Genomic DNA, 43,717 nt, shown 5'->3' with positions numbered 1-43,717 from the left:
CCCAAAAAAGTGCGTGGCCCCGTTTGGGGTGCGCTCCAGGCTTGTGACACGAACGCCCTGCGGATGCCGGCGAATGACAACAAAGCCTGACCAATAGCCCTGGTAAGTTGGATCGCAAAGACAGCTTTACCTTCAGAGGCAGGGGCGACAGGGAAAGAAATCTCGTTGAACGCTGCTTCAGCAAACTCTCGCTTTATTGCGTGCAGTTTGAAGTCGCATTCAGCGGTGACGCTGAAAGTGGTCTTACTATCTCATTGGGAGATAACATCTGCCATTCCAAGACTCCGAACGCGGCGTAGGATTTGGCGTCGGTCGATGCGTCCAACACCGCACGGATACAGCGGGTCGTTATGGGTTTGAACGACACCATTGAGTAATCCCCTGACACCGTCGTGTAAGGGCCATTTGCCGTGACGGACCTCCATTCGGCTTCGTCCCAGTACTCAATGCGCCAAAACTTAGGAATGGCAACACCTGTGCCCGCTCCGGTCGGCTGATCGCCCCAGAAGTAGATTTTCGTCGCATCTACAGTAACAGGCTTATCCCATTGGTAAGCAATCCAACCTGTTGGGGTATCGTTTCGGCCCGTCCAGTTCCCCCACATATCGGGCGGTAAGGGGGCCGGCGGGGTTTTCTCATCATTCAATGCCCGAAGGCGGAACTGAACCGGCAATGGCATATTAGATGCCGTAATGCGTGCGCTTACGGCCATATTGTTTGTCGGCGTCGAGTCAACGGGTTGCCGTGTTTGCACAACCTTTTTGATGGCGGGTGGCGACACGGTGTCGTCCCAGAACACTTCGTCAATAGCAACGCTGCGGCGGAAATGACTGCCGTCTTTGGCGTCGCCATTGTGATAGGCCAGATACCATTTATCCTTGAAAGGCACGATACCTCCATGGGAGGTCGCGGACGTTACGGGGGACAGGAATACACCATGATAGGTCCAGGGCCCCAAGGGAGATGACGCGGTGCCATAGGCCTGACAGGCATGATAAACCGCTTCCGTGCAGGGCGAGTTGGGCCCAGCATTATTGGCCGAATAGGCCATATAGTAGGTGCCCTCGCGCTTGAAGATCCAAGGGGCTTCAAAGAAGCCGGTCAGGGTGTTGACGTCGATTGGATTTCCCTTGGGCGTCTTCATGTCTTTTTCTAGTTCGACGCCTTTAAGTCTGCCAAACGTGCCCCAATAGATAAAGACGCGCCCGTCGTCGTCGATCAGAACGGTCGGATCAATATTTTCGATCTGGTTCCTGACAGGCGTCGTCTGGGACAGAATTGGCCCTTCCGGGTGTATGTCCTGATAGGGACCAAGCGGTGCATCGGCTACGGCTACACCGATGCCCATGCAATTGCGCGCCTTGCAGTTCTTCTCCCTGACCGGGGCATACAGGTAGAAGCGCTTGTCTCGCCCTTGAACGATCTGCGACGCCCAGGCACCATCCTCTTCGGCCCAGGCGAAGACTTTCTCGGGGCGCAATATGTCAGGGTAGAGTTTCCAGTTCTTTGTAGCCGGGTCATCCGTTTCAAAGATTTGATAATTGTACATGACAAAGCCGCCCGCATCGATGGAGGCCTCATCACGTCCGGAGATGATGTAAAACTTACCATTGGCCACAAGGGGGGCGGGGTCTGCAGAGTAACGGCTGCCGTCTGCAATGAGCGTATTATAGGCCGGACGAAGGGCGATCGGCGCCGGCAACCGTTCAGGGTAGGGCGCAAGTATGAGTGGCGGCGGGGGCGGTGTGGGCGCAAGCCTCGCCAGATCGCTGTCAGGGAAATTGGCCTTGGGATAAATTACGACGGAGATCTCGCCGGAATTGTCGTTCAGAACATCGTCATTTATGCCGAATTGCAGCTTCACGGCGCCCTTCGGGACGAGGCCCTTCCAGTCTGTGCCAACCGGGAAGGGTTTGCCGACAATGCGCCCCCTGGTATCGACAAACACGCCGATCAGTTGATTCAGAAAGGCCGGGAAATCGCTTGGGTCCACATATTTGCTGGGGAAGAAGCGTCCGGAACCGCCGGGATAGTCATCCGCAGTATAATCCTGCTGCCCTTCAGGCCCGATCCTTGTGCCATTTGGGAAGGTCTGAGTTCCGCCGGTCGCTGTGATATGGATCTTTTCTCCGGCCCTCAGTGATAGTCCCCTGGCAACTGCCGGGGAAGAGCCCTCATCAATCCCGATCGGGTAGTCAGGATTGACACGGTTGTCCCAGGCCTTTGACGTACCGGAAACATTTAATTTCAGTTCTTGCGCGTTTGCATGTCCGCAAAGAAGCGCCAGTGCTGCGACCGCCAGCTTTAGCTGCGTTGTCTTGGTCATCATAAAACTGTCCATTTTTCGCGTTGGAAGCCGGCTTTGGCTTTACTTCTCAAAGACCATGAGTTCGGTAAGGCCCGTGCGACCGGGTGAGTCATGTTTAAATATGACACCCACCTTGCGGGCCTTCACAGGTGAGACGCTTATGCTGTTTACGGTGCCCGCTGTCGGCTCCTTGGGTGTCCGGGACGCAATATCAAGTGGCTTCCAGGCGGTCCCGTCCCAGTAAATCAGGGCGTAGCCAAGGGGGGCGCGAACTCCGCCGTCGTCGCCAAAAATATAAAGGTCAACGCGGCCGACCGTCTTTTCCGCGCCAAAGTCAATTTGCACCCAGTCCGTATCATTGGGCGATTCAAAGGCCGTCCACCGGTTCCTCGAATTCGAGGAGAAAAAGACCTTCCCATCATTCACCTCTTCGATCCTGTCGAAGGGCGAAGTATAGGAAGCACTTGCTTTTGGGTATTGCTGGCTTCCGGGATTGTAGGCCAGATCATCAATCTCAGCCGTGGGCGCGGACAAGGGCAGGGTGTCGTGTCCCCAGGCTTCGACCTCAGAAAGACCGGTAAAGGCGCCTGGCGAGTGTATAAGGGTGAAGCGGAACTTTTCCGTCGACACGGGGTTGGCAAAGGACACGATATTCGGCCGGCGACCTTCAGGTTTTTCGGGAAATCTTGTGCTGCCCGATGCCTTAAGCCACGCGCCGTCTTTCCAGTATTCTACCTCATACGCCTTGGGGGGGCGCAATGTGTCGCCATCATCCAGAAAGTAGAGGCTAAGCGACGACACCGGCCGGGTGGTCCCGAAGTTCATCACGAGGGTGTCGGACGTATTGGGCGAACCTTCTGTCGTCCAGCGGTTGGGCGGGGCATTAAGATACCAGGCAACTCCGTCATTGAGGCGTTGCAAAGCCGTCTTGGGATCACTGAAAGACGCCGAAAAATTGGGAAAATAGCTACCTTCATTATTGACCGCGAAGTTAATGGCGTTGTCGGTCGGTGAGGCAGGCACTGGGGCCGGTATGGCGACCTCAAGCTTTTGCAAGGTGGGCGCGTTGCCGGCGATCTTGCCGTCAACGATCAGAGTCAGACCCTTGCCCTTGTTGTAGCGCGTTCCGTCCTTGTCCCACAGTATCGAGACATCGTGGCCGTGATAGGAAACGCCATCCAGGGCAAAATAAGCCCAGTCCCCAGGAAAGAGGGGATTTACCTCCAGGACATTATCGGCACGAGGGCGTAAGCCGGCCAGTCCGGTAACGACGAGATCGATGTAGGAAGAGTGGAAATAGTGCTCACTATGGCCATCCACAATCTGCCAGGCACCGGTATCCGGATTGGCGGCTTCGGCTATGTAAGGCTTGCCCTCGTGGCGCTGGGTGACGGTAAAGACCTTCAAAAGTTTCAGATAGTCGGCCCTGGTGATATAGTCCTGCTCATAATTGTTAAGCAGGTTGGCCATCGCCTCAAGGGTCTGAGCAGTAGCGTAAGGCCATGAATCGCCGCTCCAGACGCAGCAGCGTGGTGTTATCTTGAACTGCGGATCGTGGCGCTCGACCGTTGTCGGTCCGTAGGGCGCGAAGAACCCATTTGGGTCCATGAGCGTTTTCCAAGCGGCCGCGTAGTCTTCCTTGGCTTTTGGGTCTGGCAGGTTGAACTGCCACGGGACAAACCCTATCAGTTCGCGGCCATATGGACTGCCAGCATGAGTGCCTGTTTGGTAGGTCAGGCTATTGGCTTTGATCCCGCCCTGTTCATCATTGGCGAACATATGGAAAAAATGCTGGCGTTTGGGATCCCACAGGCGGGTCTGCACCCTATCCCTCAAGGCGGAGGCCTTGTCAGCGTAAAGTTTGGCGGTGGCCGTGTCACCAGTGAGTTCTGCGGCGCGAGAAATCGCTAAGGCATCGCCATACATATAGGCATTGAGCGTAGGCCGATAACCCTCTGCACCCCGGAACCAGTCCTTGGTGAGGCGAGAATTGATGTTGGTTTCCATGCCATCCTGCATGCCGTTCCAGACGAACATCTGCGCCTTGGCGTCAAAGTGCTCCTGCTCCCAGCCTTCATATTGTGCTTTCATTTCAGGCAGGATCGATTGAATGAACGCCCGGTCGCCCCAGGCCTCATAGAGGCCCCACATGCTTGTGCCAAACCAGTTGCTGTAGGCGCGCGGCAGAGCGCCGGGGACATTGAACCAATATCGGGCATAATCGCGGGTAACGCGCTGATCCCTTAGCCATCGCATGTCAGAAAACTGTAAACCGACGGGGGCGACGATCGCGCCATAGGTCCCGGACCACGCTGGCCGATCAATGAATTCTGTTACCGCATATCCGTGTTCCGGAGACCCGTAGACGAAGTGCTTCGTCATCATATCGAAGCGGTAATAGTAGGTCGCGTCGATCTCCGAATCTGGCGTTTCCAGAAAAGGGACATTCTTTTTGTACCAAGCCCAGTCACGATTATCGAGAAATGTCATCCTTTCCAGGATCTCGACACGGTCAAGAATCTCGCTGTCTCGCGTTGGCGCAACGGACGGAATTGAAGCGTCAGCCTGGATGTTTGCGTGAGACATGAACGGACAGGCAACCAGTAGTGATATCGCGGAAGATATCGGCAACCATTTTTGGTTGATTTTTTTCATGAGATTGCCTCGGCTACGAACAAGGAAAGAGGTTTGATTGTATACCGTATATTATGTCTTTCGATTGTCAATTGCTGAGGCGTGGCGTAGCGCCTCCCTGTTGTTAGGCTCCCAGAGGTCGGCGCGTCGCTCGCTCCCTCGATTCTATCCCCCCACCCCGGCTCCAATTGTCACTGCCTATTTGTGACGTTCGGGAACCAAAGTTTTCCCCGTCTCAGCCCCGAAATTCCGTTCAGTGGTATGCGGAGGTCTCTGCTGCTTTGAGGTCTTTTCGGCGACGTTCGTCTACCAGACTTTTCTCATCCCTTGCTTTGCATCTGAAACCGTCTCCCGCCCGTAGTTGCGATAAGCCGCCTCAGGTTTCCATCCAGCACAGACAGGGCAATCCCATGCAAACGACCAAGTTGACCGTTACTCTGATCGCGACCGGCATGCTGGCTGCGGGTGCGCCCGCGGCCTGGTCGCAGGATTGGGCAGGACCCTATGTCGGGGTCGCCGCCGGCATGAGCAACATCGCTGACGATAATGAAACCGTCGAATTCGATACCAATCTCGATGGTGCGTACGGCGATACGGTCAACACCTTTGCCGGCGCCAATGCGTTTTCGCCTGGCTTCTGCACCGGCGCCGCCAATGGCCGCACGCCCGGTGAGGGCTGCGCCAAGCAACGCGAAGAGGCCGGTATCGGCCTGCGCGCCGGCTATGACTGGCAGGTCGGCAACTGGGTTTTCGGCGTTGTCGGCGAGGTCACTAACGCCAATTTCGAAGACAGCGTCACCGCCTTTTCAACCACGCCGGCCAATTACGTTTTCACCCGTGATATCGAAAACATCAATGCGTTGAGGGGGAAGGCCGGTTATGTGATGGGTGACTGGCAGGTATATCTGACCGCAGGCTATGCTCAGGCCGATATCGAACGTACGTTTCGGACCAGCAATGCGCTGAACAGCTTCACGGCGACGGATGGCGATGACAGCGATGGTTATCAGGTCGGGCTCGGCATCGAGCAGCGCATCAGCGGGCGCTGGATCGGTGGCATTGAATATCTGCGCACGTCGTTGAAGGATGAGCCGGCTGTGGTTGTGCGCGCTGGGCCCAGTGCCAATACCTTCAATTCCAATCCTTTCCTGATCGTCAATTCGTCCGGCACCGACATGCGCCGGACCAGCGACAAGATCGAAATCGATACATTGCGTTTGAGCCTGCGCTATCAGTTCGGCGGGTAGGGGCTTTCCGAGCTCCCGGCGCCCCCTCCGCTTCGACGCGTTTCGCCTTCGGCTTCACTTGCTCAGCACCTCCCCCGCGAGCGGGGGAGGATGAGAATGGTCAGGCGTGATGGTGGCCATGGTCATGGCTGTGCACCGCCGTCACGCCGATGACGTTGAGCGTGGCAAAGCGGACGCCGCGCTGGGACTGAATGGCGTCGGCGAGGGCGCGGACCGCTCCCGCCGGCCCTTTCAGGATCACCGTCTCCAGACATGAGTCATGGTTGAGGTGGATGTGAGTCGTCGCCACCACAATGTCGTGGTGATCGTGCTGCAGTTCGATCAGCCGCTGGGCCAGGGCGCGGACATGGTGGTCGTAGACATACGACAGACTGGCCACGCAAGCGCCCTCCACCGGCAGGTTGGGCCGCGCGGCCACCGCCGTGCGGATCAGGTCGCGGATGGCTTCCGACTTGCTGGTATAGCCCTGTTCGTGGGTCAGCCGATCGAAATCCTGCGACAGGTCGTCGTCGATGGAGATGGTGACGCGCTGCATGACAGACCTCGTATTTTTCCCGGTGCGGCGATCCTATGATCAATTCGGCAATAAAGTAAATTCGCCTGCGTCCATCCCGGCAAGCCATCCGTATGAACAATTGAAGCAAACTTCATACGGGGCCGGATATGTGTCGTCGATCTTTTTGGCTGAGCCTGTTGATGGCCAGTGTCGCCTTGCCCGCCATGGCTCAGACGCCTGCCGCCGAAGAAGAGATCGTTGCAGCCGGTGAACCGGTTCACGTTTTCGGCAAGCGCCGCAATGAGATCGGCGTCGCCCAGTCGGCCAGCGAAGGGGTTGTGTCGTTTGCGCGGTTTGACGATCGACCTTTGACCCGGCCAGGCGAACTGGTCGAGGTGGTGCCCGGCATGGCGGCGACCCAGCATTCCGGCAGTACCAAGGCCAACCAATATTTCCTGCGCGGGTTCAACCTCGACCACGGGACCGATTTTTCGGTGTCGCTGGACGGCGTGCCGCTGAACCTGCGCAGCCATGGTCACGGTCAGGGGTATCTCGACCTCAACGGAATCACGCCTGAAGTCATCGAGACCATTACCTACCGCAAGGGACCTTATCACGCCGTCCTGGGCGACTTTTCCAATGCCGGCGGGGCCCAGTTCGAAACGTTCGCCAACGGTACACCCTCCTATGTCCAACTGACGACCGGCGAGGCTGGTTATAACCGCGTGCTGGGCGTGGCGGGGGTGGGCGAACGCAGCTTCCTGGCGGTCGATTACACGCATTCACGCGGGCCGTATGACAATCCCGACAACCTGCGTAAGCTGGCGATCACCGGCCGCGTTGGCTGGGGCAACTGGTCGCTGACCGGGCTGGCCTATGACGCTCACACCAATGCCACTGACCAGGTGCCGCAGCGCGCTATCGAAAGTGGGCTGATCTCGCGGTTGGGCGCTATCGACACCAGCGATGGCGGTGAGACGTCGCGCTACATTCTGTCGCTGGGCTATCATGGTCCGGACGGGCTGGAGGCCAGGCTGTATACTCAGCGCTATAGCCTCGATCTGTTTTCCAATTTCAGCTATTTCCTCAACGATCCGGTCAATGGCGATCAGTTCCAGCAGTCGGATCAGCGCTGGGTTCACGGCGGATCGGTGATCAAGACGTGGGCGCAGCCACTTGCCGGGTTCACGGTACGGACGGGGGCGGAGTTCCGTTACGATGACATCGGCCGGGTGGGGCTGTATAACACCAAACAGCGTCAGGTTCTGTCGACCGTGCGCGAAGACCGGGTGCGGGAATATTCCGCGACGGTGTTCGCGGATGCTACGCGCGCCTTTGGGCCGGTGCGGGTGACGGGGGGCTTGCGTATGGATGCGATCGGCGGCGAGGTTCGCTCGGACGATGCCCGCAACAGCGGCAAGGCCGACGACGTCCTTCTTAGTCCGAAGTTCACCGCAGCGTGGCGGGTGTCGGAGACGGTGGAACTGTATGGCGATGCCGGCGGCGGGTTCCACTCCAACGACATACGCGGCGCCACCATCACCGTCATTCCCGGCAGCGACGATCCGGCGCCGACGGTCGATCTGTTCGCGGCGTCGCGCGGGGGAGAACTGGGGGCGCGCTACAGCGCCGGCGGCTTTACGGCAACGGCGGCCTTATGGGCGCTGCATCTCGATTCGGAACTGGTCTATATCGGCGACGGCGGCGACACGGCCAGCACCGACGCTACCGATCGGACGGGGCTGGAGCTTTTGTTTGGTTACAGCCCGCACTCGCGTCTCGACATCAACCTGACGGCGGCGGCGTCGCATGCCCGCTATGCGGGCGATCCGCCTGACGGTGATCGCATCCCCAATGCGCTGGAATATGTGGTTACCGGCGGGATCACCGCCCGACTGACTCCGCGCCTGACAACGACCGTGACTGTGCGCACCTTAGGCCCGGCGCCGCTGATCGAGGACAATTCGCAACGGTCGAAGGCGACGACCTTCGTCAATGGCTTGATCGACTACGACTTTGGCCGGTTCAGTGTGAAGCTGGAAGCGCTGAACCTGCTGGACAGTCGTGGCAACGACATCCAGTATTATTACACCTCGCGCCTGCCGGGGGAGCCGGCCGAGGGTGTTGATGATCATCACGTCCATCCGTTCGAGCCGCGGACCCTGCGCCTGTCGCTGCGGATACCTGTCGGCTGACAAGCTGCATTTTATTTTTCCGGCGACAGATCCTCGGCGCGATTTCGAACGTATCTGTCTGCTGTCCGGATTTCCGCGATGGCTTTCGTCCGCCCTTCGTGTTGCACCCGTCATGCTCTACTCCTTTGCCGGCAAGGCCACATTGAATATTTACGGCGGGGAAGGGGAAATGGCGTGGGTTCACGGGACAGGCTGGGATGATAACGGTCATAGACGCGCCTTACGCCAAGCCGGTCACTGCAGCGAGGTCGCGCGTGGCTGATGTTGATAATCTCAACGGTCTGGTCGAGAATGTCGCCAAGGGCGATAAGCCAGCGTTGAAAACGCTATATAATCTTATGTCGGGGCGTCTGTTTTCCGTCCTTCTTCGTATGGTAAGACAAAGGGATGTGGCAGAGGACCTGCTGCAGGACGTTTTTGTTACCGTGTGGCGCAAGGCGCACCAGTTCGACGTCCGTCGCGGCAATGCCGAGGTCTGGCTGTTTTCGATCACCCGGCGAAAGGCGATTGACCGGCTGCGCATTTCCTACAGAGAAACCGTGGGCACCTTCGAAGATGTCGCGAGCGTCGAGCGCGAAACGGATATTTATGTTGGTATTGGTAACACGGAAAACTATATATCGGTGCGCAAGTGCCTGAAGGAACTCCGTCCGGATGTCCATCGTGCCTTGCAGCTATGCTACGTGTTCGGCCTGACCCATGAGGAATTGGCCGAGGAAATGAAGGTGCCGGTCGGCACCGCCAAAAGCTGGGTCCGCCGCGGCCTGGCGCAACTGAAAGAGTCTTTGAGTATCGATGAGCGAACATGACGACATTTCGGACAGCTACCTGGCGGCGCGTTACGCCCTGGGAATAGCGTCGCTTGCCGAAATTGTTTCCGCCGAAGCCCGTATCGATAGCGATCCGGTTTTCGCGGCGGAAGTCGGCCGCTACGATATTGTGTTTTCCGGTTTCGAACCCGGTGCTGCGAACGTAGCGCTGCCGGCTGACCTGTGGGACCGCATCGAAAGCGCTATCGACGATGAGAGTAGGTCGCCCCATACGCGGACGATCCGCACGGCCGAACTGGCGTGGGAGGCCTTCATTCCCGGCATCGACCGCAAGATCGTCTTCGTCGACAAGGCCGCGACGATTAGCGGCGTCCTGTACCGGCTGGCGCCCGGCGCCAGTGTCGGCAATCACGGTCATGGCGTGATCGAGGAATGCCTGGTGCTGGAGGGCGAGATCGAGATTGACGGTGTGCCGATCCGCGCCGGTGACATGCATATGGCCTTTCCGGAGGCCCGCCACGGACTGCTGAGCAGCCGCCATGGTGCCCTGGTTTATCTGCGCGGGGATATGCAGATTCAGGCTTAGTGCCTATTCCATGTGATCGGCTTCGTAGCCTGGTGTCGGCACGAAGCCCAATGCGATTTGAAGCACAGCGATGGCGATCAGCCAACTTGCCGCGACCTTGACGGCAATCCCCCAGCCACGGCCAACCAGCCAGGCGCCCGGCAGCATCAGAGCCACGAAGGGCAGGGCGAAGGCCAGGCCGGACGGCGACAGCGACATCTGATTGAGCAGGCCGGCCCAGAGACCGGCGTTGAGCGCCAGGCCCCATGCCAGCCATGGACCGGCGCGCAGCCGCCAGGTTTCGCGTAGGTGGAGGCTTGCCGCGGTCACAGCGACACTGAGCCAGGCGGCGGCAAAGGCGATCTCCGACGTGAAGCCGGGCAGGGGGAGCAGCGCAGCGGCTACGGCGGCGGCGATAAAGATCACGACTGCCCGGAAGGCTGTGCCGCGACTGTAATAGCTCAGGGCCAGCCCCAGGGCGGCGGCGAGCATGATCTCTGGCAGCAGGGGATCGCGCATCAGGCGATGGCCCGCCACAGAAAGACGCAGCCGGCGATCGAGATCAGGGCGCCCAAGGCGCGGACGGCTTTGCGGCCGGTCTCATGGCGGTCGATCAGGCCGATGCCGATCCCCACAACGTGCAGCAGGCCGGTGCTGAGGACGAAGCCCGTGCTGTAGCCGGCGGGATCGGCGGCGGACGGCAGCTCCATGCCGTGGGCATAGCCGTGGAAGACGGCGAAGATGGCGACGATGGTACAGGCCAGCCAGACCGGCGCGGCGTAACGAAAGGCGATGACGGCACCCAGGATGACGACCGAAAGCGCAATGCCAATTTCAACCGGCGGCAGGGGGATGTTGACCATGGCGAGGAAGGCGCCGGCGACCATCATCACCGGGAAGATAACCGGCAAGGCGATGATCAGCGGCCGGCCCAGGATGGCGCCCCATAACCCGACCGCCACCATGGCCAGCAGGTGATCCCATCCGGTCAACGGGTGCAGGATGCCGGATATGAAACCGCCGGCCAGTCCCGTGCCGTCATGGGCAAGGGCCGGGGTGGCGATTGTCAGGCTCGCAAGAATTACGAGTAGGCCCATGCGGCCCAGGGCCAATAAATTTTCGTCGTCATGCGGCCGGCGGCGCGGTTCGTTCGTAAGAAAGGAAGCCGGGACCTGACGTGATGCCCGGAGGTGCGAACGAGGGCTGGCTGATGACATCGACGATTTCCCGCTATGGTTCTTTGGATTCCTATACGAAGCAGAGGGGAAAAGCGATGAGGCGGGCATGGAGATTTGCTCTGGCGCTGGCGATTGCCGGTGCAGCCTTGCCGGCCATGGCGCATGATTTCTGGCTCCAGCCGGAACGGTTCCGTCTTAAGCCGGGCGCCGCGACGCCCATGACGTTTCAAGTCGGCCATGGCAATGACCGCCAGAAATCGCTGATTGCGCGCAATCGTGTGGTCAGGTTCGACAGCCTGTCGGTCGCCGGTCAGGCTGACCGGCGCAGCGAATTGCGGATGGGCGACGCCAATGCCGATACGGTCCTGAAGTTCCCGGCGCGCGGGTTGCAGCTTCTGGCATTTGAGACGGACGGCGCCTACAGCGAGTTGCCAGCACTGCGGTTCAACGACTATCTCAAAGCCGAGGGGCTGACGCCGGCCATCACCTGGCGGGCGCAGAAAAAAGCGGTCAATGCGCCGGGCCGCGAAACCTATAGCCGGCGGGCCAAGGCTTTGGTTCAGGTGGGGGATTACGCCAAGGCCGATGATGCGATTGCGACGCGCCAGCTGGGCCTGGCGCTGGAGATCGTGCCGGAGGTCAATCCTTATGCGCCGGAGTTTACCGGCCGCTTGCCGGTGCGGGTCTATTACCAGGGCCAGCCATTGGCGGGCGCCATGGTGCGGATCAACAATCTCGATTTCGATTCCCGGCCGCTGGAGGTGATGACGACGGACGCGGCAGGGCGGGCGGTGTTCAAGATCCCGAAGACCGGGAGTTGGCAGTTGAATGTGGTATGGACAAAGCCTGTGCAGGGCAATCCCAAGGTGGACTTCGACACGATCTTTTCCAGCCTGACGCTTGGGTTTACGCCAGTACAGTAGCGACTTGGCATGAGTGCACCGCGAAGCGGCATCTATAGTTAAGGTGGTCCACAGATTACACAGATTTCACAGATTAAGTAAGAGAGAACGCCTCTCCTTATCCCTCTAATCTGCGTAATCTGTGGATCCACTTGTCTTTGGTGCCGCTTCGCGGCTTTTCAGACTAGTCTACATACAAAAGGCCCGCCTCCTTCCGGAAGCGGGCCTTTTTTAGCGATACCCGCGGGCCTAGAGGTCCGTCGGCTTGGCCGCCGGATCGACGGGCACCACATCCGAAGCCGACACCGCTGCCGGGGTCGAGTTGGGATCGGCCTTGAAGGCTGCGGCAAAACCGGCACCGAACTTGACGTTCGAGTCGGCCGGCGGAGGTGGTGTCACCACCACGGTTGAGCCGCCGCTGCTGCCCCCACCGCAGGCGGCCAGGCCGGCCGCTGCGCCGAGGATCAGCGAAACTATAATCAGTTTTTTCATGGCTCAGGTCCTTAGTCGTTGGGCGAGCCCGGGATGGGCGTGTTGAGATAGGGGAAGGCATTGCCGAGGTCGGTGGCCGAAAGCGGGGCGCCGTCGGTGAACGGAACCGTGCCGACCGAAGCCTGAGCCGGAGTACAGACGCCGAGATTGGTCGGCGTGCCGTTGATCGGGATCGGGTGGCACAGCGCGCCCATGGCGACGCGCAGGGTAATGTCGACCGTGTCGTCACCCGGACGGCGGCCGTTGGGATAGCCGGCCAGGTCGTCGCCGGCGACACCCAGGTTCTTCTGGTTGGCACGGGCGGTGACGGCGACACCGGTGTTGAGCCGCAGCATTTCCGACGGAGTGACCGTCGACAGCTGGTTCAGGGTCGGCACGCCAGTCAAAAAGGCCGCGACCAGGTCGTTACGTGGGAAGTTGGTCGGCGCCAGGTCGGCGATATTGGTGCCCAGGGTGGCATTGACAGCATCGCGGAAGAGTAGGTTGGCGATGGCCGGGAAGGTCGGGTTGGTGACATAGGCGCCGAACTGGGCATCACCGGACGGCGAGGAGGCGTTGAACTTGTCCTTGTCGGGCAGACCGATAACCAACTCGTTGACCAGGGGCATGCTGAGGCGCGACACCTGGGTGTAGGCGCCGCCAGAGACCGACGGCTGCTTGTAGGTGGCGTTGGGCGCCAACAGGCGGGCCTGGGGCAGGCTGGCCGTCGTCCAGCCACCGACGACGCCGTTGCCGGCGCCCTTCAGGCACGATATTGGCACTTCGATGGCCAGGGTGGTGACGTTCTTCTTGCCATAGAGGTCGTCGTTCGAGCGCTTTTGGGTGATGCCGCCTGGGAAGCCGCCGCCGTCGCCGGCGCCCGGCGCGCTGTCGCCTTCGATCGGCACGAAGTTCACCAGGTCGAAGATCGGACCCAGATTGACCGCGAAGGCCTCGGCGCGCTGACCCGCAAACACCTTGCCCTGGGCTGAACAGCCGGGGATCGAGGTGGCGTAGATAAACTTGCTGGCATAGGCGCCGTAGTTGGCGATGGTTTTCGTCCCGGCATTGTCGAACGGCTTGGCGAACGTGTTGCCACCGGCGGTGACGTTACCTACCGCGGCCTTGCTGCCCGACCGGCGATCGCCGGTGATCAGGGTCAAGGTGTAGTTTTCGGTATCGGCGCGGGTGGCATCGGTCGGCGCCTGGCTGATCGGGCCGGCGTCACGCAGCGCAATGGCGTTGGTCGTGCCGCCGATGTTCAACGTGATGCCGGTGTCGTTGACCAGGGGCGTGTTGAACTTGAACTGGAAGGTCAGGTCTTCCTTGGCGTCGCCGTTGTTGTCGATGTGGATCTCATAGACCGCGTCCGGGTCCATGGTGAAGTAGTTCGGACCGCCGCCCGGTTCCTGAAGCGGCTGGTAGTTGGCCAGAATGGTCACATAGTCCTCGCGACCCGGTTCGTAGCTGCGGAACATGTAGAAGTCGGTCGCGTCGACCTTTGGCGACTTGGTGATGCCCGGCGCTTCACGGTGGCTTGAGGCCATGGCTGGCGCCAAAGCTGCCGTCAGGCTGAGAATGCTGGCTGTGGTGAGAATGGCGATGCCACGACGTTTCAGACTTATCACGAAAACCCTCCTGATCGTTCTACGATCAACTGTGTGTGTCTTGTTGGCCCTGTCCGGAATTACGGGGTGGTCGGGATTCCGGATGCGAGGGTGAGAAAATAATTGCCGCCCGGGTTGGTGGCTTCCGGGACGATCAGGTCGCCCCAGCGCCATTCACCGGAACCGACGGCCAGTACGGCGGTCATGCCGTTGTCGGGGACGAAGAACAGCACAGGCCCGCGCTGGGCCTGGTCCAGGCAGGCCTCAGGTGCCGATGACACGGCCTTGATCAGTAGCGCCCGCAGCAAGGCCTTGCCGCCCGAGTGCGTGTCGTCGGGCCAGCCGCCGTCCCACAGCATGATGGCGTTGGCCACCGAGCGATGTTCCAAAGGCAGGCCGGCCAGGCCCTGGCTGACGGCGGGGCTGGTGGCGAAGCCCGACGCCAGAAGGGCGGTCAGGTTGCACGCTTCACCGGGCGCGCCTGCGGACGCCGGCATCTGGAAGGCGGCCAGCGCTGCCATGTCGGCCGGCGGCAAGGGGGAGGTATCGGCCGTGGCCATGACCTCTTCCGGCGGGGTGTTTTCGCTGTCGGGTGTCGCCTCGGCGGCGTCGATGGTTTCCGCGGACGTTGATTTAGAGACGGTTTCGGCTTTGCTGGCCGGCGGTGGCGCGGCCGCCGCCATGGCCGTCGCCGGCTGAGAGGCACCGTCCATCAGGCTGAGCGTTACCGTGGCGCCATCGACGCCGGAATGGGCCACGGTGCGCGGCCGGATGTCGAGGCAGATCAGGGTGAAGAAGAGGGCGTGGGCGGCCGTGACGCCACAGGCCACCGTGGCCTGTCTGACCAGGCGACGGCGTCTTGCCGGCGAAGAAACCCATCCCGTCTTGAACATTGGCGTACCCACCTTATGTCGCTCCTACGGGGGAAGCGGGAAAACAGATGCATTTTCGAGGCTATGGTGGGGGCATATCGCGATGGCAGTTGATGCGAAGCGTCTCTGTGGTTGAACGAGTTGTTGGCCGGCCTATCAAATCTATGACGGTAGGCACGTTTCGGAACTGCGTGTTACGGATGGTGCATAGCAGCCACAGCCAGGTCAATAAATTCGGATACTGGACGACGAGATGTGGCCTTTCATAAAATATTTGCTAACCTTTTCGCATGGCGGGTGGTGGAACGATAAACAGCCTGGAGTTAGGGCGCAAATTCTGGCGCAAAACCAACTCTTGGTTTGGTCGAGGGTTTGGCTTCGCCATCCTGACAAGCTTTGTCATGCTCGTTAGCCAGGGACTCATCATCTACGTTGAAATGTCGCAGTTCGCCGATGATTTCGCGCCAATACAGACGTGGAGTTTTTTTCCCGTTTTGCTTTTGGGCGCCAGCATGGCGGTTACTTTCCTAGTCATCTTTATTGGCTCGAAAGATGGTTTTGGCATTTCCAACAAGGTTTATCTGGGGCTGCTGTTCGTTTCGATGTATGTGGCGTCGTTCGGCACGTTTGAGTTTCTGTTTAAAACGCTCATGAATATGGGCATCCGTAATAGCCAGTGGTGGGCCGTCGCGCTGGTTTATCCGCTGATTGGATTCGTGCTATTTATTCTCATTTACCTTGTCATAATTCTCCTTGCTATGACCGTCGTCGCGGCGGCAGCTGAAAAGATTAGCCGCACGGGTCCTAGTGCGCCGCCGATCTTCGTTTTCTACGTCGTCGCACTTCCATTGGCGGTGCTGCTTTTGCGCGGCTTTGACGTCGCCTTCGAAGAGTTCGCTCGTATTTTTAACATGCCTGGTGTGTTGCCCATATTGGTGGTGGCAATATTGTGTATCGCTTTCGTCCTATTTCCGCGGATGGGCCACAGCCTCAAACCAAGTATTACGGCTAGGTCTCGCGCGGCGGCGGTGGCAGCCGCGATAGTTTACTGGCTGCGCTGCGCGGCGTCGGTTTTTGATACGATACTGGCTGACAACATAGCGCAATTGTTTACCGGCTGGAAATCCATATTGAGCCGTTACCTTGCCATCTTCGCCGCCTTTTTCGTTCCTTCCTTGGCGATCATGGTCTGCCGAGAGGACGTGGTAATTCCTCTCTACTTTTTAAGCATTCCGCTTGCGCGCGACGTCGTTGCCCTCCTCCTGCTTATCCCAGTGATTGTTGCAGCCGGAATATATCGCCGTTCCATGTGGCTTGAAGCGGATCGCCAAAAATGTATCCGGTCTTCGGATGACGAACTGGGCCGAAACTCGCGAACACGGGTTGATTTTGACAGTGACCTCCGGGGAGAACTGCTCTTTGCTGTGTTCCTGTTGTTTTTCCTTACCGCTCCGACCCTCCTGTGGGTGATTAGCGGATTGAAAACGCTGACCGACCTTTTTGGTCTGATGAGTTATTTCGGCGCTCAACTCGTCAAGGACGTCCCGATTCTTCAATGGCTGCCCGGAGCGGAAACCTCGGTTAAGCCCCCTATCGTGCACTCCGACCTCTTAGGGGGGCATGCTGCGCTAGCCGTTCGCATTTTCGCCGAACTAACGATTCTTGCTATCTTGTTCGAAACGCTGAACCGCAGCAGCGCGGAGGCGCGTCAACGCGAAGAGTTTCTGGACGTCCGCGATTCCGTCAATCGCCTAGACCCCGTGGAAGAACGTAAGCTGTTCTTAGAGGTGGTGACAGATTGGGGTGTCGTTGAGCGGGTGGCGCCCTATGATCCCGCCCGTCTGATGGTTGTTGTCTCCCGCATATTCGACCCCGCCATCATGTCCGATATCAGGATCTGCCTTGGAGCAGCGCGTATCGCCGGTTATCAGCTGGCTGGGGCGGTCATCGCAAAAGTCCTGACAACGGAATTGGATAATAAAGACGTCAAGGACCTAGACCACATGTGGTCCGCTTTCCGCCAAGCGCCGAGTGTCTATGCCCACAGGGGTTATGATTTTGACGCGCTTTCACACACACGGCGCGCGCGGCAGCTTATAGTCAATGCCTTACTGGAGGGGCTTCAACTGCGTCTTGAGCAGATGGACGGTATTGCCCCCGACACAGATCTGGTCGTTAAAGCGTTGATCGAAATCCGAGATACCGACCATGTCGAGATTTTCGCCGAACTGGAAATACAGCTCGACGGCCTTACCCGAGCCAATAGGATTGTGTTTCTAGTCAAGGACCTGAGTAGCGAGGACGACTATATCGCCGAGGCTGCGCGACGGGAGCTGCAGCAACTGGTCAATCGCAAACATGTCGGACTTTATCGTGCCATGCTGAAAAGCGACGATCCCGATGTCTGGGGCGAGGGGGCCACGCTTTTGGGCGTCTTGGGGATTGACAGTGAGAACGAACGACTTCTGCTTGAAAAGTGGGCCAATCTTCAACGACTGAGCTATACCACTTTGGCACTTCTTCACAGCCTCGGGTGTGTCGGAGGGGAAGCTACGTTTGAAGCCATTCTCAACATGGCACCTTTTTCGAAAGGACGTATCGAAAAGGTGTCCGGTCTTGAAAAGTACATCCTTGCAGCCCTTACCGGCGTGGTCGTGCGCAACCCCGGCTTGCGTGGCCGGGCCGTGGATTTTCTCAAGCCACTCCTTCAGTCGACTCGTCCGGCGGCAATACGGGTGGCTTCCGTTGTCGCGCTTTCGTACCTTTACGATGCCGATTGCGACGACATCCTGCTGGATTGTGCCTGGCAGGGCTTTGCTGGTCGTGATGAACGGCCAGCGAAGCAGGCCAGAAGTGAGGTGAACGCGATCATCATGTTGAAGGTCGAAGCGATAAAGGCGCTAGCGCAGTCGACAAATCCGGAAGTTGCTCACTCCATTCAGCAAATCATCGAGAACCTCAAGCAGGAAGATGACCTGTCTGGTCGAACCTGGATTGAATGGATGGGGCATACTTTCAACCGGGTGACCACACGGAAACATGCTTCCACGCGAACATTGATATTTGTGGCTCAGAGAACCCTGAGAGCTTATGACCCTCAGTCAGCGGCTTGACGCCGCGGCGATTTGTTTAAATGACCAGCGTCTTTGACATCGCGAAGTGGCGAAGGGGCATTCGAAATAGTCGTCACACTTGACTGTGCCTCCACCGCCTTCCACGGATATACAGTCAGAACCTGTCGCCAGAACCTTTCGCGGGGACACGACGCAAACTCAGAGCTGCTGCGACATCTTCTGTCACACGGCCGACGTGACGGTCTGACCTTGCGGCTACCACACGATATGACTGAGCACATCTGCCCGCACCGCGTCCAGAACGGTAACGATATTGCTTCCGCCCAGGGCGATGATCACGTTGGCGCCGCTTTGCGTGACGATCCCGGTATTGGCCACGCCCGCCGTATAGGCGTTGATGTCGATCCGGTCGTTTTGCGCCGCGTTGAAGTCAGTGATCCGGTCGCCGCCGCTGCCGGCGGTGAACAGGAAGATGTCCGCCCCCAGGCCACCGGTCAGGACGTCGCGCGACGCCATGCCGTTCAGCACATTGTTGCCGTCATTGCCGATCAGGGTGTTGCCCAGGGTGTTGCCGGTGGCACTGAGACCGGCCGGGCCGATCAGGGTCAGATCCTCGACCACTGTGCCGAACAGCGAATAGCTGACCCAGGAGGCCACCATGTCGCGGCCTTCCCCGGCGTTTTCGACGACGACATCGCCGGCTGATTGAACGTAGTAGGTGTCATTGCCCAGCCCGCCGGTCATGGTGTCACTGCCGCCGTCGCCGTTGAGCAGGTTGTTGCCGTTATTGCCGGTCAGGCTGTTGCTCATCGAATTGCCGGTGCCCTCCAAATTGCCGGTCCCGGTCAGGGTGAGATTTTCGACAAAATCGGCCAGACCATAGCTGAAGGATGCGGATATCTGATCCGTCCCGCCGCCATCGAGCTCAACGACCACGTCGTTGCCGTCGATGACGTAGGTGTCGTTGCCGTTCAGACCGGCCAGGGTATCCGTGCCGGCCGCGCCATCCAGCCGGTTGGCGGCGTTGTTGCCGGTGATGACGTTATTCTTGTTATTGCCGATGCCGATGCCGTCGTTGACGTCGATGCGGAGGTTTTCGAAGTGTTCGCCCAGCGTGTAGGTGGCCAGCGAACTCCAGATCTCGTCCAGGCCGCCGCCGGCGACCTCGGTGAGAAGGGTGGATGCATTGTAGATGGCATAGGTATCATTGCCGGTGCCGCCGACTAGGGTCGAGGCCTCGCCGATATTGTCCTGAAGCCTGTCGTTCCCGGCGCCAGCCATCAGCAGGTCCAGCCCGCCACCGGCGAAAAGGGTGTCGTTACCGGCATCGCCCGTCAGGGTGTCGTTGCCGGCATCGCCGTACAGATAATCGTTGCCGCCTTCACCCAGGAGCGTATCGTCGCCGGTATAGCCGTACAAGCTGTCGTTACCGTCGCCTCCCGACACAGAATCAGTGCCAGCATACCCCTGTAAGCTGTCAGATCCTGCGCCGCCCAGGAGGGTGTCATTGCCATCACCCCCATCCAGCCGGTCGTCGCCCGCGTCACCGTCCAGGCTATCGTTGCCGCCGTGGCCGAACAACCTGTTGCTACCGCTGTTGCCGGTGACGACATTGTTCTCGGCATTGCCGCTGCCATCGATTCCGCCGGTGCCCAGCAGGGTCAGGTCTTCGACATAGGCCGCCAGGCTGGTGGTTATGGTCGTGTACACCTGGTCATGCCCCTGACCGATAAGCTCGACCACCCTGTCGGAACTGTCGTCGACGACGTAAGTGTCGTTGCCGGCTCCGCCTGTCATGGAGTCTCGGCTTCCACCTCCGTCCAGACTATCGTTGCCATCGCCGCCGGTTATGGTATCGCGGCCGCTGCCACCATAAATCGTGTCATGGCCCGCCCCGCCGGACAGCGCGTTGTAGCCGGAGTTGCCTGTAATAACATTGCTAAGACCATTGCCGGTGACTGAAAAGTCACTGGACCCCAGCAGCGTCACGTCTTCGACCAGTAAACCCGACATGTTGAATGAGCGTGAGCTGACGACAAGATCACGGCCTTCGCCCTCGAGCTCGACAATGACGTCGCCGATGACGTCTGTGTAATAGGTGTCATTGCCGGCCCCACCCACCAGGGTGTCATTGCCGGAGCCGCCATCCAGCCGGTCATGGCCGCCGCCGCCGGAGAGGCTGTCGTTGCCGCCGGCGCCATTGATGGTGTCGTTATCATTGCCGCCGGTGTAGGTGTCGTTGCCGGTGCCGCCTGTATAGACGGCCTCTGTGACAGACGCGGTCACCGCCGCAGTCAGAACCGCATCCGGCGTGGCGGCCAGAACCGGCGCCGTCTTGTCCGTCTTAGATGTCAAACCGCTCATGTCATCCCCTCCCATATTGATTAATTAGAGGTTAACATAGCGCCGATGTGCCAGATAGCAACCCAACGTGTCGTCAGGCGGCGTCGCTGCTCTTCAAGACCTTCGACATGGTGACGTGCGGGAGGGTCACCTCGATATAGGCCTCGCCTTCAACCTCATAGCCGTGACGGGCATAGAAGTCCCGAGCCGTCACACGCGCCGCCAGAAGGATCCGCGTGGCGCCTTCGCCGCGCGCCGTGTGTTCGGCCGCCATCAGAAGTTGCGTTCCGACGGCCCGACCGCGATGCGAATCCGCCACCGCCATTTGGCGCAGTTTGAAGGTCGCTTCCTTGTAGGGGGTCAAAACCACCGTGCCGATCAGTTCGTCGCCGGCAAAGGCGGCCAGGTGGACGTCACCGGCCTCGGCCGTCAGTTGATCGGCGGTAAAATCGAGCCCCAGCGGCGTACGCAGTATGGCGCGGCGCAGAGCCACCATGGTGTCATAGTCGGGCGTGGCATGGGCGATGCGGCGAACGGCGAGGGGCATGGTCAATCCTGCGAAACTGTGCTTGTTTAGGCAGGAACCAGCCGGGGGGCAAGATGACGCGCAGGACATGGCTGATCGGGATCGCGGTGGTGCTGACCGTGCTGGGCATCTATGCCGGTGTGCGCGCCCTGGGCAGGCCCCCGGCGTACCAGGACGGTGACCTGATCTTCCAGACCTCAGGCAGCCATCAGTCGGCAGCCATACTGGCGGCAACCGGCAGCGCCTTTACCCATATGGGCATTGTCGAGCGCCGCAAGGATGGCTGGTACGTCATCGAGGCCGGTGGCACGGTGCGTTCTGTGCCCTTGCGAAGCTGGATCAAACGCGGACAAGGCGGGCGCTACGCTATATATCGCCATCCGTTGAGCAACGATCAGGCGCGGACGATCCTGAGAGCGGCACACGGTCTGGATGGGCGGCCCTACGATATCTTCTTTTCGTTCGAGAACCGGGCTATCTACTGCAGCGAGCTGCCCTATCTCGCCTATGGCAAGGCGGGCCTGACGATCGGCCGGGTCCAGAAGGTGCGCGACCTGAATGCCGATAATGGCCTCGCCAAAGGCCTGATCGAAAAGCGTTGGCAGCGCCACGAAGACTGTAAGGGGCTGGATTTCGAAGCCTGCTATGCCCGCATCCTGGATCAGGATCTGGTAACGCCGGTGTCGATTGCCAAGGACGGGCAATTCCGGCAGATATTCAGCAATTACCCGTTCTGAGGAGGGGCGTTTGGAGGCCGACCATACGATCAGCCGAACCGATATGGCAGTGTTCGCGATCAAGTCGACCCTGCTGAAGCTTCGCCGCGTCGCCATTGACCTGGTCTCAGGCGTACGGCGCTGGAAGATTGCGCCAGGACACGGCGAGGCGCTGGCGGAGGTGGTGACCCCCTTGTGGTCGGACGACAGTGTCGCCGAGCGTGGCCTGCAGCTGGGGAAGGTCGAGAACCTGCGCATCGCAGCCCGGTCTCTGAACGGTCTGGTCATACCGGCTGGTCAGGTGTTCAGCTTCTGGGCCCAGATCGGGCCGCCGACGCGGGCGCGCGGCTTTGTCGAAGGCCGTGAACTGCGCCAGGGGTGTCTTATCCCGACCGTGGCCGGCGGGCTTTGTCAGATGAGCAACAGCCTGCATGTGGCGGCCAAACGCGCCGGCTGCGCAATCGTCGAACGCCATGGCCATACGGCGGCGGTGCCGGGCTCACCGTTCGGACCGGACGAGGATGCGACGGTCTTCTGGAACTATGTCGATCTGCGCTTTCGCGCCGTTCAGTCCGTCCGTCTGCGGGTCGTCTTGACCGAAGGTGACCTGCAGGTTGTATTGGCGCGTGCCACATGAGCCTGCATTCGCCTGAAAGCTGCGCGTCGTGCAACAAGGTCGACTGTCACCTCAGTTTTGCCAGTCGTGATATGGCCCCGGTCCTGGCGACGACGGCCTGGGTGCTGGACGAGATGTGGCCCGAGCACCAGGCTTATCTGACGGACCGGGCGCGCGAGGATGACCAGATCCTGAGGCCGGGCGTGTTTGGCGCAGCCACGGCGCGCTATGCCTGGGGGCGAGGGCAGGGCGTTGCGGGCTGGGCGACGGTCCTGCGTCATGCAGCCATGAAGCAGGTGGCAAAGGCCCGCGGTGCGGTGCGTCAGGCGGCCTATCTCAAGGCTGACCAGGCTGTTGCCCAGGCCATGGCGAAGCGGATCGATTACCGCGCACAGCATGTGGTGGTGGCGCAGACCCTGTTGCCGTTTCTGTGGCGAGACGGCGTCCTGGGTGGGCGGAGCTTTGATGTCCTGATGACGCGCTATCCGCTGGCTGAGATCCACCGCCGGCTGGACCAGATGCAGGCGCAGCATCCGGACAGTACCACCATCGGCGATTTTCGCGCCCCCGACAGCCTGCTTGCGGCCGAGAGCGCCGCCCTGGCCCAGGCGCGCAAGGTGATAACACCGCATCACGATATTGCCGAAAGCTTCCAGGGGCGGGCGGTGTGGCTCGACTGGCGCAACCCGGAGCTAAAACTGCGGCGCGACGGCCGGCGTGTCGCCTTTATCGGCCCGTCGATCACCCGTCAGGGCGCGCGGGAGGTCCGTGAGTTGGCGCGGGGATTGCCAGAGCCGCTGATCGTCTTTGGCGCCGATCTGGAGGGGGCCGGTTTCTGGGACGGCGTGGCGATTGAGCGCCGTGCGTTTGGTCCCGGCTGGATGGACGATCTGGGCGCCATCCTGCATCCGGCGGCGATGACGGCGGCGCCGCGGCGTCTGGTTGAGGCCCAGGCCCATGGCATCACTGTCTATGCTCAGGCCTCGTGCGGGCTGGCGCCTGGAAAGTTCCGGCCGCTGGAGACGTTCCAGCGGCCGTAGGGCATTACCATACGATATGCGACAGCACGTCTGCGGTTGTGGCATTGTTGATGGTGATGATGTTGCCGCTGTTGAGAGTGATCAGCACGTTCAATCCTGCCTGAGTGACCAGACCGGTATTGGCGACGCCGCCGGTGAAGCCGTTGATATTGATCATATCGTTATCGCTGGCGCTGAAGTCGGTAATTGTGTCCTTGGCGGCGCCGAGCTGGAACAGGAAGATGTCCGCGCCCAGCCCGCCGGTGAGGATGTCCTTGCCGCCCAGGCCATTCAACGTATTGCTGTTGGCATTGCCGATCAGGATGTTGTTGACGCTGTTGCCGGTGGCATCGATGTTGTCGATGCCCGTCAATTCCAGGGTTTCGATATAGCGGCCATGCAGGTTGTAGCTGACGTCGCTGTAGATAATGTCCGTGCCTTCGCCGTTGACTTCGGTAACCTTTGCCGCCGTGTCGTGGATGTAATAGGTGTCGTTGCCCAGCCCGCCGATCAGGGTGTCCTGACCGACACTGCCGTCCAGAACGTCGTTGCCGGCGGCGCCGTCCAGCTTGTTGTTGCCCGGATTGCCGTACAAGACATTGTTGCCCGCATTGCCCGTTCCTTTGAGATTACCAGCCGTCAGTAGGGTGAGGTCCTCGAGATTGTCGCTCAGTGTGTAGTTGACGGAGGCGTGAACAATATCCAGGCCCTCGTTGGTGGCTTCGATGATGACGTCACCAGCGGCATTGACTGTGTAAAGGTCGTCACCGGCGCCACCGCTCATGGTGTCGGCGCCCTGTGCGCCGTCGATGCGGTTATTGCCACTATTGCCGGTCAGGACGTTGGCGAGGGAATTGCCGGTAATGTTGAGATTGGCCGCGCCAGTCAGATAGGCGTTTTCGACGGCCCGCCCGAACAGAGAGTAGGTAACCGAGCTGTAGAGTGTGTCGGTGCCTTCAAAATGGAGCTCATTGACGAGGTCGTAGACGTGGTCGACATAATAGACGTCGTCGCCAAGGCCGCCGGTCATGACGTCATAACCCGTACCGCCGTCGATCGTATCATTGTTACCGGCACCGGTCAGAGTGTCATTACCGCCATTGCCGTTGATCAGGTCAGCGGAACTGTCGCCGGCCAGCAGGTTGCCGTCATCGTCGCCGATCAGCGGCGCCCATTGTGAAGTGTAGCCGAAGGACAAGATGTCGTGGATTTCGGTGGAGCCTCCGGTGCTGGCGGTAAAGCCGACCGAAACCAGGTTCGTGTTCAACACGGCAATCAGATCGATGGCGTAGGTCAGTTGCGCCGTGCCAGGCTTGATGCCGTCGTCCGACAGGAAGACCGACAGGGTGCCGCCGCTGTATTCGACCCAGACGTCCCAGACATTGCCGTTGTCCATCGGCGTCTCGACGTCCGACGAGGCCACCGATGTCACCGAGCCGTCCTGATCGATACCGATATGGTTGGCGCTTTCGTTGGCGTTTTGCCAGGTGTCGAACTCAATGGCGACGCTGTTGGTCAGGCCGGCATAACCCAGGCCTTCGCCGTAACCGGCCGAGCCATTGCCCGTGTCACCCGCCGCCAGCACGAAGGTGAAGCCGTCCGCTCCGCCGTTCCCCGGCTCGGTAATGCGGAATTCGAAGTGGCTGCTGAAGGCTGCCGCCGATACCTTCTCCTCGGAAAAAGCCGCGCCGACGTTGTTGCCATCCGTCGAGTTCAGGCGAAGGACCGTTCCCTCTTCGGTTTCGGCCGTTGTGGCGGCGTTATACAGGTCGAGACCCGTCAGGTCCGAGAAGTTGTCGTATTGCATGTTCCATCCCCGGGGCCTTTTCTTCGAAAAGACCTCATTTATCTTTGTATTTATTAGACAAATGACGATTACGCCTTATCTGGCGTAGCAAAGGCCGAGATAGCAAAGGTAAACGTCATATTCACGAATATGATCAAAACCTTGTTATCTGGCAATCGGGAATTATCATTTCTGAAAAAACATTGGATTGCCCTTGCGGATCGCTGACAAAAAAGAGGGGATAGCCTTATCGACCTCGCGCAGGGAGTCGCCTAGTTTCGCCCGACACTTTTTTCACGGAGAGATCACCATGATCCGGATGACATGCACAGGCGCGATGGCCATGGCGGCCGCTTCCGTTCTTGCCCTGGCGGCCTGCTCGCCCAAGACCGAAACCACGACCACGACCACGACGACCACGACCAGTGTCATCGCTGAGTCGGCAGCGACCTCGATCACCTCGGCCGAAGCGTCGGTGATCGAATCCGCCGCGACGCTGGACAGCTTCACCGGCAAATGGACCGGCCCTGAGGGCACGTCGCTGACGGTTACGCCCAATGGCCCGGACTATAAGGTGATCGTGGTCAATCTGGACGGGCCGCGCGAGTTTGCCGGCACAGGCATTGACGATGGGATTCGGTTTACCCGTGACGGCCAGACCTTCACCCTGCGTAAGGGCAATGGGGACGATACCGGCATGAAGTGGCTGGCGGGCAAAAAGGACTGTATCGTTGTCACGACGGGCGAGGGCTATTGCCACGACTGACCGCTCGCTGTAGGCAGCCCTCATACGGAGGGCTGCTATGAGCGAAGACGACGACATTCTGGTAAAAGACAGCAACGGCACGCGGCTGCACGATGGCGACAGCGTGACGCTGATCAAGGATCTTAAGGTCAAGGGCTCGGGCGGTGTTACCCTGAAGCGCGGTACTTTGATCCGTAACATCCGTCTGACCAATGATCCGGCCGAGATCGAGTGCAATGCCGACAAGGTCAAGGGGCTGGTGCTGCGGACAGAGTTCGTCAAGAAGGCCTGACGAGCTAGTGCGTATGCCGGCCACGTCTGCGGGAAGATTGCCGTAAGACGATCGAATCTTTATGATTTCTTTGCCATACGGTTAACCGGCTGGCTGCTGCTGCGGCGCTTGGGGGCATCTCCTTTTCCTCCCCGGAAGGACATGTCATGGCTAAAGATCTTGTTCTCGTGCGTTCGCGCGGCCGTACATTTCAGGCCGTCGTCATTCTTCTGGCCGCCATCGCGCAGATCGTCTGCGCCCGGCTGACCGAGGTTCTCAACACCGGTATCAGCGTCGAACTGCGCTCGGCGGTTGCCAGCCATCCGCTGGTGCCATCTGGCTATGCCTTCTCGATCTGGGGCGCCATCTTCCTGTTCAGCCTGGTGGCCGCCATCTGGCAACTGCTGCCGCAACAGAAGCACAATCGCGCGCTTGCCGCTGTGGGGTGGAACATGGCTGGCATCTACATGATCAATGCCCTTTGGCAGGTCTGGGTGCCGATAGCCGGTTTCGACTGGGTCAGTGTCGCGCTCGTACTGTTCGCCCTGATCCTGGGCGTCAGCGGCTTGCTGAAGCTGCGCCACGATATGACCCTGTCGCGGATGGACGCGTTCATGGTCTTTGCGCCCCTGGCCCTGGTCACCGGCTGGTTGACAGCCGCTCTGTCGGTCAATGTGACCACCGTGCTGGTGTCGGGCTATTATGCGCTCGATCCGTCGCAAGTCGGGGTGTCGCTGGGCTTCCTGGTCGGGCTGATCCTGTTCGGCGGGGTCATGACCTGGATGACCGAAAGCCTGGTCTATGCCGGCGCCCTGGTGTGGGCCCTGTTCTGGATCATGATGGCCAATATCTACCGCGACAACGAACCGGCCATGGTGACGACCAGCCTGATCGGCATCGCCCTGATCGGGTTGGTCAGCGCCTGGGCCGTCACCCACCATCACGAAAGCGGTCCGATGCATCTTCGTCGCGGGTGAAGACGTTTCCAGTTTTCCGGAAACCGTGTTAGCCTTTCTCCGAAGAACCCAGAAAGACCTTTCGGGGAGGCTTGTCATGACGGGCAAGGGCAGATTGCGGACGGTGATCGCGGGCGGTCTTGTCGCCGGCGCGCTGGATATCGTCGATGCCTTCGTTTTCTGGGCTTGGAAGGCGGATGTGCCGGCGATGCGGATTGGCCAGTCGATCGCCGGCGGGTTGCTGGGGGAGGCGGCGTCGCGTGGCGGCTGGGCGACCTTCTCCTTGGGGATGGTGGCCCACTTCGCCATGACGGTGGTGATGGCGCTGGCCTTTTATGCCGTTGCCCGGCTGGCGCCTGTGGTCGCGCGGCACGGCCTGGCGTTCGGCGCAGTCTATGGCGCGATGGTCTATGCCATCATGACCTATCTCGTCGTGCCGCTGTCGCTGGCGACCGTAGGGCAGAACCCGCACTATCCGCCCAACATCGATCTTGTCTTTATCAACGCCATTTTTGCGCACGTCGTGCTGGTCGGCATGGTCATCGGTTATTTCACCAAACGGGCCATCAGATAAAGGTCGCCTCGCTCTTACAACAGGTGGCGCAACCCACCATATAGAACTGACGCGCCGGTGGTGCGCTGCGCCATGGCTGCCCTGTCTTGCAGGAGCCCTGGTTTACCCCAGGAAGGGGTTGTCATGACACTACGAGCCCCCTTGCACGCCTTCAAGTTTTCACGCGGCGCGGTACAGGCGCGCCTCGGCCTCGACCGCGCGGCGGAAGAGGTCAGCGAAAACGAAGGCATGGCCGAGCACCTCGCCAAGGCGCGCGACCCGGCAGCTTGGGAAAGTGACCGAATTCGGCGGCTGGGCGGGGCGTGGGATTTTTTCGCCGCCGACGCCGTTGGGCCACCTTTTCCCGGCGAGCACTTTCCGTGGAGCGCCTGATGACCTCGGACAATGCCGACCTTGAGCGCCGCGTCCTGGCGCACGAAGAGATTTTGCAGGCTCTGATCGCCCATATGGTGGAGACCGAGCCCCGGTTTCTCGAACGGCTAAGTGCCACCTTCCGTCAACCGGTGCATCTCGAGGGCGATCGGCAGGACGATATGGCGACCGCCGCTTACGCCGCGCGGTTCGTGCGCGAAGTCATTCGCCTGGAGGAACCCAAACTCGTCGAGTCTCAGAAACCTTCCCTGGTCGCCCTTTGGGATGACCTTTGGCCGACCTCGGGCGAGGTCGGACTGAAAAATGAAAACGTTCCTGTGCGATTTGAATTGCGCCAGCGTGACGATATGTGGGAGGTGATCCGCAACGGCCGTTTGGTGGGAGGCTATGTCTCGCACACCGGTGCACTCGAAGCGGCTCAGCAGGCGATCCTGGCCGTTTTTACCGTTGGCGGATCGGCCGAACTTCTGACGACGGATACCACGATATGACGACGAATTTTCGCCTTTATGAGAGCGCCTGGGTGCTGGTCGAAGGCCTTGAAGCCCCCGTGCAGGTCCATAAGGACCCGGGAAAGCCGGGCGCCTTCCGCGTCGGCGAACACCTCTACGACATCGATGCCCGCGCGATGACGGCCGGCTCTCCGAAACTGCTGTCGATCCTCAGCCTGCAGGCGATGAGCGGTGCGGGTTTGCTGGGCCGCAGTAACACCATGGCCGCCAAGGAGCCGCCGCACTCCAGCGGCAAGCTGCGCTGGAGCTTTCTGCCGTCGCGCTGATCTAGAGGATCTGCAGCCGGTTCTCCGATGGAACCAGACTGGCCCGCTCGGAGCTGTAGGTCAGGCGCACAGTATCGCGATTGCCGGCATACTTTTCCAGGGTCATCGCCCCTTCGCGGAAACACCAGATCGTAACGACATTGCTCAGGGTGCTGTACTGCGGGCCGCGCACGTTCGTCGTCGCCTGGCTGCAGGGCGTCCCGTAGGCCGCGGTCAGTTCGCCGGCAACGGCGGCATAGTCCTGCAGCGGCCAGGCCACGTGCAGGGCGCGCAGACCCTCATCGTCGAACAGGGCTTCCGTCGCCTCGGTCTTCGCCCCGGCAACCTGATTGTCGCGCAACTGACAGATGTGCTGATGGCCGGAGCGGGAAGGGGTGCAGGTGGCCAGGGCGGGGGTGCCCTGTTGCCAGCCCTGAGCGGCCTTCAAGGTCTGGAAAACGAACAGCGGCTTGACGGCAAGGTCCCAGTCCGGTTCAGAGTTCGCGCACCCGACCAGCAGGAAAGACGCCGTCAGCACGGCAGCAACAGATTTCATAAATTCGTTTTTCCACGCCCGTCCTTGCCCAATGGGAGACGCCCGATGGGGGAGGGACGACCGGTATATAGGCTTTGAATCGTAAGTTCTCGCCGCCTTTCTGCTGTTGCAGGCCTGACCGCGACACGATAGGACGGCGTTTGGAGGTGATCCATGGACATTCGCGCGGTGACGGCAGACGACAAGGCAGCGTGGCGGCCCCTGTGGCAGGCCTATCTCGACTTTTATAACCAGCCCCTGCCCGACGCCGTCACTGACCTGACCTTTGCGCGCTTCCTTGATCCCGAAGAGTCGATGTTCATGGTGGTGGCCCATGTCGATGGCGCCATGGTCGGGTTTGCCACCTATATCCTGCACCGGTCGACCTGGGCGAAGGACGGCTACTGCTATCTCGAAGACCTCTATGTCGACGATAAGGCCCGCGGCCGGGGTGCGGCGCGGGCCCTGATTGCCGCCGTGACCGAAGACGCCCGGTCACGCGGTATGGGTCGGCTGTACTGGGTCACCCACGACCACAATGCACGAGCACGCGCACTGTACGACAAGGTGGCCGACCTGACCGAGCTGGTGCAGTATCAGACAACCCTTTGAACGGTATCACTCGGTGTTTCGCGCGGCGTCGGCCGCCGGGTCGCCGCCGTGGCCCAGCGCCTGGCGGATACCCTTGCCGAAGGCCGGATCGATCAGGTCGAAATGTCCGAGCGCGCGTTCGATGATGAAGGCGGGTACGCCGCCCATCGAGCCGGCAATGGTCTCGCACGTTCGCTGCTTTTGGCCGTCGTCGAACAGGTTGAACAGGGCGCGCGCCTGGCTGTAGTCGTCATTGCCGTCACGGTGATCATAGCGGTCGGCATCGCCGGAGATTTTCAGTGGCGGCTCGCGATATTCCGCTGCTTGGGCCGGACCGCCGAAGCTGTTGGGTTCGTAATAGGCATCGGTTGGCGTCAGGCTGCCGAAGAAGCGCATCTGACCGTCGGCATGGTAGTGCCGCACCGGACATTTCGGCGCGTTGACGGGGAGGGCCTCATAGTGCGTCCCCAGGCGGTAGCGATGGGCGTCGGCATAGGCAAAGATCCGCGCCTGGAGCACCTTGTCCGGTGAAAATCCGATCCCGGGCACGATGTTCGACGGCGAGAAGGCGGCCTGCTCGATTTCGGCGAAGTAGTTGTCGGCATTGCGGTTCAACTCCATCACGCCCACCGGGATCAGAGGATAGTCGGCGTGCGGCCAGACCTTGGTGAGGTCGAACGGGTTGTACGACGTGGTTTCGGCTTCCAGTTCCGGCATGATCTGGACGTACAGATCCCACTTGGGGAAGCGGCCGGACTCGACTGCCTCGAACAGGGCCTCCTGGTAGGTTTCGCGCGACTTGCCGATGACTTCGGCCGCCTGGGCGTTGGTATAGTTGACCTTGCCCTGGCGGCTCTTGAAGTGGAACTTGACCCAGAAGCGCTCATGCTCAGCATTGATGAAGCTGAAGGTGTGAGATCCGAAGCCATCCATATGCATCGGCGACACCGGGATGCCGCGATCGGACATCAGGATGGTAACCTGGTGCAGGGCTTCCGGGCTGAGGCTCCAGTAGTCCCACATGGCCGTGGCCGAGCGCAGGTGGGTCTTCGGGTGGCGCTTTTGCGTATGGATGAAGTCCGGGAACTTGTACGGATCGCGGATGAAGAAGACTGGCGTGTTGTTGCCGACTAGGTCCCAGTTGCCTTCCTCGGTGTAGAACTTGACCGAAAAGCCGCGGACGTCGCGCTCGGCATCGGCGGCGCCCAGTTCACCAGCGACCGTCGAGAACCGGGTCAGCAGCGGGGTCGACTTGCCGACCTCGGAGAAGATCGCTGCGCGGGTATAGGGCGTGATGTCGTGGGTGACGGTAAAGGTGCCGTAGGCGCCCCAGCCCTTGGCGTGCACCACCCGTTCCGGGATACGTTCGCGGTTCTGGTGGGCCAGCTTTTCGATCAGCTGATAGTCCTGCATCAGCAGGGGGCCGCGCGGTCCGGCCGACAGGGCGTTTTGATTGTCGGCCACCGGCGCGCCGGCCGAGGTGGTCATGTGGTAAGGGCATTTGGGTTCGGACATGGCGGATCTCCTGAAAGCGACAGGTCCAGTGTTACGGCCAAGCCCGGAATAAGAAAAATCGATAATAGTTTTAATTTTCGAAACTTAAAATTATGACGCAGTGCGGCCGCCTGTTGCGAAACAGGCGGCCGTTCCATGCCTGGTGAGGCTAGTCCTATTTCAGGGCAGCCTCCAGAGCCGTTGCGAAGGTTTCCGGTTGGTCCAGCATGACGAAATGCAGGCTGTTATCGACCGCCACGAAAGTTACATTCGGCTGGCCGGCATAGGCACCCTTGTAGAAGGCCAGGGTGGCGTCCTGGGTCATGCCGTAGTGCGAGGCCACTGGCACGATCACCGTGGTCGGCGTCGTGATCTTCGCCAGGTCCGGGCGCAGGTCCAGCACGAGATCCTCATACATGGCCTGGGCGAAGACACGGCGGTCGGAGGCCAGCGACCAGCCGACGACAGTCTCCTGGTGGGCCGGGGTCGTGACCATGCGGCCGGCGCCGGCGCGTTGCTGCGCGGCAAAGGCGTCGGCCGGGGCGTTGATGAGGCTGTCACGCATAGCAGTGGCTTGCGGGGCGATGGTTTGCGCCGTGGCGTTAGGATCGAAGATCAAACCGATAAAGGGCAGGGCGTCGACGATGACCAGTTCGCTGGCGTCCTCGGGGTGCGACTTGGCCAGCATCAGCGCCATCAGCCCGCCCAGGGAATGGCCGGCGACGACCGGCTGTTTCAGGTCATTGGCCTTGATATAGGCATCGACGGCCTCAACCGAGGGCGCCAGGACGTCGCCCTGGCCGTTGGCGGCGGCAGGTTCGCCCGCAAAGCCCGACAGATTCAGGACGTGGAAGCGGTACTGGTCCTTGAACTTGGCGACCGTGCCGTCCCAGACCGCGGCCGGGGAGCCAAGGCCAGGGATCAGGATGACATCGGGGCCTTCACCGGTGACGGTGACGCTGAAGCGGGCATTGGCTTCATCGGGAAAGCGGATGGTTTCAGCCCTGGACTGCGACCAGGCGACAGCGCAAGCGACGAAAATACCGACGCCGATGGCGAACATGGCGCCCATCGACAGGCCTTTTTTGCGTGTGGGAGATTCGGACATGAGGGATTTCCTTAAAGCGTGGTGATGGATGTGAGCAGTTGATTGGCGGCGTTGATCAGGGCCTTGGCCAGGCGATGCTCCGGTTCCAGGAACAGGAAGGCAAAGAAGGCGAGGCCGGCGGCGAAACGCAGTAGTCGGGAGAAGTCGGGCGTGATCGGGCGGGCAAGGTTGTAGCGGTCACGTTCCGCAAGGGGACGATCGGACATGGAGTATTCCTTTAAGATGAGGGGGTTAAGCCGGCCGGTAAGGGTTTTCGAAGATGCTTTCCACCGGCCGGTCGAAAACAGCGGAAATCTTGTAGGCCAGATCGAGCGAGGGGATGTGCTTGTCGGTTTCGAGGGCGATGACCGCCTGGCGCGAGACCCCCAGTTTTGCGGCGAGGTCGGCCTGGGTCAGGCCCATCTCCGTGCGCAGTTCACGCAGATATTGTTTCATGCCGCCTGCCTTACGAAGACCGAGGTCAGGCCATACAGACCCCAGAAGAGGGCATAGACCAGATACAGTGAAAATTCGGGGGCGCCGGCATTGTCTTCCATGAAACCCCAGGCCGTGCACAGGAACAAGGTCAGGCCCGTGGCGATGACGAAGCGGCGGGTGGTGACGGCGCGGACATATTCATCGACGGCGTCGATATAGCGCAGGAAGACAACGATGGTGCCGCCGATGGGCAGGGCGGGCGCCACGGCCAGGACATAGAGCAGGGGACCGGTGGGTTGAAGGCCCTTGATCAGAAAGATCGAGCCGAACAGCGCGGCGACATACAGCGCCATCCAGAACGACATGCCGATGGCATATTGGGTGTTGGGCGAGGAGGTTTTCATGATTGTTTCCTATCAGGATGGATTGCGGGTAGCGCCCAGTGTGAACGGCGTTACAACGGCCAGGCAGGCGCAGAAGACGGCGAAGACGTACAGGCGCTCGAAGATCTTCACGCCGGTATAGTTTTCCAAAAAGGTGTAAGCTGAGCACAGCAGTAGCGTCAGGCCCATGGCGATGAGGTAACGCCGGACCAATTGGCCGCGGACATATTCGTCGCTTGTTTCGATGTGGCGCAGCATCACCCAGATCATGCCACCGACTGGCAGGCTGGGGAGGACCGCCAGGACGTAGGACAGTGGTACTTCCACCGGTCCTAAGCTACCCCGAAAGTAAAAGCCATTGAAAACAATAGCGGATATGTACAGCGCCATCCAGAAGGACATGCCGATCAAATAGCGAGTAAGGGGGGCTTTGTTCATGGTGTCGGCTCCGGTGAATGTAAGGTCGACTTTACATTTTCCCGAATGTCATGTCAACCTTACATCGGGAAAAATGTCAGGTCAACCTGACTTGTTGCCGGGCTTGGTTTTGCGAGACTTGAGGCGTAGGATCTGCACTGTATTTTGAAAATTTTTTCGGAGCGGATTATGAAAACCTGGACGATGTTGGCCGGCGGGGCGGTGATGGGCGCAGTTTTGACGGCCGCGGTTGTGGGGGTGGCGCAGGGCGATACAGGCGATACCGGGCGAATCGCGGCACTGGAAGCCCGACTGGCCCGGATGGAACAGGCTGTGGCGACGGGCGACAGCGTCACGGTGACGGCGAACAAGCGTCTGATCCTGACGGCGGGCGACGAGATATGGCTCGGTACCGGCAAGGCGCGGCTGCAGATGAAGAAGTCGGGTGAAATCGTCCTGTCGGGCACAGACATTACCATCGACGGTGCCGGCAAGATCAATGTCAAGTCGACGTCCGACGTCACGGTCAAGGGCAGGAAGATCGCAGAAAACTGAAAAAGGCCGGCGGTGATCCGCCGGCCTTGAACAGGTGTTGCGTGTGAGCCTGCCTACTTTTCGTTGGGCAGGCCGACCTTGCCGGTGGCCGCCTGGACGGTCACGTTGATATAGCCTTCGTGTGAGAAGGTACGCTCGTGCTTGCCGTCGGCGCCACGCTCGTGTGTGTAGCTATAGCCGTAGCTGTAGGCTGTCGGCGCGGCGTAGCCCGAGGTGGTGGTAATGCGCGTCTCGACGGTGGCGACGCTTTCGCCGACCAGTCCAGGATTGGACTGCACGACAATAAACCGTTCCGCGGGCAGGGGGCGAAACTGCACACCCAGGGTATTGCCCAGGAGGGCAAAGCGGTCCTCCCCAAAGCTGCGGGTGACCTTGCCGTCGCTTTGCAGAAGCGTGACGGTCGGCGCAAAGGTCCGGATCGCTTCCTGCACGCCACCAACGGTGACCGTGTGGTTTTCACCAGACGCCGGAATGGCATAGACGACATAGTTGCTCAGGCTGCCATCGGCCCCTGTCAGGCAGGGCGTATTGGCGTCGACCAGGGTCGAGACCGTATGAAGGACCTGCTTCTTCACCGGTGTCAGGGACACGGCGTTAGCTGTCGACGGCTCGGTCGCGCAGGTCTTGCCCGACAGGTCGGTCACGGCCATGGGCGGCGGGGGTGGCGGTGTGGTCGCACAGGCCTGCAAAAGCAGAAACGGTGCGAACCCCAGGGCGTATCTGAGCAGCTTCATACCGGTAACCGTCCTACTTCAGGAGTTGGGCGGCTGCACGGGCCGAGGCTTCGATGGCCTTTGTGAGACCTTCGGTAGCCTTGACCGGATCGGCCGCGATCGCTTCGGCACTTTCGAATGTATAGGTCTCGTCGACCGGCACATTGACCGTCAACGGCACCGGCGCCACCGCGTTATATTCGACTTGGTTGTCGAGCAGGACGTTCTTGGGGTCCTTGGCGTCGTACATCATCAGTTTGACCACGACATAGGGACGCCAGTTCTTGGTGCCACCGACCTGCTGGTAACCGTAAGCATAGCCGTTGATGTCGAGCACAGCAGTACCGGCGGCGGCGTCAGGCTGCGGGGCAATGACGACCATGCCGTGGTTTTCGGCGCGCGCCGTCTTGTTGACCGCGATGTCAAAATTCTGCGCCTTCAGTTCAGCCTCGAACGCCGCATCGAAAACGGCTTCGCCGTCGAACTTCTGAGACTCCAGCGCACCGTTGATCTTCTTGTTCTGATTGTCGGCAATCCCGGCTTCGATACCGGCGGCGGCGAGACCGACCACCAGACCCGCCAGGCCAAGCCCACCGGTCGCACTGGCCATGTTCTGGCCATTGGTCGCCAACTTGCGGACGTTCGATTTCGCCGGCACGGCATCTTCGACGACCTGGATTGTCGAGATACCCGACGTAGCCCGGTCAAAAGGAATGGGCCGGTAAGGTGTGGCGCACGCGGTGACAAGCGTCATTAGGGCGACAGACGCCAGAAGTCTCTTCATTTTGGAAATCCCCCTTGGATTTTTAGCGAGCGCCATGCGGGTTTTGGGCCGGACGCTTTCGCCGCCAATCTGCCACATTGTCAGGGCTTTGCAATATCTTTATTTTCTTTATGAAATACTCGTGCGCCGCGAGAACTATAAAGCCGTCGGGACGTGGCGCCAAATTGGTCTGATTGCGCTGGCGCCGTTTTCCGCTAGGGTCTCCCCTTCAGGGAGATTCCGCCATGGCCGAAGTGATTGCCTTCAAGAAACGTGAAAAGCCGAAGGAGGAGGAGCCCGCGCCACCCAAACCGGCGTCGGTGCGCTTTGAGGCGCTGGATATCCTGCGCGGCCTGTTCATCATCGGCATGCTGTTGGCCAACAATGCCGGCGACTGGAGCCATATCTACACGCCGCTGGATCATGCCGAATGGCATGGCTTCACCCTGACGGACATGGTGTTTCCGGGCTTTATGACCTGCGTCGGCCTGTCGATGACCCTGTCCCTGGGGCGGCGCCAAAAAACCTTAAACAGTCAGGCGGGCGGCAAGGCGGCCCTGCTGGTGCACAGTTTGCGCCGGGCGGCTATCCTGGTCGGGATCGGCCTGTTCCTGAACCTGCTGCCGCAGTTCGATTTCGAGCATTGGCGCCTGCCGGGCGTTCTGCAACGTATTGGCATCTGCTACGCCATCGCGTCAGGTCTGGTGGTGCTGCATTCGCATCAGAATCAGCAAGGCGGCCTGATCCTCCATAGCCGTGCGCTGGCCTTGTGGGGCGTAGGATTCCTGGTGGCCTATACCCTGCTGCTGAAATATGTCCCCGTACCGGATGGGGCAGGGGCCAACCAATGGGATGCCATCCATTCCTGGCCGGCCTGGGTCGATATGCAGGTTCTGGGCGTCAATCACGTGTGGAGTGGCGCCAAGACCTACGACCCGGAAGGTCTGCTGTCGTCCGTGCCGGCGACGTCCAACATCCTGTTCGGCATTCTGATGGGGCTGTACATCAACACCAGGACGCCGCGTAACGCCTGGGGCGGGGTGGCGATCATCGGCGTGCTGCTGATGCTGCTGGCCCTGGTGCTGGACTCGTACGTTCCGATCATCAAAAAGCTGTGGACGCCGAGTTTTGTGCTTTTGTCCTGTGGTTTCGCCTTCACCGTCCTGGCGGTGTTGATGGTCGTTATGGACCGGCTGGGCTTCAAGCGCTGGGCGGTGCCGATCAAGCTGTTCGGCACCAATGCCATCCTGGTCTATGTCTTTGCCTGGCTTCTGTCGATTGCGCTGGGCATGACCGGTGGGACGGGTGCGGCGACGACCTGGATCTTGGCCCAGGTCGGGGATCCGTATCTGATGTCGTTCCTGTATGCCTTCGGGGCGCTGGTGATCTGCGGTCTGTTCCTGGTGCCGTTCTACATCAAACGCTGGTTCCTCAAAATCTGATTCATTTATCCTCCCCCGCTTTGCCTGCCGGCGAGGCCGGGGGAGGGTAAGCCTAATTGACTCCCGTCTTCTTCAGGCGTAAGTTAGTACTGACCGGTCAGTACGGAATGGAGCGAGTATGGTCGAGCCCACACCCTTGCGATCGCGCCGTGCCGCGCCGGAAGTGCGCCAGGCCGATATTCTCGATGCCGCCTTAGCCGAGTTTTCCGAGCATGGCTTCGAAGGCGCGCGCATGGAGGATGTCGCCCGCCAGGCCCGTGTCAGCAAGGGCACGGTCTATCTCTACTATCCCACCAAGCAGGCCCTGTTCGAAGCGTTGATCATGCGCGACATCGCGCCCAGAGTGGCCTTGGCCAGCGTTTTCTTGAAGGGCTATGACGGGCCGCTGGAGCCGGCTCTGATGCGCATCGTCGAGATGGTAGGGGCGGCGATAGCCAGCGGCAAATTACCCGTTTACCCCAAGCTTCTGATCGCTGAAGCCCAGCGTTTCCCCGCCTTGGCCGCCTTCTATCGCCGCGAGGTTGTGGGCAAGATGCTGGAGGGGCTGACGACCCTGTTCGACCGCGCGCTGGCGCGTGGCGAAATCTCCGGGACCACCGGTGAAATGGCGGCGCACCTGTTTATCGCGCCGATCCTGAAATCGGTCATGTGGCAATTGGTGTTTGCTGCGGCTGAAGAGGTTCCGTTTGCTCCCGAGCCCTATCTGAAAGCCCATGTGCAACTGTTTCTCAGGGGATTGAACCATGCGTAGGTTCGCTTTGGTGGCCTTACTGACGGTGTGCGGTTGTTCCGGCAAACCGGCCGACACCTACAGCGGCTATGTCGAGGCGCAATCGGTCAGCGTCGCCGCGCCGCAGTCGGGTTGGCTGGCGACGGTTGAGGTCGATCGCGGCGCCGAAATTACGGACGGCCAGGTGCTGTTTACGCTGGACCCGACCCAGGCCGGCAACAGCCTGTCCGGGGCGCAGAGCCGCGCCGAGGCGGCTGCCGCCCAGGCTGATGACCTCAGCAAGGGGGCGCGCGATGCCGATATCGCGCCGCTGCTGGCCCAGCGGGTTCAGGCCCAGGCGGCGTTGGATCTGGCGACCGCTAACGAGACGCGATATGCCCAGCTTGAGACCAAGGGGTTCGTCTCAGCGGCCCAGATGGATGCCCTGCGGACGCAAACTCGGTCGGCGCGGGCAGCGGTGACCAATATCGATCGTTTGATTGCCGAACGCCGGCAATCGGCGCGCCAGGACCAGCAACGGGCGGCTTCGGCACAGGCGGCGGCCGCTTCGGCCGATGTCGCCAATGCGCAGTGGACGGTAGATGAACGGTCAGTCCGGGCGCGGTTGTCCGGTCAGGTCGACGAGCGGCTGCGCGAGCCGGGTGAGTTCGTCGCCGCCGGCGCCGCGGTGCTCACGGTGCGGCCAAAGGGACGCGAGTTCGTCCGGTTCTATGTGCCGCAATCGGAACTGACGAAGTTCAAGATCGGTACTGTGGTGAAGGTGTCGTGCGATGGCTGCGCGATTCAAACTGCCCGCGTGCGCTTTATCGCGGCCAATGCCGAGTTCACACCGCCGGTGATTTACAGCGTCAAGGAGCGCCAGAAGCTGATGTTCCTGATCGAGGCGGTACCGGAAAAACCCGACGCCTTGCATGCCGGCCAGCCGGTGGATGTGCGGCTGTGAGGAAGTTGTTCGATCTCCAGCGCGTCTCTATTCGTGGAGCTTGGCGTTCTTCACGTCTTATACTCCCCCGTTATACGGGGGAGGTGGCGGCGCGCGTCAGCGCGCAGTCGGAGGGGGGAGTTCTTGGCGCAATTGTCGGCAAGATATCGGGGGGGATAGAGGAAACACCGGCGGGCCAAATCCCCCCTCCGTCTCAGTTGCTGTCGCAACCGATCCACCTCCCCCGCATAGCGGGGGAGTATAGACCTTTCTCTAGAGACCACTTGCGTCGCTTTGCACCCTTTCTCGCACATCCAGATGGCGGGAGGTACGCATGACCAAGGCTGGAGACAACCTCGCTATCGACGTCCGCGGCCTGACCAAGACGTTTGGCAAGCGAAAGGCCGTCGACAGCGTCGATATCGCCATGCCGCGCGGTCAGGTCTGGGGCTTTCTCGGCCCCAACGGGTCGGGCAAGACCACCACCATCCGCATGCTGTGCGGATTGCTACGGCCCGATGCGGGGCAGGGAACCTGCCTCGGCTACGACATCCTCAAGCACAGCCGCGAGATCAAGCGCCAGGTTGGATATATGACGCAGAAGTTCTCCTATTGGGAGGACCTGACCATTCGCGAGAACCTGGAGTTCGTCGCCAATCTCTACGACATTGCCAACAAAAAGCAGGTCGTTGATGACACACTGGAACAACTGGGCCTGACGACGCGCCAAAAACAACTGGCCGGCACCTTGTCGGGGGGCTGGAAACAGCGTCTGGCCCTGGCTGCCTGTACCTTGCACAGTCCGAAGATGCTGATGCTGGACGAGCCGACCGCGGGTGTGGACCCGCAGGCGCGGCGCGACTTCTGGGACCAGATCCACCGGCTGTCGGCCCAGGGGCTGACCGTGCTGGTCTCGACCCACTATATGGACGAGGCCGAACGCTGCGACCAGATCGTCTATATCGCCTACGGCAAGCTGATGGCCCAGGGCCGCGTCGAGGACATTATCGACCAGAGCGGGCTTTACACCTTTGTGGCTGAGGGCACGGGCGTACGCGAACTGATGGAACGCCTGCGCAATAAAACTGGCGCCGACCATGTCGCCTATTTCGGCAATGCGCTGCATGTGTCGGGCGGTAATCTGGATGCGCTGACGGCCTTGATCAAGGGCGAACAGGTGGTTGGCATCATCTGGCATCAGGCGCGGCCCAGCCTGGAGGACGTTTTTATCCACCTGATGGGTCAGTCCGTCGACAACACGGCGGTAGCTTGACATGTTCGCTGCGCTGAACCGCATCCTGGCTATACTGATCAAGGAATTCATCCAGATGCGGCGCGACCGCATGACGTTTGGCATGATGATCATGGTGCCGGTGGTGCAACTGACCCTGTTCGGCTTCGCCATCAATTCCGACCCGCGGCATCTGCCGACCCTGTTGTATCTGGAGGACGAGTCCGCTGTGGTTCGATCGCTGGCGGCCGGGCTTCAGAACTCGACCTATTTCGATATCGAGGGGCAGGTGAGCAGCGCGAAAGAGGGAACGGATGCGCTGCAGTCGGGCAAGGTCGCCTTCGTCATCACCGTGCCGGCAGGGTTCACGCGCGACCTGCTGCGTGGTGACAAGCCGCAGGTGCTGATCGAGGCCGACGCTTCGGATCCATCGGCGGCCTCTAATGCCGTCGGTATGATCCAGCAGATCGTCAATTCTGCCTTGCGTCAGGACCTGAAAGGCGAGTGGGCCGGCCTGTCCCAGGCGCCGCCGCCCGTCGATATCATCGTCCACCGCATGTACAATCCGGAGGGCATCTCTCAGTACAATATCGTACCCGGCCTGCTCGGGGTGATTTTGACCATGACCATGATCATGATCACCTCGATCGCCATGACGCGGGAAACCGAGCGCGGCAATATGGAAAACCTGCTGGCCATGCCGGCGCGACCGTGGGAGGTCATGGTCGGCAAGATCGTGCCCTATATCGGCGTCGGCCTGGTCCAGACGGCGATCGTGCTTCTAGCCTCAGCCTACATTTTCGGCGTGCCTTTCATCGGGTCATTCTGGCTGCTGGCCCTGGGGGTGGCCTTGTTCATCATCGCCAACCTGGCGGTCGGGTTTACGTTTTCGACGATTGCCCGTACGCAAATGCAGGCCATGCAGATGACGTTTTTCTTTTTCCTGCCGTCCTTGTTGTTGTCGGGCTTCATGTTCCCGTTCCGCGGCATGCCCGAATGGGCACAGGCGATCGGCCAGATCTTCCCGCTGACCCATTTCCTGCGGATCGTACGGTCAGTAATGCTCAAGGGCTCGGACTTCGCCGCCATGTGGCCGAACATCTGGCCGCTGCTGGTGTTTATCGCCGTAGCGACGGCGGTGGCGATGAAGCGATATCGGTCGACCCTGGATTAAAGCAAATTCTCATCGGTTTGAAGCGGCACGTCTCTTGAGCTACCTTAGGCTTGTGTTTTGGACCCGAAGGCGGAAAGCATGGTATACGCGGAGAATCTACCCTCTAAAAATGAGGATGAACAGCCAGTTCCAGAATTATGGCGTCCCGTCTTGGCAGAGATTGCCGATCAGCTCGCCAAGGGTGATTACACACTTTCCTCAAGGCCATCTAACGCCAGTCCAGTTGACGATGACCTTGCGGGGCTTATCGCGCATCAGATTGCATCGTACGGCGACGAACTAACCAGCTTGTTGGATGAAACCTGGAAAAGTGCCGTCTATTTATGGATGGGCGAACACTGGGAAGTACTCGTTGATCTTTGCACTAAGTCGGAGGGCGTATGCGACTTGGCCCTGTTCGTGAAAGTGTTTCAGGAAGCAGAAGACTACCGATTCCAAGTTTGGTCAGTGCATGTTCCTTAGCCAGCCGTCGACATCTTAGCGCCAGCCAATTGCTCCAACATAATCGCATCCGCAGGATACGATGCTATATGTTCGGAGTCTGCCGTAGGTCTGAACCTGCAGCGCAGCGGCAATTATTGAAGTGGGTCCACAGATTACACAGATTACACAGATTTTTTTCTAATCTTAATCTGTGAAATCTGTGTAATCTGTGGACCCACTTTGAGAAATATTCCGCTTCGCAGGGCGTTGGGGATTACGCTTACTTCATGTTGTCTCGGATCACCGTCATCAGCAGGCCATTGCGCGGGATCTTCGCCGCCATGCCTTCGTCCATCAGGTAATAGAACCGGCCGGCCGGGAACTCCGGCGGGATTTCGTAGTCCATCGCCTCCCAGACATCCTCGCGGAAGCTGTAAAAGGCCCAATGTGAACCATAGCCGTTCAGGATATCCAGCACGTCGTTGAGGTATGCCCCGCAGTCCGACCAAACCCGCACGCAGCCATATTCCCCAGCCACCATGCGGTTGACGGGCACGCCGTTGGCCTTGGCCCAAGCGAACGGCTGGGCCAGGAAGGCTTCCATGGCCTTGCGGTCGAAGGTCTCGCCGCCGGGCCAGGCGGGGCCGGGATAGGGCGATTGCGGATCGCGTTTGATTTGAGGGGAACTGGTCAGGTTCCACGGCTCGTACATATGAAAGGCGTACAGGACCTTATCGTCCTTCAGCGGCGTCCAATAGGCGAAGCTGCCGGCATTGGCGTACCAGCCGCCGTCGACCATGACCGGCGTATTCGGATCGACGTCTCGGATGGCCTTGATGATGTGTTCGTAAAGCGCAGGCAGATCGCGCGTCGTGCCCTTGTGCTTGTCATACCAGGCCACCCGCGTGGCCGCGTCGGCATCCTCCGCCATGCCCTGGCCTTTTTCGGGCGTCGGTTCGTTGAGCAGGTTGTAGCCCGCCAGCGCCGGATGGTCCTTTACCGCGGTGGCAAGGTCACGCCAGAAGGCCGCTGATTGATTCCAGTAGGCGCGATCGTTCCACAGTCGTTCGTCCTGTTGGCCGCCGTTCTGCTGGTTCCAGCGATCGCCCGGCAGCGACAGCGGCACCAGCACGACCTTGATTCCGGCGGCGTTGGCAGCATCCAGCGTCTTGATCAGGGTTGCCAGATCGGACGCCGGAATGCCGGTATAGACATCGGCGTCACCAATCAGGAAGTCCTGGCCTTCGCCCTTCCACTTGCTCCAGGTCAGGCGCACCCAGGTGGCGCCGGTGGCCTTCAGTGCACGGAAATAGGCTTCGTCGGGCGCCTTGCCATTGAAGCTGTTGCCACCGTACTGCGGCTTATCCCAGAAGATGATGTCGCCCGCCTTAGCCGGGGCGGCCAGGCACAGCAGAGCGGCAACGGTGGCGAGCAGGCGTTTCATGCTCAGCGCACAATGGGAAGCCCGGCCGCATGCCAGGCCTTGATGCCGCCCGCCAGATGGTCGGTGATGTCGAGCCCGGCGGCCTGACAGGCCTCCAGGGCGCGGACCGAGCGGACACCGCCGGCGCATTGCAGTACCACGCGCTTGCCCTTCGCGTCCGGCAAGGCCAGGGGATCGAAGGTCGACAGCGGTGCCAGGACCGCGCCGTCGATGCGGGCGTCGGCGAATTCGTTGTCCTCTCGGACATCGATCAGCAGGACGTCACCGGCTTCGAGATGTTGCGCCAGCTCTTCGGGTGGCATGTCGTAAACCTGGACCATGGTGTCTCCTTTTCCTGCGAGACCGTTTGCAAATTGGTGATGCCGGCCTGCAAAG

General features: G+C 60.3%; 46 protein-coding genes. 24 read left to right on the top strand and 22 right to left on the bottom strand.

What is annotated here, in order from left to right; translation table 11 throughout:
- Positions 1-193 precede the first annotated feature (193 nt).
- Positions 194-2,329 (bottom strand): family 43 glycosylhydrolase, encoded by a 2,136-nt coding sequence (locus ABI_RS22495; protein WP_211211208.1) that lies wholly within the window; start codon positions 2,327-2,329, stop codon positions 194-196.
- 39 nt (positions 2,330-2,368) lie between these two features.
- Complete coding sequence (locus ABI_RS22490; protein ID WP_006275380.1) at positions 2,369-4,963, bottom strand: MGH1-like glycoside hydrolase domain-containing protein; 2,595 nt, start codon at positions 4,961-4,963, stop codon at positions 2,369-2,371.
- Positions 4,964-5,352: 389 nt separating this feature from the next.
- Here ABI_RS22490 and ABI_RS22485 point away from each other — a divergent pair, with 389 nt between their 5' ends.
- Positions 5,353-6,189, top strand: coding sequence for an outer membrane protein (locus ABI_RS22485; protein WP_006275379.1), 837 nt, complete (start codon positions 5,353-5,355; stop codon positions 6,187-6,189).
- Between the two features lie 100 nt (positions 6,190-6,289).
- On the opposite strand, the gene nikR is transcribed toward ABI_RS22485, so the two are convergent.
- Positions 6,290-6,724 carry a nickel-responsive transcriptional regulator NikR gene (gene nikR / locus ABI_RS22480; protein ID WP_006275378.1) on the bottom strand — a complete coding sequence of 145 codons (435 nt, stop codon included), beginning with the start codon at positions 6,722-6,724 and terminating at the stop codon, positions 6,290-6,292.
- A gap of 128 nt (positions 6,725-6,852) precedes the next feature.
- On the opposite strand from nikR, the gene ABI_RS22475 reads away from it, so the two are divergent.
- The 3 genes from ABI_RS22475 to ABI_RS22465 all read left to right on the top strand — a co-directional run bounded on the left by ABI_RS22475 (position 6,853) and on the right by ABI_RS22465 (position 10,236).
- Positions 6,853-8,880 carry a TonB-dependent receptor gene (locus ABI_RS22475; RefSeq protein WP_040309992.1) on the top strand — a complete coding sequence of 676 codons (2,028 nt, stop codon included), beginning with the start codon at positions 6,853-6,855 and terminating at the stop codon, positions 8,878-8,880.
- A 254-nt stretch (positions 8,881-9,134) separates the two neighbouring features.
- On the top strand, positions 9,135-9,689 hold the full coding sequence (locus ABI_RS22470) for a sigma-70 family RNA polymerase sigma factor (protein WP_006275375.1): 555 nt from the start codon (positions 9,135-9,137) through the stop codon (positions 9,687-9,689).
- Complete coding sequence (locus ABI_RS22465; protein ID WP_006275374.1) at positions 9,676-10,236, top strand: cupin domain-containing protein; 561 nt, start codon at positions 9,676-9,678, stop codon at positions 10,234-10,236. The genes ABI_RS22470 and ABI_RS22465 overlap by 14 nt, the downstream gene beginning before the upstream one ends.
- A 3-nt stretch (positions 10,237-10,239) precedes the next feature.
- Here ABI_RS22465 and ABI_RS22460 read toward each other — a convergent pair whose 3' ends face one another.
- Together ABI_RS22460 and ABI_RS22455 are read right to left on the bottom strand one after the other, a co-directional pair.
- Entirely contained in the window at positions 10,240-10,734 is a 495-nt protein-coding gene (locus ABI_RS22460; protein WP_157139082.1) for a hypothetical protein, read from the bottom strand.
- Positions 10,734-11,312, bottom strand: coding sequence for a HupE/UreJ family protein (locus ABI_RS22455; protein WP_040310042.1), 579 nt, complete (start codon positions 11,310-11,312; stop codon positions 10,734-10,736). The genes ABI_RS22460 and ABI_RS22455 overlap by 1 nt, the downstream gene beginning before the upstream one ends.
- Before the next feature lie 176 nt (positions 11,313-11,488).
- On the opposite strand from ABI_RS22455, the gene ABI_RS22450 reads away from it, so the two are divergent.
- Complete coding sequence (locus tag ABI_RS22450) at positions 11,489-12,316, top strand: DUF4198 domain-containing protein (protein WP_040309991.1); 828 nt, start codon at positions 11,489-11,491, stop codon at positions 12,314-12,316.
- A gap of 228 nt (positions 12,317-12,544) precedes the next feature.
- On the opposite strand, the gene ABI_RS22445 is transcribed toward ABI_RS22450, so the two are convergent.
- From ABI_RS22445 to ABI_RS22435, 3 genes are read right to left on the bottom strand one after another with little or no spacing between them, the layout of a single operon-like run.
- Positions 12,545-12,787 (bottom strand): hypothetical protein, encoded by a 243-nt coding sequence (locus ABI_RS22445; RefSeq protein WP_006275370.1) that lies wholly within the window; start codon positions 12,785-12,787, stop codon positions 12,545-12,547.
- A gap of 11 nt (positions 12,788-12,798) precedes the next feature.
- Positions 12,799-14,394 carry a DUF4331 domain-containing protein gene (locus ABI_RS22440; RefSeq protein WP_006275369.1) on the bottom strand — a complete coding sequence of 532 codons (1,596 nt, stop codon included), beginning with the start codon at positions 14,392-14,394 and terminating at the stop codon, positions 12,799-12,801.
- 59 nt (positions 14,395-14,453) lie between these two features.
- Positions 14,454-15,266, bottom strand: a complete 813-nt coding sequence (locus ABI_RS22435) for a hypothetical protein (RefSeq protein WP_040309990.1) — start codon at positions 15,264-15,266, stop codon at positions 14,454-14,456.
- Between the two features lie 269 nt (positions 15,267-15,535).
- On the opposite strand from ABI_RS22435, the gene ABI_RS22430 reads away from it, so the two are divergent.
- A complete protein-coding gene (locus ABI_RS22430; protein ID WP_006275367.1) occupies positions 15,536-18,358 on the top strand; it encodes a hypothetical protein in 2,823 nt (940 codons plus the stop codon).
- A 216-nt stretch (positions 18,359-18,574) separates the two neighbouring features.
- Here the strand turns inward: ABI_RS22430 and ABI_RS22425 are convergent, their stop codons facing one another.
- Positions 18,575-20,683, bottom strand: coding sequence for a calcium-binding protein (locus tag ABI_RS22425; protein WP_006275366.1), 2,109 nt, complete (start codon positions 20,681-20,683; stop codon positions 18,575-18,577).
- Positions 20,684-20,756: 73 nt separating this feature from the next.
- Positions 20,757-21,209 carry a GNAT family N-acetyltransferase gene (locus tag ABI_RS22420; RefSeq protein ID WP_006275365.1) on the bottom strand — a complete coding sequence of 151 codons (453 nt, stop codon included), beginning with the start codon at positions 21,207-21,209 and terminating at the stop codon, positions 20,757-20,759.
- Positions 21,210-21,262: 53 nt separating this feature from the next.
- On the opposite strand from ABI_RS22420, the gene ABI_RS22415 reads away from it, so the two are divergent.
- The 3 genes from ABI_RS22415 to ABI_RS22405 are packed head-to-tail and all read left to right on the top strand — an operon-like array spanning position 21,263 to position 23,560.
- Positions 21,263-21,925, top strand: a complete 663-nt coding sequence (locus ABI_RS22415; RefSeq protein ID WP_006275364.1) for a YiiX/YebB-like N1pC/P60 family cysteine hydrolase — start codon at positions 21,263-21,265, stop codon at positions 21,923-21,925.
- A 10-nt stretch (positions 21,926-21,935) separates the two neighbouring features.
- Positions 21,936-22,541 carry a VanW family protein gene (locus ABI_RS22410; RefSeq protein WP_006275363.1) on the top strand — a complete coding sequence of 202 codons (606 nt, stop codon included), beginning with the start codon at positions 21,936-21,938 and terminating at the stop codon, positions 22,539-22,541.
- Positions 22,538-23,560, top strand: a complete 1,023-nt coding sequence (locus ABI_RS22405) for a hypothetical protein (protein ID WP_006275362.1) — start codon at positions 22,538-22,540, stop codon at positions 23,558-23,560. Before ABI_RS22410 ends, ABI_RS22405 begins: the two co-directional genes overlap by 4 nt.
- Before the next feature lie 4 nt (positions 23,561-23,564).
- Here ABI_RS22405 and ABI_RS24045 read toward each other — a convergent pair whose 3' ends face one another.
- Positions 23,565-25,346 carry a lectin-like domain-containing protein gene (locus ABI_RS24045; protein ID WP_006275361.1) on the bottom strand — a complete coding sequence of 594 codons (1,782 nt, stop codon included), beginning with the start codon at positions 25,344-25,346 and terminating at the stop codon, positions 23,565-23,567.
- Between the two features lie 289 nt (positions 25,347-25,635).
- Here ABI_RS24045 and ABI_RS22395 point away from each other — a divergent pair, with 289 nt between their 5' ends.
- The 7 genes from ABI_RS22395 to ABI_RS22365 all read left to right on the top strand — a co-directional run bounded on the left by ABI_RS22395 (position 25,636) and on the right by ABI_RS22365 (position 29,021).
- Positions 25,636-26,091 carry a hypothetical protein gene (locus tag ABI_RS22395; protein ID WP_245531427.1) on the top strand — a complete coding sequence of 152 codons (456 nt, stop codon included), beginning with the start codon at positions 25,636-25,638 and terminating at the stop codon, positions 26,089-26,091.
- 37 nt (positions 26,092-26,128) lie between these two features.
- Positions 26,129-26,362, top strand: a complete 234-nt coding sequence (locus ABI_RS22390; protein WP_006275359.1) for an alkylphosphonate utilization protein — start codon at positions 26,129-26,131, stop codon at positions 26,360-26,362.
- Positions 26,363-26,508: 146 nt separating this feature from the next.
- Positions 26,509-27,318 carry a TspO-related membrane protein gene (locus tag ABI_RS22385; RefSeq protein ID WP_006275358.1) on the top strand — a complete coding sequence of 270 codons (810 nt, stop codon included), beginning with the start codon at positions 26,509-26,511 and terminating at the stop codon, positions 27,316-27,318.
- 76 nt (positions 27,319-27,394) lie between these two features.
- Positions 27,395-27,871: a hypothetical protein gene (locus ABI_RS22380; RefSeq protein WP_006275357.1), complete on the top strand. Its 477-nt coding sequence runs from the start codon at positions 27,395-27,397 to the stop codon at positions 27,869-27,871.
- A gap of 123 nt (positions 27,872-27,994) precedes the next feature.
- The gene (locus tag ABI_RS22375; protein ID WP_040309989.1) at positions 27,995-28,243 is read left to right on the top strand and encodes a hypothetical protein; all 249 of its coding nucleotides are present in this window, start codon (positions 27,995-27,997) and stop codon (positions 28,241-28,243) included.
- Positions 28,243-28,734: a hypothetical protein gene (locus ABI_RS22370; RefSeq protein WP_157139081.1), complete on the top strand. Its 492-nt coding sequence runs from the start codon at positions 28,243-28,245 to the stop codon at positions 28,732-28,734. The genes ABI_RS22375 and ABI_RS22370 overlap by 1 nt, the downstream gene beginning before the upstream one ends.
- Positions 28,731-29,021, top strand: a complete 291-nt coding sequence (locus ABI_RS22365; protein ID WP_006275354.1) for a hypothetical protein — start codon at positions 28,731-28,733, stop codon at positions 29,019-29,021. Before ABI_RS22370 ends, ABI_RS22365 begins: the two co-directional genes overlap by 4 nt.
- Position 29,022: 1 nt before the next feature.
- Here the strand turns inward: ABI_RS22365 and ABI_RS22360 are convergent, their stop codons facing one another.
- Positions 29,023-29,556, bottom strand: a complete 534-nt coding sequence (locus tag ABI_RS22360) for a hypothetical protein (protein ID WP_006275353.1) — start codon at positions 29,554-29,556, stop codon at positions 29,023-29,025.
- A 153-nt stretch (positions 29,557-29,709) separates the two neighbouring features.
- Here ABI_RS22360 and ABI_RS22355 point away from each other — a divergent pair, with 153 nt between their 5' ends.
- A complete protein-coding gene (locus ABI_RS22355) occupies positions 29,710-30,147 on the top strand; it encodes a GNAT family N-acetyltransferase (RefSeq protein ID WP_006275352.1) in 438 nt (145 codons plus the stop codon).
- Positions 30,148-30,153: 6 nt separating this feature from the next.
- Here ABI_RS22355 and ABI_RS22350 read toward each other — a convergent pair whose 3' ends face one another.
- From ABI_RS22350 to ABI_RS22325, 6 genes are all read right to left on the bottom strand, one after another.
- Positions 30,154-31,641, bottom strand: a complete 1,488-nt coding sequence (locus ABI_RS22350) for a catalase (RefSeq protein WP_083811616.1) — start codon at positions 31,639-31,641, stop codon at positions 30,154-30,156.
- 154 nt (positions 31,642-31,795) lie between these two features.
- Complete coding sequence (locus ABI_RS22345) at positions 31,796-32,728, bottom strand: alpha/beta fold hydrolase (protein ID WP_006275350.1); 933 nt, start codon at positions 32,726-32,728, stop codon at positions 31,796-31,798.
- An 11-nt stretch (positions 32,729-32,739) separates the two neighbouring features.
- The gene (locus tag ABI_RS22340) at positions 32,740-32,934 is read right to left on the bottom strand and encodes a hypothetical protein (protein WP_006275349.1); all 195 of its coding nucleotides are present in this window, start codon (positions 32,932-32,934) and stop codon (positions 32,740-32,742) included.
- Between the two features lie 25 nt (positions 32,935-32,959).
- Positions 32,960-33,163 (bottom strand): helix-turn-helix transcriptional regulator, encoded by a 204-nt coding sequence (locus ABI_RS22335; RefSeq protein ID WP_006275348.1) that lies wholly within the window; start codon positions 33,161-33,163, stop codon positions 32,960-32,962.
- Positions 33,160-33,549, bottom strand: a complete 390-nt coding sequence (locus tag ABI_RS22330; protein WP_006275347.1) for a hypothetical protein — start codon at positions 33,547-33,549, stop codon at positions 33,160-33,162. The genes ABI_RS22335 and ABI_RS22330 overlap by 4 nt, the downstream gene beginning before the upstream one ends.
- Positions 33,550-33,561: 12 nt before the next feature.
- A complete protein-coding gene (locus ABI_RS22325; RefSeq protein ID WP_040309988.1) occupies positions 33,562-33,966 on the bottom strand; it encodes a hypothetical protein in 405 nt (134 codons plus the stop codon).
- A 168-nt stretch (positions 33,967-34,134) separates the two neighbouring features.
- Between ABI_RS22325 and ABI_RS22320 the strand changes: the two genes are divergently transcribed.
- Positions 34,135-34,500 carry a hypothetical protein gene (locus tag ABI_RS22320; RefSeq protein ID WP_040309987.1) on the top strand — a complete coding sequence of 122 codons (366 nt, stop codon included), beginning with the start codon at positions 34,135-34,137 and terminating at the stop codon, positions 34,498-34,500.
- A gap of 53 nt (positions 34,501-34,553) precedes the next feature.
- Here the strand turns inward: ABI_RS22320 and ABI_RS22315 are convergent, their stop codons facing one another.
- Both ABI_RS22315 and ABI_RS22310 read right to left on the bottom strand, forming a co-directional pair.
- The gene (locus tag ABI_RS22315) at positions 34,554-35,234 is read right to left on the bottom strand and encodes a hypothetical protein (RefSeq protein ID WP_006275344.1); all 681 of its coding nucleotides are present in this window, start codon (positions 35,232-35,234) and stop codon (positions 34,554-34,556) included.
- 13 nt (positions 35,235-35,247) lie between these two features.
- Positions 35,248-35,997 carry a hypothetical protein gene (locus tag ABI_RS22310; RefSeq protein WP_006275343.1) on the bottom strand — a complete coding sequence of 250 codons (750 nt, stop codon included), beginning with the start codon at positions 35,995-35,997 and terminating at the stop codon, positions 35,248-35,250.
- Between the two features lie 224 nt (positions 35,998-36,221).
- Between ABI_RS22310 and ABI_RS22305 the strand changes: the two genes are divergently transcribed.
- The 6 genes from ABI_RS22305 (at position 36,222) to ABI_RS22280 (ending at position 41,937) form a co-directional block, all read left to right on the top strand.
- A complete protein-coding gene (locus ABI_RS22305; protein WP_006275341.1) occupies positions 36,222-37,418 on the top strand; it encodes an acyltransferase family protein in 1,197 nt (398 codons plus the stop codon).
- Positions 37,419-37,536: 118 nt separating this feature from the next.
- Positions 37,537-38,169 (top strand): TetR/AcrR family transcriptional regulator, encoded by a 633-nt coding sequence (locus ABI_RS22300; RefSeq protein WP_006275340.1) that lies wholly within the window; start codon positions 37,537-37,539, stop codon positions 38,167-38,169.
- A complete protein-coding gene (locus ABI_RS22295) occupies positions 38,162-39,091 on the top strand; it encodes an HlyD family secretion protein (protein ID WP_040309985.1) in 930 nt (309 codons plus the stop codon). The genes ABI_RS22300 and ABI_RS22295 overlap by 8 nt, the downstream gene beginning before the upstream one ends.
- A gap of 313 nt (positions 39,092-39,404) precedes the next feature.
- Entirely contained in the window at positions 39,405-40,343 is a 939-nt protein-coding gene (locus ABI_RS22290; RefSeq protein WP_006275338.1) for an ABC transporter ATP-binding protein, read from the top strand.
- Between the two features lies 1 nt (position 40,344).
- Positions 40,345-41,475: an ABC transporter permease gene (locus ABI_RS22285; RefSeq protein ID WP_006275337.1), complete on the top strand. Its 1,131-nt coding sequence runs from the start codon at positions 40,345-40,347 to the stop codon at positions 41,473-41,475.
- Between the two features lie 78 nt (positions 41,476-41,553).
- Positions 41,554-41,937, top strand: coding sequence for a DUF7668 domain-containing protein (locus ABI_RS22280; protein WP_040309984.1), 384 nt, complete (start codon positions 41,554-41,556; stop codon positions 41,935-41,937).
- Positions 41,938-42,178: 241 nt separating this feature from the next.
- Here the strand turns inward: ABI_RS22280 and ABI_RS22275 are convergent, their stop codons facing one another.
- Together ABI_RS22275 and ABI_RS22270 are read right to left on the bottom strand one after the other, a co-directional pair.
- Positions 42,179-43,342, bottom strand: coding sequence for a glycoside hydrolase family 5 protein (locus ABI_RS22275; protein WP_006275336.1), 1,164 nt, complete (start codon positions 43,340-43,342; stop codon positions 42,179-42,181).
- Positions 43,343-43,344: 2 nt separating this feature from the next.
- Positions 43,345-43,662, bottom strand: coding sequence for a rhodanese-like domain-containing protein (locus ABI_RS22270; protein ID WP_040309983.1), 318 nt, complete (start codon positions 43,660-43,662; stop codon positions 43,345-43,347).
- Between the last annotated feature and the right edge of the window lie 55 nt (positions 43,663-43,717).

It is taken from the genome of Asticcacaulis biprosthecium C19 (assembly GCF_000204015.1).
GTDB classification, from domain to species: Bacteria; Pseudomonadota; Alphaproteobacteria; order Caulobacterales; family Caulobacteraceae; genus Asticcacaulis; species Asticcacaulis biprosthecius.
Note: the sequence above shows the minus strand (reverse complement) of the source record. Positions and strands in the feature narration are given on the sequence as shown.

Bases quoted from the DNA above. Each gene is read 5' to 3' on its own strand.
- ABI_RS22495 (WP_211211208.1), bottom strand. From the start codon at position 2,329: ATGATGACCAAGACAACGCAGCTAAAGCTGGCGGTCGCAGCACTGGCG.
- ABI_RS22490 (WP_006275380.1), bottom strand. From the start codon at position 4,963: ATGAAAAAAATCAACCAAAAATGGTTGCCGATATCTTCCGCGATATCA.
- ABI_RS22485 (WP_006275379.1), top strand. From the start codon at position 5,353: ATGCAAACGACCAAGTTGACCGTTACTCTGATCGCGACCGGCATGCTG.
- nikR (WP_006275378.1), bottom strand. From the start codon at position 6,724: ATGCAGCGCGTCACCATCTCCATCGACGACGACCTGTCGCAGGATTTC.
- ABI_RS22475 (WP_040309992.1), top strand. From the start codon at position 6,853: ATGTGTCGTCGATCTTTTTGGCTGAGCCTGTTGATGGCCAGTGTCGCC.
- ABI_RS22465 (WP_006275374.1), top strand. From the start codon at position 9,676: ATGAGCGAACATGACGACATTTCGGACAGCTACCTGGCGGCGCGTTAC.
- ABI_RS22460 (WP_157139082.1), bottom strand. From the start codon at position 10,734: ATGCGCGATCCCCTGCTGCCAGAGATCATGCTCGCCGCCGCCCTGGGG.
- ABI_RS22455 (WP_040310042.1), bottom strand. From the start codon at position 11,312: ATGGGCCTACTCGTAATTCTTGCGAGCCTGACAATCGCCACCCCGGCC.
- ABI_RS22450 (WP_040309991.1), top strand. From the start codon at position 11,489: ATGAGGCGGGCATGGAGATTTGCTCTGGCGCTGGCGATTGCCGGTGCA.
- ABI_RS22445 (WP_006275370.1), bottom strand. From the start codon at position 12,787: ATGAAAAAACTGATTATAGTTTCGCTGATCCTCGGCGCAGCGGCCGGC.
- ABI_RS22435 (WP_040309990.1), bottom strand. From the start codon at position 15,266: ATGTTCAAGACGGGATGGGTTTCTTCGCCGGCAAGACGCCGTCGCCTG.
- ABI_RS22430 (WP_006275367.1), top strand. From the start codon at position 15,536: ATGGCGGGTGGTGGAACGATAAACAGCCTGGAGTTAGGGCGCAAATTC.
- ABI_RS22425 (WP_006275366.1), bottom strand. From the start codon at position 20,683: ATGAGCGGTTTGACATCTAAGACGGACAAGACGGCGCCGGTTCTGGCC.
- ABI_RS22420 (WP_006275365.1), bottom strand. From the start codon at position 21,209: ATGCCCCTCGCCGTTCGCCGCATCGCCCATGCCACGCCCGACTATGAC.
- ABI_RS22415 (WP_006275364.1), top strand. From the start codon at position 21,263: ATGACGCGCAGGACATGGCTGATCGGGATCGCGGTGGTGCTGACCGTG.
- ABI_RS22405 (WP_006275362.1), top strand. From the start codon at position 22,538: ATGAGCCTGCATTCGCCTGAAAGCTGCGCGTCGTGCAACAAGGTCGAC.
- ABI_RS24045 (WP_006275361.1), bottom strand. From the start codon at position 25,346: ATGCAATACGACAACTTCTCGGACCTGACGGGTCTCGACCTGTATAAC.
- ABI_RS22395 (WP_245531427.1), top strand. From the start codon at position 25,636: ATGATCCGGATGACATGCACAGGCGCGATGGCCATGGCGGCCGCTTCC.
- ABI_RS22390 (WP_006275359.1), top strand. From the start codon at position 26,129: ATGAGCGAAGACGACGACATTCTGGTAAAAGACAGCAACGGCACGCGG.
- ABI_RS22385 (WP_006275358.1), top strand. From the start codon at position 26,509: ATGGCTAAAGATCTTGTTCTCGTGCGTTCGCGCGGCCGTACATTTCAG.
- ABI_RS22380 (WP_006275357.1), top strand. From the start codon at position 27,395: ATGACGGGCAAGGGCAGATTGCGGACGGTGATCGCGGGCGGTCTTGTC.
- ABI_RS22375 (WP_040309989.1), top strand. From the start codon at position 27,995: ATGACACTACGAGCCCCCTTGCACGCCTTCAAGTTTTCACGCGGCGCG.
- ABI_RS22370 (WP_157139081.1), top strand. From the start codon at position 28,243: ATGACCTCGGACAATGCCGACCTTGAGCGCCGCGTCCTGGCGCACGAA.
- ABI_RS22365 (WP_006275354.1), top strand. From the start codon at position 28,731: ATGACGACGAATTTTCGCCTTTATGAGAGCGCCTGGGTGCTGGTCGAA.
- ABI_RS22360 (WP_006275353.1), bottom strand. From the start codon at position 29,556: ATGAAATCTGTTGCTGCCGTGCTGACGGCGTCTTTCCTGCTGGTCGGG.
- ABI_RS22355 (WP_006275352.1), top strand. From the start codon at position 29,710: ATGGACATTCGCGCGGTGACGGCAGACGACAAGGCAGCGTGGCGGCCC.
- ABI_RS22350 (WP_083811616.1), bottom strand. From the start codon at position 31,641: ATGTCCGAACCCAAATGCCCTTACCACATGACCACCTCGGCCGGCGCG.
- ABI_RS22345 (WP_006275350.1), bottom strand. From the start codon at position 32,728: ATGTCCGAATCTCCCACACGCAAAAAAGGCCTGTCGATGGGCGCCATG.
- ABI_RS22340 (WP_006275349.1), bottom strand. From the start codon at position 32,934: ATGTCCGATCGTCCCCTTGCGGAACGTGACCGCTACAACCTTGCCCGC.
- ABI_RS22335 (WP_006275348.1), bottom strand. From the start codon at position 33,163: ATGAAACAATATCTGCGTGAACTGCGCACGGAGATGGGCCTGACCCAG.
- ABI_RS22330 (WP_006275347.1), bottom strand. From the start codon at position 33,549: ATGAAAACCTCCTCGCCCAACACCCAATATGCCATCGGCATGTCGTTC.
- ABI_RS22325 (WP_040309988.1), bottom strand. From the start codon at position 33,966: ATGAACAAAGCCCCCCTTACTCGCTATTTGATCGGCATGTCCTTCTGG.
- ABI_RS22320 (WP_040309987.1), top strand. From the start codon at position 34,135: ATGAAAACCTGGACGATGTTGGCCGGCGGGGCGGTGATGGGCGCAGTT.
- ABI_RS22315 (WP_006275344.1), bottom strand. From the start codon at position 35,234: ATGAAGCTGCTCAGATACGCCCTGGGGTTCGCACCGTTTCTGCTTTTG.
- ABI_RS22310 (WP_006275343.1), bottom strand. From the start codon at position 35,997: ATGAAGAGACTTCTGGCGTCTGTCGCCCTAATGACGCTTGTCACCGCG.
- ABI_RS22305 (WP_006275341.1), top strand. From the start codon at position 36,222: ATGGCCGAAGTGATTGCCTTCAAGAAACGTGAAAAGCCGAAGGAGGAG.
- ABI_RS22300 (WP_006275340.1), top strand. From the start codon at position 37,537: ATGGTCGAGCCCACACCCTTGCGATCGCGCCGTGCCGCGCCGGAAGTG.
- ABI_RS22295 (WP_040309985.1), top strand. From the start codon at position 38,162: ATGCGTAGGTTCGCTTTGGTGGCCTTACTGACGGTGTGCGGTTGTTCC.
- ABI_RS22290 (WP_006275338.1), top strand. From the start codon at position 39,405: ATGACCAAGGCTGGAGACAACCTCGCTATCGACGTCCGCGGCCTGACC.
- ABI_RS22285 (WP_006275337.1), top strand. From the start codon at position 40,345: ATGTTCGCTGCGCTGAACCGCATCCTGGCTATACTGATCAAGGAATTC.
- ABI_RS22280 (WP_040309984.1), top strand. From the start codon at position 41,554: ATGGTATACGCGGAGAATCTACCCTCTAAAAATGAGGATGAACAGCCA.
- ABI_RS22275 (WP_006275336.1), bottom strand. From the start codon at position 43,342: ATGAAACGCCTGCTCGCCACCGTTGCCGCTCTGCTGTGCCTGGCCGCC.
- ABI_RS22270 (WP_040309983.1), bottom strand. From the start codon at position 43,662: ATGGTCCAGGTTTACGACATGCCACCCGAAGAGCTGGCGCAACATCTC.